The sequence below is a fragment of the Nonomuraea sp. NPDC001699 genome, assembly GCF_053596455.1.
On sequence record NZ_JBSFGF010000029.1, the window covers coordinates 55,192 to 108,916 of the forward strand.

Below are 53,725 nucleotides of genomic sequence, written 5' to 3' on the forward strand. Positions count from 1 at the left end.
AGGCCGCCCGCCACCGCTACGCCTACCTTCCCTTCGGCCTCGGGCCGCGCGGCTGCGAGGGCGCGAGCCTGGCCATGGTCGAGGCCGAGCTGGTGCTCGCCGTACTGCTCAGGAGGTTCGCCTTCGAGCCGGTCGAGGACCATCCGGTGACGCCCGTCGAACGCTTCGTGCTGTGGGCCGAGCACGACATCCGCATGCGCCTGACCGGCCGCCGCCCCCGCTGACGCGCCGGACGGGTGTGGCGGGTCTTGCCTCGGCGTGCGCGCTGGCATATGAGTGATGCACGCTCGTTCGGACGCCGCCCATGCACGGGAGAGTCGATGAACATCCGCGGAAAGGCGACGGCCACTGTGGCGGCCGGCGCCCTGGTCACCCTCACCGCCCTCACCGCCGGCGGCCCGCCCGCCTCGGCCCGGACCGCCGCCCCGGGGGTGACGCACGAGGAGAACCCCCGGGTCCCCGTGGGCGCCGCCTGGACCGAGGCCTTCTTCCCCTCCTCCGACGGCAGCGGCGTCGAGCTCCACGCCGACGTGCTGCGCCCGGCGCACCTGCCGGCCGCCGCGCGGACGCCGGTGATCGTCTCGGTCGGCCCCTACTTCGCCCACGCCGGGCAGACCGGCCCCGAAGGCTGGGACCGGGTCGGCCCGTCGGCGCGCTTCCAGGACTTCGTCGACGGCGCCGGGCTGATGGCCCGCGGCTACACCTTCGTGATGGTCGACCTGCGCGGCTTCGGCGGCAGCACCGGCTGCCTGGACTGGGTCGGCCCCGGTGAGCAGGCCGACGTGCGGGCCGCCGTCGAGTGGTCGGCGGCCCAGCCCTGGTCGTCCGGCAAGGTCGGCATGTACGGCAAGTCCTACGACGCGGTCACCGGCCTGGTCGGCAACAACCTCAGGCTGCCGAGCCTGAAGGCGGTCGTCGCCCAGGAGCCGGTCTGGAACATGTACAACTACCTGTTCAGCAACAAGGTCCCGCGGCCCAACGTCACGGGCACGCCGCAGGCGTACAACTCGATCGCGACGATGCCGCCGATGGCCGACGACAGCGACCGGTACAAGGCGAACGCCCAGTACGAGACCGCCCATCCCGCCTGCCTGACCGACAACGTCACCAACAACAACAACCCCGACCTGCGCTCGGCCTACTGGCGGGCGCGCAACCTGGCCGACCGGGCGGCCGGCACCAGCACGCCGCTGCTGGTCACCCAGGGCTTCATCGAGCCCAACACCAAGCCCGAGGACATGGAGGTCTACCTCGCCAACCACCGGGGCCGCGAACGCGGCTGGCTCGGCCAGTGGGAGCACGTGCGCGGCAACGACACCGACGCCCAGGGACGGCTGCTGCAAGGGCGCGCGGGCTGGTTCGACGAGGTGATGCGGTTCTACGACCAGTACCTGCGCGGCGTGCGGCCCTCGGTGGCCGACCCGGCGTACGCGATCGAGGACAGCCTCGGCCTGTGGCGCGCCCAGCCGACCTGGCCGGTGGCCACGACGTCGTACGAGGCCCGGCTGTCGGCCGGCGCGTACCTGGACGACGGCGGCGGCGCCGCGACGGCGACCTCGACCCCCTCGGGCCGCTGGGACATGGAGCACGCACCGCCCCTCGAACCGCTCACCACCGCCGAGAAGAACTCGGCCAGGCAGAGCGCGGCCGCATCGAGCAGCTTCTGGACCTGGTCCACGCCCGCCGCCGAGAAGCTCAGGCTCACCGGCACGCCGAGGATCAGGCTCGACGCGAGCACGAGCGGGAACGTGATGGTCCGCCTGTGGGACGTCGCCCCCGACGGCCGGGCCACCATGTTCGACGAGAACGTCGCCCTGCTGGAGCGCGCCGGCCCGGTCGCGTTCGACCTGAAGTCGCCCGACTGGACGTTCGAGCGGGGGCACCGGCTGGGCGTCCAGATCGGCACCATCGAGTCCAACGGCTGGCTGGACGTGCCCTCGGGCAACACGATCAGGGTCTCCGGCGCGCGGCTCGGCCTCGACCTGCTGTCGGCGCGGTCCGACGTGGCCACCCAGGGCGACCGCTCGCCGTACCTGGACCGGTACCTCGCGGCCTACACCACCACCCTCGGCGGCGTCGGCGCCGGCACCTTCCCGCTGCGGGTGTCCCGCCACTGACCGGGCCAGAAGCGCGCCGCGGCGGCCGCCTGGGCGGGGGTACGGCCGGCAGCAGGACCGAGCAGGCTGCCAGGGCGATGCGGGTCGTCAGGGCTCGACGCCGTGACGGTCGCCACGGGTGCGCAGGAAAGCGGTCATCGCCTCGACGCCGAGGCCGACGGCACGCTCGTCCGCCGCGAAGTCCGGGGCGTGCGGCGTGCCCTCCTCGCCGACGCCGAAGAAGAACATCGCTCCTGGAGCCCGCTCCAGGAAAAGTCCGAAATCCTCCCCGTTGAACGGATAGGAGGCGTGCAGCAGCATGGCGTTCAGGTGACGCGCGCCGGCCCGTGCGTGCTCCGGCGAGTTGACCGCCGCCGGATGACGCCCGACGAACCGTACGCGGTCCCCGGCCTGGGCGCGCAGCAGCGAGCGGATGTCGTCGTACCGGCTGTCCGGCCAGGCCCGGACCCAGCCCTGCACCGCGTCCGGCTCGCGATGGGCCTGGGCGTGGACGAAGGTCGCCAGCGGGCCGCCGGGGACGCGCATGTCGGCCGCCAGCCGGGCCATGCCCTCGGGGGTGATCGGCGGGGTCACCGTCGACAGGCCCTCGACCAGGGCCTCGAACCGCCGCGCCTCCTCGGGAGACAGGCCCTCGATGCGGAAGATGTCCTGGCCGGGGTGCCCGAACCCCGGGGCCACCGCGAACGTCCCCGTGGGCAGAGGAGCGCAGTGCACGGCGTACACCTCCTGCGGCGGGACCGCGTCCAGTGCCCCGTCGGCGATCATGGCGCGGGCGCCCTCGCAGGTCTCCTCGGCGGGCTGGAAGAAGAAGACCGTCCGGCCCGAGGTCTGCTCGCGTGCCAGGGCCCGCGCGACGCCCACGCCGATCGCGGTGTGCACGTCGTGCCCGCACAGGTGTTCCGCGCCGCCGGGCACGGCGACCGCGTCCATGTCGGCCCGGTAGCCGATGGCGGGCCCGTCGCCCGCGTCCAGGACGGCCACCACGCCGTGGCCGCCCACGCCCGTCCGAACCTCCAGGCCCGCCGCCCGCAGCGCGTCCGCGACCAGGGCCGCGGTGCGCCGCTCCTGGCCGGCCGGTTCGGGGTGGCGGTGGATCTCGCGGCGTAACTCGATCAGATCGTCGTCGCTCATGGCCGCATGCTGACACATCGCCCCGGCCCCCGTCCGGGGCGACGTGCCGGCGTCAGTTCGCCAGGCCGGTGAACATGCCGGGCTCGTCGGAGCCGCCCGGGTTGCGGACGATCACGTTGAGCCGGTTGTTGGCGTTGATCACGCCGATCAGGGAGACCGGCGCGGCGCGTTCGGCGTCGGTGTACACCGTGGACTCGCGCCGGGCGGCCACCAGGTTGACCCGCACCGCGCTCTCCCCGGCGGCGGTCGCGATCTTGGCGCCGAGCGCGTTGCTCATCAGGGCGAAGCGGGGTTCCATGATCGTGGTCCTCACTCGTGGCCGGCCGACGGCGCCGGACGGTCGTCGTCCGCGGCCGTCGTGGCCGGTCGCACAGGAGATGCCGGCCACCGGGCGCCTGTGACAGTGATCCGCGCCCCATGAGGTGATTTGGGATGACGCCGGTGTCAACGTTGCATACTTCCCGCATGATTTTCACGCAGCCAGAGCTCGACTACCTGGCCGGACAGCACCTCGGCCGCCTGGCCACCGTCTCCCCCTCCGGAGACGTGCAGAACAACCCCGTGGGCTTCTTCGTGGACGCCGCCTCGGGCACGATCACCATCGGCGGGCACGCGATGGGCGCCTCCAAGAAGTTCAGGAACGTCCAGCGGGGCAGCACGGTCGCCCTCGTCGTGGACGACCTGGCCTCGGTCGACCCGTGGGTGGTGCGCGGCATCGAGATCCGGGGCACGGCGGTGGCCTCGACCGACCATGAGCCGCCGGTGCCGTACTTCTCGCGGGAGGTCATCACGATCACGCCCACCAGGATCGTCTCGTGGGGGATCGACGGAGGGCGGTCGTCGCGGATCGTCTGAGGGGCGCGGGACGGCGTCCGGCCGTCAGCTCGGCGGGCGCCAGCCGTGCGCGAGGAGGTCGAAGACCTGCTCGACGGCCCCGCGAAGATCCTTCCGCCCCCGGGTGAGCGCCGGCGTCTCCAGGACGAACCGGGCCAGCGCGTGGCAGGCGACGTCGTCGGGGGCCACGCCCGCGTCCTCGGCGACGGCCGTGCCGAGGGCGGCGGTGTGCCGGGTCCACATCCGTTCGTAGTACTCCAGCAGCGCCGGCGTGGACTCCACCAGCTCGGTGAACTCGGCCCGCAGCGGATGGGCCGCGAGCGGCGGCCAGGACGCCAGTACGTGCCCGCGCAGCGCCTCGACGACGCTCTGCCCCTCGGGGCGCCCGCGCACCGCCGCGACCCGGCCCCCTGAACGAGAGGTTCAGCCATGCGCTCACCCGCACCCGCCGCCGCGCGGATCCACGTCATCGGGGCGGGCCCCGGCGGGCTCACCTGCGCCCGCGTCCTGCAGCGGCACGGCATCCCCGTGACCGTGCACGAACGCGACCCCCACCCGCGGGCGCGCGACCAGGGCGGCACGCTCGACCTGCACGCCGACGACGGGCAGGTCGCCCTGCGCGAGGCCGGCCTGCTCGACGGCTTCTTCCGGCTGGCCCGCCCGGAAGGGCAGGAGATGCGCCTGCTCGACCCGGCCGGACGGCTGCTGGACCACCACGTCCCGGCCGAGGACGAGCTGTTCAAGCCGGAGATCGACCGGGGCGCGCTGCGCGACCTGCTGCTCGGCTCGCTGGAACCGGGGACCGTGCGGTGGGGCCAGGCCGTCGAGCAGGTCACCGGCCCGGCCGGCGGCCCGCGGCGGGTGCGTTTCACCGACGGCACGTCCGTCGAGGCGGACCTCGTCGTCGGGGCCGACGGCGCGTTCTCCCGCGTGCGGCCGGCGGTGTCGGCGGCCGTGCCGCGCTACACCGGGGTCACCTTCCTGGAGGCGTGGTTCCAGGACGTCGGGAACGCGCACCCCGACCTCGCCGAGCTCGTCGGCCAGGGCGGCGCCACCGCGGCCGACGGCGACCGCGCCCTGTTCGCCCAGCGCAACGGCGGCGACCACATCCGCGTCTACGTCATCCAGCGCCTGCCCGCCGGCTGGATCGCCGCGAACGGCCTGAACGCCGGCGACACCGCCGGAATCCGCTCCTGGCTGCTCGACGCCTTCTCCGGCTGGTCGCCGTCGCTGCTGCGCATGATCAGCGGCAACGACGGGCCGTACGTCGACCGTCCGCTGTTCGCGCTGCCCGTCCCGCACGCGTGGGAGCGGTCGCCGTCCGTGACCCTGCTCGGCGACGCCGCCCACCTGATGCCGCCGCTCGGCGCCGGCGCCAACCTGGCCATGCTCGACGCCTGCGAGCTCGCCCTCGCGCTGGCCGGCTCCGCCACGGTGGCCGAGGCCGTGGCTGCGTACGAGACGACCATGCTCCCGCGCGCGGCGGAGGCGGCCCGGGCCCTTGAGCACGGCGCCGAGGCCCTGCTCGAACGGCACCAGAGCGGCGAGCTCGCCGACCTCGCCCCGCCCCGCCGTTGACCCAGGCGCAGGTGGGCTAGCGTGTCGCCGCGGTCACGAACATCGGCAGGGCGAGGAACAACCGCCCGGTCCGGCCGCGCTCGCGCTGCTCGGCGAGCCAGGTCTCGGCCTGCTCGTCGGTGACGGCCCCGGCCGCGCGCGCCTTCCCGGCCAGATCGGCCAGCGCGGGCACCATCGTCGCGTCGGTGCACACCGTGGTGCGCACCTCGACGGTGACGTCGGTGAAGCCCGCGTCCAGCAGGAGGTTGCGGCTGCGGCGGACCACGCGCGGGGCCCTGACGAGGTCGGCGCGGGCGTGCACGATCCGGCGGGTGAGCGCGGCGTCGCCGGAGTCGATGACGAAGGTGTCCCAGTCCTGTCCGAGCAGCACGATCCGCCCGCCGGGGGCGAGCACGCGCCGCGCCTCGGCGACGGCGCGGGCGGGATCGTCCAGGACGTGGAACACCTTCTCGGCCCGGTAGCCGCGCAGCTCGCCGTCGGCGAAGGGCAGCTCGTACGCCTGCGCCACCCGGAACTCACCGGCCGGCCAGCGCCCGCCCGCCACGCTGATCATCCGCTCGTCGGGGTCGACGCCGATCGCCCGCGCGCCCCGCTCGGCCATCTCCGCCACCGCGCGGCCCGATCCGCAGCCGACGTCGGCCACCGCCGCCTCCGGGACGAGGTCGAGCAACTCGTAGGAACGCGCACGCAGCTCGCCCGCCCCGGGCATGTTGTCCGCCATGTCCAGCAGGGCGATGAGCGCGTCGGTCTCTTCGCCGGTACGGCCTGTCGTCTGGTTCTTGGTCATGTGCGGGATCCTGCGGCTTCAAGTCCACTTGAAGTCAAGTGGCCCTCCCTAGGATCGCCGGTCCTGGGAAGAGCGCTCCGTTCCTCCGGCGGCCGGGTGCGGGCATGGTGGGGTGCGGCCGATCCGAGGACCGGCCCCGAGGAGGAAGAGCGGTGACCAGGCGATGAAGGCTGTGCGGTTCCACGAGTATGGCGGGATCGACGTCCTGCGGGTGGAGGAGGTCGGGCGTCCGGTGCCGGGACCGGGTCAGGTGCTGGTCGAGGTGCGCGCGGCCGGGATCCAGCCCGGCGAGAGCATGATCCGCCAGGGGGCGCGGCACGGGCGCTGGCCGGCGACGTTCCCGTCCGGGCAGGGCAGCGATCTGGCCGGTGTGGTGGTGGAGGCCGGTCCGGAGGTGCGCGGGTTCGCGGTGGGCGACGAGGTGCTCGGCTTCACCCACGGCAGGGCGAGCCACGCCGAGTTCGTCGTGGTGGACGACGTGGCCCTGACCCTGCGCCCGGCGGGACTGCCGTGGGAGGTCGCCGGGTCGTTGTACGTGGCCGGCACGACGGCGTACGCCACGGTGTTCGCGGTCGATCCCGGGCCGGGGGAGACGGTGGTGGTGTCCGGGGCGGCGGGCGGTGTCGGGTCCATCGCCGTGCAGCTCGCGCGGCGCCGGGGGGCGACGGTGATCGGGCTGGCGAGCGAGGCGAACCACGCCTGGCTGAAGGGGCACGGCGTCGTGCCGGTGGCGTACGGGGAGGGCGTGGCCGAGCGGATCAGGGCGGCCTCCGGCGGGAACGTGGACGCCTTCATCGACACCTACGGGGACGGCTACGTGGAGCTCGCGGTCGAGCTGGGCGTGCGGCCCGAGCGCATCGACACCATCTGCGACTGGGCGGGCGCGGCCAGGGTCGGCGCGCGGACGTTCGGGGAGGGGGCGGCCGCCTGCGCCGTCGTGGTGGGGGAGCTGGCCCGGCTCGCCGCGCGGGGTGAGCTGGAGGTGCCGATCGCCCGCGTGTACCCGCTGGAGCGGGTGCGGGACGCCTTCGGCGAGCTGGAACGCCGCCACGCCCACGGCAAGATCGTGCTCCGGCCCTAAATCGGGCGACGGGCGGTACGGCAGGCCGCCCGCCGTCCCCACGGGTGCGTCGCCTGCCGGGGCCGCGTAGGCTACGTCGGGAAACGCTTGTGATCCACGACCAGGAGACCGGACATGGCAGGTGACGACGACATCTCCGGGTGACACCGGAGGTTGATCGGCCCCGGCGTGAGCGCGTGAGCGCCGCCGGCGAGGCCCTGTTTCGTCGTCCCCGAATCCCTGTCCTTCTCACCGGGCGGCTTCGGCGCGCCCGCGTCCTCCTCCGAGGTTCACATGGTCTCCCACCCCTGCCCGCCGGTCAGTGACGCGCTGCTGGCCCACGATCTCGTCCGGACGCTCGGCACGCGGCGCGTGCTCGACGGCCTGTCGCTCACCGCCGCCCCCGGCCGCCGGATCGGGCTCATCGGCGAGAACGGCGCGGGCAAGTCCACCCTGCTGCGGCTGCTGGCCGGTGCGGACGAGCCCGACTCCGGCACCGTCGTACGCCCCGCCGACCTGGGCTTCCTGCACCAGGAGCTGCCGTTCGCGGCCGGTGACACGCTCGCCGACGTGCTCGACGACGCCCTGCGGGAGGCGCGGACGGACCTGGCCGAGCTCGACCGGCTCACCCGCGAGTTGGCCGGGTCGCCGGACGACGCCGCGCTGCTCGAAGCGTACGGGGCCCGGCTCGACCAGGCGCAGCAGCGCGAGTCCTGGGACGCCGACCGGCGTGCGGAGATCGTCCTCGACCGGCTGGGGCTGGGCGGCGTGCCGCGTCCGCGCGCGCTCGGGTCGTTGTCCGGCGGGCAGCGCGGCCGGCTCGCGCTGGCGGCGCTGCTGATCAGGCGGCCCGCCGCGCTCCTGCTGGACGAGCCCACCAACCACCTCGACGACGACGCCGCCGTCTTCGTGGAGGAGGAGCTGCGCGGCATGACCGGCGTGGTGGTCGTGGCCAGCCACGACCGGGCCTTCCTCGACGCCGTCTGCACGGACCTGCTCGACCTCGACCCCGCCGTGGACGGCCCCGTCCGGTACGGCGGCGGCTACAGCGCGTACCTGACGGGGAGACGCGCCGAGCGCGAACGCTGGGAGCGGCGTCACGCGGCCGAGCAGGAGGAACTGGACGAACTGCGCCGCGCCGTCGCCGTGACCGCGCGGCGGGTGGCCCAGGACGGGCTGCGCCGCGACAACGAGAAGATGGGCTACGGCCACCGCGCCGGACGCGTGCAGCAGCAGATCTCCCGGCGGGTGCGCGAGGCCGCCCGCCGGCTCGCCGAGCTGGAACGCGATCAGGTCCCCGCCCCGCCACCCCCACTCCGCCTCACCGCCCCCCTCCTCCCCCCGAAGAAGGACCCCGCCGCTCTCCGGGAAGCCCCCCTCGCCACCCAGGAAAAGCGCGTCGCCACCCGGGAAGCCCCCCTCGCCACCCAGGAAAAGCGCGTCGCCACCCGGGAAGACCACGTCGCCGCCCGGGAAGAGCCGGTTGCTCCTGGGGAGGGCCGTGGCGGCGAGCCGCTGCTGTCGGTGCGGGGCGTCGAGGTGGCGGGGCGGCTCTCGCTCGACCGGCTCGACCTGAGCCCGGGGGACCGGTTGCTGGTGACCGGCCCGAACGGCGCGGGCAAGTCCACCCTCCTCGCGATCCTGGCCGGCGACCTGGAACCGGCCGGGCGGGTACGGCGGCGGCCGGGGCTGACCGTCGGCCTGCTGCCCCAGGACACGACGTTCGAGCACCCCGCCCGCACGGTCCGGGAGACGTACGAACGAGCCCTGGGGCCGGAGCGGGCCGAGGCCGTGCCGCTGCGCTCGCTGGGCCTGATCCGCCCGCGCGACCACGGCCTGCGCGTGGGCGAGCTGTCGGTCGGCCAGCGCCGCCGCCTCGCGCTGGCGCTGCTGATCGCCGATCCGCCCGACGTCCTGCTGCTCGACGAACCCACCAACCACCTGTCACCCGGCCTCGCCGACGAGCTGGAGGCGGCCATGGCCGAGGACGGTCCGGGCGCGGTCGTGGTGGCGAGCCACGACCGCTGGTTGCGCGACCGCTGGCGGGGCCGCCGCCTGCGCCTGCCCGTGGACGGCTGAGGTACATCCCGTAGTACCCGAGAGCTACGCGGGAAGTGAGCTCCGCAGCGGGAGGCCCGCGAGCCGGGGGATCCGTAGCGTCGAGGGGACCGCCCCCGCACCGGAAGGATCCCCATGGGCACCCGCGGCCGCCGCATTCTGCTCGCCACGTCCGTCGCCGCGCTGGTGGCGGGCCCGGCGGCGTGCGTGTCGGGAGCGGTGCCGGCCAACCTCGCGCGGATCGTGACCGGCTCCCCCGTAAGCTGGACCAAGGGTGCAAGCTGGGACGTAAGGAACATGGGCGAGGGCGGATGAGCAGGCTGCGGAAGGCCCTCGCGACCCTGCGCGCGGATCTGTGGACGACGGCCCTTGACCCCCTGCCCCGCATGGGCGGGCCGCGCGCCCTGTCCCGGCTGCCGCACGCCGTCGTCGTCCTGTACGCGACGGCCATGGGCCTGTACCCCGGCGGAGAGGGCATCGACCCGACCGTCCCGCTGCTGGCCATGGCCATGGCGGCGGCCATGGTGCTGGCGATGTGGCGGCCGGTGCCCGCCTGGTGGGCGACGATCGTGCTCATGGTCGCCGGGGCGCGGTCGGGCATGGTCTACGTGGCGAATGACCTGAGCTTCCCCTGGACGGTGCATCCCGAGGCGTACGCGGGGTCGTCCTTCTCGCAGGTCAGACCGCTCGCCTTCCCGTGGACGGGCTCCGGCGTCGCCCTGCAGGCCGGCGTGCTGTTCCTGCTGGCGCTGCGGGTACGCCCCCGCGTCGTCGTCAAGGCGCTGGCGATCACCGCGCTGACCGGGGTGGCGATCGTGGCGCTCATGCCGGAGGCCAACGGGGGCGGGCTGGGGGTGACGGCCCTGATGGCCGACGCGGTCGCGGTCGCCGTCGGGGCCGGGGTGCGCCAGCTCAGGACGACCCGTACCCGGCTGGAGGCCCAGGAGGGGCTGACCGCCGAGGAACGGGCCCGCCGCACGCTGCTGGAGGAGCGCAGCAGGATCGCCCGCGAGCTGCACGACGTGGTCGCCCACCACATGTCGGTGATCTCCATCCAGGCGCAGGTCGCGCCGCACCTGGTGAACGACCCGCCGCAGGAGCTGAGGGAGAACCTGGCGGGCATCCGCCAGAACGCCGTCGAGGCGCTGACCGAGCTGCGCCGGGTCCTGGGCGTGCTGCGCGCGCAGGACCAGCCGGGCGACGCGCCGCAGCCCACACTCGACCGGCTGGACGAGCTGCTGGCGAACGTGCGCGGCGCCGGCGTCACGCTCACCGCCGAGATCGCCGGGCGGGCGCGCCCGCTGTCGCCGGGCGTGGAGCTGTCGGCCTACCGGATCGTGCAGGAGGCGCTCAGCAACGCCATGCGGCACGCGCCCGGCGCGGCGGTGACGGTCCGGCTGGAGTACCGGCCGGGCTCGCTCGCGATCAGGGTCGTCAACGGTCCGCCCGGCAGGCCGGCGCGGCCCTCGCCCGGCGCCGGGCACGGGCTGCTCGGCATGCGCGAGCGCGCCGCCATGCTGGGCGGCGACCTGGTCGCCGGGCCCACGCCTGCGGGCGGTTACGAGGTCAGCGTGTTCCTGCCGGTCGACCAGGAGAAAGGCATCCAGGCCACCTCATGACGAGCATCCGCGTGCTCATCGCCGACGACCAGGTCATGGTCCGTCAGGGCTTCACCGTGCTGCTCAACGCCGAGCCCGGGATCGAGGTCGTGGGCCAGGCCGTCAACGGGCTCGACGCCGTCGCCCAGGTCGCCGAGCTGGACCCCGACGTCGTCCTCATGGACGTGCGCATGCCCGAGCTCGGCGGCATCGAGGCCACCCGCCGGATCGCCGCCCGTCCGGACGCGTCGGCGAAGGTGCTGGTCCTGACCACGTTCGACCTCGACGACTACGTCTACGAGGCGCTGCGCGCCGGGGCGTCCGGCTTCCTGCTCAAGGACGCCTCGGCGGCCGAGCTGGCCCACGCGGTGCGGGTGGTGGCGGCCGGCGACGCGCTGCTGGCCCCGAACCTCACCAAGCGCCTGATCGCCGAGTTCACCCGGGTCAGCGGCGCGCGGCGCGCGCCGCTGAAGGAGCGCGTGGGCGACCTGACCGAGCGCGAGACCGAGGTGCTGTCGCTGATCGCCCAGGGCCTGTCGAACGCCGAGATCGCCGAGCGCCTGGTGGTCGCCGAGCAGACGGTCAAGACCCATGTGAGCCGGATCCTGGTCAAGCTCGGGCTGCGTGACCGTACGCAGGCGGCGGTCTTCGCGTACGAGACGGGGCTCGTCCGCCCCTCGGGCTACTAGCCTCAGGCGGCGACCAGCCGGACGATCTCGCGCGGCCGGGCCTCGCGCTCGTCGAAGGCCACGTCGACGTCGGCGGTCCCGAGCGCGGCCAGCGACGCGGCGAACGCCTCGTCGGACTCCCAGCGCACGATGGAGACCACCGCGTCCTCCGACAGCCAGCACTCGGCCGACAGGCAGCCGGGCATGCCCCGGAACGCCTCGGCCACCTTGCGCACCCGCCCGACGAACTCCTCCCGGTACGCGGCCTGCGGGTAGTGCTTGGCGATCATCGCGACGTTCATGGAATCCTCCTCTGTGTTGGTCAACATAGAATATGATTGTTAGCACAGAGGAGGTGGCATGACAACGCGACGGGAACAGACCAGCAACGAGAGCCGCGAGCTGATCCTCAACGCGGCGGCCGAGCTGTTCGCCGAGAAGGGCTACCGGCAGACCACGTTCCACGACGTGGCCCGGCGCTCGGGCATCAGCCGCGGCTCCATCCCGTGGCACTTCGGCGGCAAGGAGGGCCTGCTGCTGGCCGTGCTCGAACGTTCGGTGGCCAGGGTGCGCGACGGCCTGGCCGCCGTCCCCGAGACCGGCGATCCGGGGTTCGAGCCGTTCGACCAGGGGGTCGGCGCGCTGTTCGCCCTTCCGACCACCAAGCTCTTCGTCACCCTGCTGGTCGAGGCGCTGGAGCCCGGCTCGCCCGTCCGCGACCGCTACGTCGAGATCCACGAGGCGCTGCGCGACCACTGCCGGCGCTGGCTCGAACGCCTCCCGCTGCCGCCTGGCCTGCCGGCGGAGCCCCTGGCCGTCGCGCTCGTCGGCGCCGGCATCGGCATCCACCAGCAGTGGCTGCTCGCCCCGGAACGCGTCGACCACGCCGAGGCCCTGGCCGCCCTCCGCGCCCTGGTCGCCGCACTCCTGCCCCCGGCGCACGACTGACCGCGGCGCGGGCTAATCTTCCGCGCGGTCGGCCGCGATGCGGGCGAGCAGGGGCGGGGTCCAATGGTCGCAGTACGCGGCCCGCAGCCGGGGCAGCCGCCAGTCGCCGCCGGTCACGCGTTCGCGGCACAGGTACGTGCCGCACCGGCAGGGCATCGCCCGTCGCGGCGCGCGGCCACCGTGGTCGCGTCGAGGTGCCACAGGGTGGGGTCGCAGGAGTGGTTGCCGAAACGCACCGGGTGATCGGGGTCGAGCAGCAGGTGGACGCCCTCGCCGACGGTCAGGCTGTTGTAGGGAGGGGGCAGGCTGGCCAGGGCGTCGTCGTCGATGACCTGGCCGCCGAGCCGCATCACGGGCTCGTCCCGGCTGATCGGGCGGACGGCGAACAGGCCGGTGCCGTGGATCGCGGAGGGCCGGGCCACGGCGCTCGGGCTGAGCCGGCTCCGGGTCGCGTACGCGCCGCTCAAGGCGGGGTCCTTCCAGGGCGGGATCTCTCGTCCCGATCATCTCCCGGGTCGTCCGGACAGGACAGGACATCGACGGGTAATGGACGCGTCATGGCCGGTGCCGCCGGGCCGCGGACTGGACATGTCACCAGAGGGGGTGCCCCGGGCGAAAGGGAGGTCGTCATGAAGATCGTCGTGATCGGCGGGACCGGTCTGATCGGGTCGAAGCTCGTGAACAAGCTGGCCGGGGAGGGGCACGAGGCGGTCGCCGCGTCCCCGAGGACGGGCGTCGACGCCGTCACGGGGGAGGGGCTGGCCGAGGTCCTGGAGGACGCGTCGGTCGTCGTGGACGTCTCCAACTCGCCGTCGTTCGAGCGCGCGGCGGCCCTGGAGTTCTTCGAGAGCTCCACGGGCAACCTGATGGCGGCCGAGGCCGCGGCGGGCGTCGGCCACCACGTCGCGCTGTCGGTCGTGGGCGCCGAGCGCATGCCCGACAACGGCTACTTCGCCGCGAAGATCGCCCAGGAGCGGCTGATCGAGAAGTCGGGGATCCCGTACTCGCTGGTGCACGCGACGCAGTTCTTCGAGTTCGTGCGCGCCATCGCCGACGCGTCCACCGTGGACGGCGAGGTGCACATCGCGCCCGTGCTGTTCCGGCCGATCGCGGGCGACGACGTCGCGGCGGCCGTCGGCCGGGTCGCGACCGGGACGCCGCTGAACGGCCGGATCGAGATCGCCGGCCCCGAGCAGTACCGCATGGACGAGTTCTTCCGCAACGCCCTGGCCGGTCTCGGTGACCCGCGCGAGGTGGTCAGGGACGTGCACGCCCGCTACTTCGGCAGCGAGCTGAGCGAGCGCTCGCTGGTGCCCGGCGACGACGCCGTCCTGGGGCGGACCACGTACCAGGACTGGGCCGTCGCCCAGTAGGCCGCCGGCGGCCGGGAAGGAGGGCCCGCATGTCCCACGACGTACCGGGGAGGCCGCGTTCGACGGCCCGGCGGACGGCGCTGACCGTGCTGCAGGAGGTCCGTCCGGCGTTCGGGTTCGTGCCGGATCCGCGCGCCGCCCGCCGCGTCCAGGGCTGAGCGCCGCCCGGAGCGCGGTCTAGAACCAGGTGGCCAGGGCCTCCTCCAGCGCCGCGTCCGGTGCGTCGCCCGCCCAGGCGACGACGCCGTCGGGCCGGACCAGCAGGCCGGCGAAGTCGCGGACGTCCACCGGCTTGGCCGCCAGCAGCGGCACGCGCGGGTCGGCCGCCAGGCCGGCCCCGAGGTCCAGCAGCAGCCCCCGCCCGTCGTGGAGATGGTCGCCGACCCGGCTGCCGTCGGCCAGCTCCAGGTCGGGGACGCTCCGGCCGACCAGCGGATGGTCGCCGGGCAGCTCGTAGCGCTGCCAGACGCCCGAGAGCCGCTTGACGAAGTACGTGGTGCCCTCGGTCGTGCCGATCAGGTCGGACACGACGGCCCGCAGCGCCCGGGGACCGGCCTCGGGCCGCATGAGCTGCACCTGGGCGCGGGTCCAGTCGAGCACCCACGCGCCGATGGGGTGGCGTTCGGCGGTGTAGGTGTCGAGCAGCGCCTCGGGCGAGCGGCCCCGGACCACGGCGGCGAGCTTCCATCCGAGGTTGACGGCGTCGCCGATGCCCAGGTTGAGCCCCTGACCGCCGAAGGGCGAGTGGACGTGCGCCGCGTCGCCGGCCAGCAGGACCCGGCCGAGCCGGTAGGTGGTGGCCTGGCGGGCGTTGTCGGTGAAGCGGGTGGCCGTCCTGACTCCGGTGACGGTGACGTCCACGCCGGAGACGGCCCGCAGGCTGGCCTGGAGCTCCTCGGCGGTGACCGGCGTGGTGCGGTCCTCGGGCGGTCCGTCGAACTCGACGGTGAGGATGCGGCCGGGGGTCGGCCCGTTGGCGTAGGTGCCGGTGTCGGTGTGGTTCCAGCCGACGGCCAGCCCTTCGCCGCCCTCCATCGTCACGACGGCCTGGTGGCCGGTGATCAGCGGGGGCGTGCCGGGGAAGTCGAAGCCGGCCAGGCGGCGCACCGTGCTGCGGCCGCCGTCGCAGCCGACCAGCCACCCGCAGTGGAACTCCCGCTCGCCCGCCCGCACGACGACGCCGTCGGCGGCGGCCTCGAAGCCGGTCAGCTCCACGCCGCGCAGCACGTCCACGCCGAGCTCGGCGGCCCGTTCGCCGAGCACCCGCTCGATGTCCTGCTGCCGGATGCCGGTGAGGCGGGTGGCCGGCCCGCGGTCGGCGAAGTCGGGGTCGCTCTCGTCCACCAGCTCACTGAGCAGCCACAGCCCGGCGAAGTGCCCGGCGAAGGAGGACACCTTGGGCTGCTCGGCCGCCGCCGCCCCGCCCCGCTGCGCCATGAACGCCTGGATCGCCTTCATGGTCTCGGCCTGCGCCTCCTCCAGCACGGGGAACAGCCCGCGCCGGTAGAACGCCTCCGCCGTGGGCGTGTTGACCGAGCCCGCCTTGACCGTCTGGTCGATGTCGGTCAGCCGCTCCAGCACCGCCACGCGGACGTCGTGCAACCGCAGCTCACAGGCGAGCATCAGCCCCACGGGACCGCCACCGGAAATGATCACGTCGTAGTCCATGGCGAAAACTATACCCGACTAAATTTTGAGTGCGATACACTTTTTTTGTGAAAGAGACCCCATCGCTCCGCGAACGCAAGAAGGTCGAGACCCGCAAGCGCATCTCCGACCACGGCTCGATGCTCTTCTACGAACGCGGCTTCGACGAGGTGACCATCGGCGAGATCGCTGAGGCGGCGGACGTCTCCAAGGTGACGGTGTTCAACTACTTCCCCCGCAAGGAGGACATCTTCTTCGACCGCATCCCCGAGCTGGTCGACCTGGTCACCGAGACCGTCCGGGGCCGCCGGCCGGGCGAGCCGGTGCTGTCCGCGCTGCGGGACATGCTCGTCCGGCACGCGCGCGAGGGCCACCCGCTCGGCGGGATCGACGACCGGTTCGTGCACTTCTTCCGGGTGGTGATCGGCTCCGCGGCGTTGCGGGCCCGCGCCAGGGAGATCGCCGACGAGCTGGAGGCCGTGCTCGCGGCCCTGATCGACGAGTCCGGCGAGGGGCTGCCCGGCCGGTTGACCGCGGCCATGCTCGTCGGCGCGTTCCGCTCGGCCTACCTGACCGCCGCGGCCCGCCAGCTGGCCGGGGAGAGGGCCGCCGGCGTGCTCGCCGACCACGTCGCCGCCGTGGACCTGGCGTTCGAGGTGCTGGAACGGGGGCTGGCCGGTACGTAGGCGGCGGCATTACCTGACACGTAATCGACGGCATGACCTGCCCCGCGCGAGAGTTCTTCCGTAAGCGCGAGGACTTTGCGGGAGGATCACATGCCGTACTTCGACAGCCACGACGGGACCAGCCTGTTCTACACCGACTGGGGGCAGGGCGAGCCTGTCGTGTTCGTGGCCGGGGCCTGGCTCAGCAGCAGCTCATGGGAGTTCCAGATGATGCCGATGTCGGAGAGCGGCCTGCGCTGCGTCGCCTTCGACAAGCGCGGCCACGGCCGCTCCGACTGGCCCGGCCACGGATACGACTACGACAACCTCGCCGACGACCTGGCGGCGTTGCTGGACCACCTCGACCTGCGCGGCGTGACGCTGGTGGCGCACTCGATGGGCTGCGGCGAGGTGATCCGCTACCTGTCCCGCCACGGGGACGACCGGGTGAGCCGGATCGTGCTGATCTCGCCCACCGCGCCGCTGGCCGTCAGGACGCCCGACAACCCCGACGGCGTCGAGCAGGCCCGCTTCGACGCCGTCGCGGCCGACCGCGCCAAGGACCGCCCGAGGTGGCTGGCCCAGAACGCCCAGGCGTTCTTCGCCACGCACCTGGGCAACAAGATCTCCTCCGAGCTCGTCGAGTGGACCGTGCAGCGCTGCCTCGACTGCTCGGCCAGGGCCGCCCACGAGGTCGTCAGGACCGGCGTCTGCACCGACCTGCGCGAGGAGAGCGCCGCCGTCCGCGTGCCGACCCTGATCATCCACGGCGACGCCGACGCCTCGGCCCCCGTCTGGCTGTGCGGGCGGCGGCTGGCGAAACTGGTGCCGGGCAACGTCTACCACGAGTACGCGGGGGCCGGGCACGGCATCTTCATCACCCACGCCGACCGGCTCAACCAGGACGTGCTCGACTTCATCGCCGGCACCGGCCGCTGAACGCCGTCTCCGCGGGAGGGCGGGCGCACCGGTCAGGAACGGAGAAGCACCCGCCCCCGAACCCCCGCTACCGTGAGGTCATACCCTCGTAGCTGGTCGGATCCGCCCAGGCGACGCAGGCGGGGGGCCCGCGCGAGAGATGGAGAAACGATGAGCACGCACACGCCGCCCGAGCGGCAGGTCGCCGACAGCCACGATCTGATCCGGGTCCACGGCGCGCGCGAGAACAACCTCAAGGACATCAGCGTCGAGATCCCCAAGCGCCGGCTCACGGTGTTCACCGGCGTGTCCGGCTCGGGCAAGAGCTCCCTGGTGTTCGCCACGATCGCCGCCGAGTCGCAGCGGCTGATCAACGAGACCTACAGCACGTTCGTCCAGGGCTTCATGCCGACGCTGGCCCGGCCCGAGGTCGACGTGCTCGAAGGGCTGACCACCGCGATCATCGTCGACCAGCAGCGCATGGGCGCCGACCCCCGCTCCACCGTCGGCACCGCCACCGACGCCAACGCGATGCTGCGCATCCTGTTCAGCCGGCTCGGGCAGCCGCACATCGGCTCGCCCAACGCCTACTCCTTCAACGTGCCCTCGGTCCGCGCGACCGGCGCGATCACCGTCGAGCGCGGCTCCAGCAAGACGGTCCGGCAGAGCTTCACCCGCCTGGGCGGCATGTGCCCCCGCTGCGAAGGCCGCGGCACGGTCTCCGACATCGACCTCACCCAGCTCTACGACGACTCCAAGTCGCTGGCCGGCGGCGCCTTCACCATCCCGGGCTGGAAGTCCGACAGCTTCTGGACCGTGCGCGTCTACGCCGAGTCGGGGCTGCTCGACCCCGACAAGCCGATCCGCGACTTCACCAAGCGGGAGATGCAGGACTTCCTCTACCGGGAACCGACCAAGGTCAAGGTCGAGGGCGTCAACCTCACCTACGAAGGGCTCATCCCGAAGATCCAGAAGACGTTCCTGTCCAAGGACAAGGAGGGCATGCAGCCGCACATCCGCGCCTTCGTCGAACGGGCGGTCACCTTCACCACCTGCCCCGAGTGCGACGGCACCCGGCTCAGCGCCGAGGCCCGGTCCTCGAAGATCGACGGCGTCAGCATCGCCGACGCCTGCCGGATGCAGATCACCGACCTGGCCGCGTGGATCCGCGGCCTCGACCGGCCGTCCGTGGCGCCGCTGCTGGCCACCCTGGGCCGTACGCTCGACTCCTTCGTCGAGATCGGGCTCGGCTACCTGTCCCTCGACCGGCCGGCCGGCACGCTGTCGGGCGGCGAGGCCCAGCGCGTCAAGATGATCCGGCACCTCGGCTCCTCCCTCACCGACACCACGTACGTCTTCGACGAGCCCACCATCGGCCTGCACCCCCACGACATCCAGCGGATGAACGGCCTGCTGGCCAGGCTGCGCGACAAGGGCAACACCGTGCTCGTCGTCGAGCACAAGCCGGAGGCCATCGCCGTCGCCGACCACGTCGTCGACCTCGGCCCCGGCGCCGGCACCGAGGGCGGCACCGTCTGCTTCGAGGGCACCGTCGAGGGGCTGCGGGCCAGCGGCACGGTCACCGGCCGCCACCTCGACGACCGCGCCCGCCTGAAGGAGGAGGTGCGCAAGCCCACCGGGGCGCTGGAGATCCGCGGCGCGGACAAGCACAACCTGCGCGACGTCGACGTCGACATCCCGCTCGGGGTGCTGGTCGTCGTCACCGGCGTGGCCGGTTCCGGCAAGAGCTCGCTCGTGCACGGGTCCGTCCCGGCGGGCGCGGGCGTGGTGTCGATCGACCAGAGCCCGATCCGCGGCTCGCGGCGCAGCAACCCGGCCACCTACACCGGCCTGCTCGACCCGATCCGCAAGGCGTTCGCCAAGGCCAACGGCGTCAAGCCGGCCCTGTTCAGCGCCAACTCCGAGGGTGCCTGCCCCAACTGCAACGGCGCCGGCGTCATCTACACCGACCTGGGCGTGATGGCCGGCGTCGCCACCGTGTGCGACGAGTGCGAGGGCAGGCGCTTCCAGGCCGAGGTGCTGGAGTACCGCTTCGGCGGCCGGGACATCAGCGAGGTGCTGGCGATGCCGGTGACCGAGGCCGAGGACTTCTTCGGCGCGGGCGAGGCGCGCACCCCGGCCGCGCACGCCATCCTCGGCCGGCTCGCCGACGTCGGGCTCGGCTACCTGAGCCTCGGCCAGCCGCTGACCACGCTGTCCGGCGGCGAGCGGCAGCGGCTCAAGCTGGCCACCCAGATGGCCGACAAGAGCGGCAGCGTCTACGTGCTCGACGAGCCCACCACCGGCCTGCACCTCGCCGACGTCGAGCAGCTTCTCGGCCTGCTCGACCGGCTCGTCGACGGCGGCAAGTCGGTGATCGTCATCGAGCACCACCAGGCGGTCATGGCGCACGCCGACTGGATCATCGACCTCGGCCCCGGAGCCGGCCACGACGGCGGCCGGGTCGTCTTCGAGGGCACCCCCGCCGACCTCGTCGCCGCCCGTTCCACGCTGACCGGCGAGCACCTGGCGGCCTACGTCGGGGCCACGAACCCGTGAGGCTGCTCGTCGTCGGCGGCAGCGGCTTCCTGGGCGGCGAACTCGTCCGGCAGGGCGTGGCGGCCGGGCACGAGGTGGCCGCGACCTGCCACAGCCGTCCCGGGGAGGCGTCCGGCGTCGCGTGGTCGCCGCTCGACGTGCGCCGGCGCGCCGACGTCGAGGCGCTGGTCGCCGAGGTCCGGCCGGACGCGGTCGTCAACGCCACCTCCCGGCAGCACGACTGGGCGACCATGGCCACCGGGGCGGCGAACGTCGCCCTGGCCGCCGCCGCGGCGGGCGGTCACCTGGTCCACGTCTCCAGCGACGCCGTCTTCTCCGGCGCCGCGACCCGCTACGACGAGACGTGCCTCCCCGACCCGATCAGCCCGTACGGCGCGGCCAAGGCGGCCGCCGAGACGGCCGTGGCCGCGGTCGCGCCGGACGCGGTGATCGCCAGGACGTCGCTGATCGTCGGCGCCGGCTCGCCGCACGAGGCGCTGGTGCACGCCCTGGCCACCGGCCGGACGAAGGGCGCGCTGTTCACCGACGACGTGCGATGCCCGGTGCACGTCGCCGACCTCGCGGCGGCCCTCCTGGAACTGGCCGCCTCCGGCCGGTCCGGCGTCCACCACGTCGCCGGGGCCGACGCGCTGAGCCGGTACGAACTGGGCCTGCTCGTCGCCCGCCGCGACGGCCTCGACCCGGACCGGATCCCGGCGGGCCTGCGCGCCGGGTCGGGTGTGCCCGGCCCGCTGGACGTGCGCCTCGACTGCGCCGCCACCCGGCGGGCGCTGCGGACCGAGCTGCGCGGCGCGCGACGGTTCCTCGACGCGGCCCGCCCCTGACCTCGCCCCCTCAGAGCCGCTGGTTGATGCGGATCAGGTTGCCCGCCGGGTCGCGTACGGCGCAGTCGCGCACCCCGTACGGCTGCTCGGCCGGCTCCTGGACGATCTCCGCGCCGTTGGCCGCCAGCCGGTCGAAGACGGCGTCGAGGTCGTCCGTGGACAGGTTGATGCCGGCGAAGGTGCCCTTGGCCATCATCTCGACGATGGTGCGGCGCTCGTCCTCGGTGATCCCGCAGCCGTCGGGGACGGGCGGCTGCAGCACGATCGACGTGCCGGGCTGGCCTGCGGGGCCGACGGTGATCCAGCGCATCCCGTCGTAGCCGACGTCGCCGCGCACCTCGAAGCCGAGCGCGTCGCGGTAGAAGGCCAGGGAGGCGTCCGGGTCGTCGTGGGGGAGGTAGCTGGAGTGGATGGTGATGTCCATGCCGGTCACGCTAGCCGCGCCCCGCCTGGCGGCGCTTCTCCGTTCCTGACCGCCGTCCGGCCGCGCGCTCAGCCTGCATCTGGCAGAGGTACCTTCAACAGGGCGCTGGCTGGAATCCTGGCGGCGCCGCAGGCTTGCCGGCATGACAGAGACCTTGCGGAGCGACGCGCGGCTGGGGCTGCGCGGCCGGCTCATCCTGATCACCTTGTGCGGTGCGACGTTCATGACCGGCCTCGACTATTCGATCATCACGGTGGCGTTGCCGGAGATCGGCCGGGACCTGGGCTTCGCCACCGCTTCCGGCCTGCAGTGGGTGGCCACCGCCTGCCTGCTGCCCACGGCCGCGTTGATGCCCTTGTTCGGGCGGGCCTCCGACACGCTGGGCCGGCGCCGCCTGTTCATCGCCGGAGTGCTGACGTTCGCGGCGTTCTCGCTGCTGGCGGCCTCGCGCCGACCCCCGGCCTGCTGGTCGCGGCGCGGGCCGGGCAGGGCGTGGCGGCGGCCATGATCGGCCCGACCGCGCTGGCCCTGATGACCGCCGCCTTCCCCGAAGGGCCGCGGCGGACGCGGGCGCTGGGCGTCAACGGCGCCCTGCTCTCGCTGGGGTTCGTCATCGGCACGATCGGCGGCGGGCTCATCACCAGCGGACTGAACTGGCGCTGGACGATGCTCATCCTGTTCGGCATCGGCGTCCTCGTGGTGGCGGGCGCGTTCGCCGTGGTCCGCGAGAGCGCAGCCAGGCAGCGGACCCGGCTGGACGTGCCGGGTGCACTGCTGGCCGCCGCCGGCCTGTTCGCCCTGGTCTACGGCATCTCCGCCGGCGACGGGGACGGCTTCGTGACGCCGGTGATCCTGCTCGCCGCGGCGGCCCTGCTGGGCGCGTTCCTCGTCGTCGAGTCCCGGCACCCCGTCCCCCTGGTGCCCCTGCGCCTGCTGCGCCGCCGGACCGTCACGTGGGGGATGACGATCGGGCTGGTGACGTTCGGCATGTGCGGCGGCGCGACGCTGCTGCTCAGCATCTACATGCAGGACGTGCTCGGCTGGTCGCCGTTGCGGACGGGGCTCGGCTTCCTGGGCGAGGGCGTCGCCGCGCTGCTCGCCGGCACCGTCGCGGCCCGGCTGATCGGCGCCAGGGGCACCGCCGCGACCATCGTGCTCGGCCTGGTCGTGCAGGCCGCCGGCACGGCGGCGATGGTGCTGCTGCCGGCCCAGGGCGGGCTGCCGGTGCTGCTGGCCACCTCGGCGGCCATGGGCTTCGGGCACGTGCTGACCGTGGTGGCCGCCATCACCACGATCACCTCCGGCCTGGACGAGGCCGACCAGGGCGTGGCCGGCAGCCTCGCGCAGCTGCCCACGTTCGTCGGAGCCGTGGGCGTGGCGGGGCTGACCGCCGTCGTGGCCGCGCGCACCGAGGCCCTCGTCCCGGTCACCACCCGCGTGCTGGCCACGCTGGGCGGGCTGCACGCCGCCTTCGTCGTGGCGGGGGCGGTCGCCCTGCTCGGCGCGGCGGCCGCCGCGCTGCTCCCGCGCCGCGCCCCCGCCGCACGCCCCGCCGACCGCCGGCTCGCCGCCTGACGGGCGACGCGACCGGTCAGGCGCCGGCGAGCCGGTGCGACGGGACGGGTCGGGCGGCGACGAGTTCGATCAGGCGGCCCAGTCGCTCCGCCGACGGCGTTCCCGGCTCGGCCTGGAACACCGTCACCCCCTGGCCCTCGTCGTCGGGCGTGCGCAGCAGCTCGGCGGTGAGGGTCATGACGCCCACCTCCGGATGCCGGTAGTCGCGGGAGATGGAGGCGCAGTTGCTGACCGGATGCTCCGACCACATCTCCCGGAACTCCGGGCTGCGCACCAGCAGCTCCTCGACCAGGCCGGTCACGCCCTCGTCGCCGGGGAACCTGGACAGCGACCCCTGCAGGTACGCGATGTCGTCCCGGGCCTTGCCCGGCCAGTCCACGTACAGGCGGCGGGCGAAGTCCAGCTCCAGGAAGTCCATGAGGATGAAGTTGGGTCGCTCCTCGGCGTCGAAGGCCCAGTGGGGGGCCAGCAGGGCGTGCGCCGGCCGGTTCCAGGCCAGGATGTCGCCCCGCCGGCCCACCGCGATCGCCGGCGCCCCGGCGAAGGAGTCGACCATGAGCCTGATGCCGGGACGCAGCCGCTCGGGCCGGACCCGTTCCCTGGCCCGCGCGACCCTGGCCAGCCGGTGCAGGTGCCTGACCTCGTCCTCGTCCAGGCGCAGCACGCGGGCGATCGCGTCCAGCACGTCGTCGGAGACGTTCGGGCTCTGCCCCTGCTCCAGACGCGTGTAGTAGCCGACGCTGACCCCGGCCAGCGGGGCCACCTCCTCCCTGCGCAGCCCCGCCACCCGGCGGTGGCGGACGCCGTGACTCAGCCCCAGCTCCTCGGGGCTGAGCCGGGCACGACGGGAACGAAGGAACTCACCAAGCGCGGACCCGGGATACATAGCCCCACAGAATGGCAGAAGCCTCGCGACCGGGTCAGCTGTGGCCCGGGGCGGGCGTGCTCCCCGGTTCCAGCGGCAGCACCGGGATGCGCAGGGTGGTCGTGCCGGTGGTCAGGCGGAAGGTGACGTCGATCGGCGTGGCGCCGAGCGGACGGTCGATGTCCAGGACCTCCAGGTGCGGACGGCTCTGCCCCTCCTGGAGCGAGACGGTCGAGCGAGCCGGCACCGTCACGTTGACGTCCTGCTGCGGCGCGCCCGGCCCCGCGCGGTAGACGACCTTCCTGGCGTGCACGGTGGTGACGCCGTCGAGCTTCTGGGGCTGGTCGCTCTCGTTGACCAGCGTCAGGTAGAGGCCCAGGTCGTCGCCCGCCTTCTGCCGGTCCATGGGCGGGGCCAGGATGTGCACGTGCAGCAGCCGCATCGCGCCCACCTGCCCGTCGACCAGCCCCTCCCTGGAGGTGCCCTGGGGGAGGGGCGACTCCCGCTGCCCCGGGTTGCAGGCCGGCAGCAGCGCCAGCACGCAGAGGGCCGACAGGAAGGGCAGCAGCGCTCGCGGGCCCCGTGGTGATGTCCTCATGTTCGTGCCTTCGTGTGGTGTGAGGCCGGTGACGAGGCCACAGCGCGGGCCCGCTCGCACGAGCGCCGCCTGCGGGGGGTTGACCGCAACCACGATGTACCCCCTTGACCGGCCCCCATGCCGGACGCGCCTACCCGCCGGAGTCGCGGTAGAAGCTCAGCCCGGCGTGCTCGGGATCGGTGTAGACCTTCACCGTCCCGTCCGGGTACGCGGCGAACGGCAGGACGACGCCGTCCGGGCACGGGTGCAGGAACATCAGCGTCGGCCCCACGACGACGAACGAACGGGCCTGCGGCGTGGCGTGCTCGGAGCCGTGCTCGGCACGCCAGCTGGCCACCCGGTCGGCCGCGCCGGGCTGCCGGGCGACGTCCTCCACCTTCCCGATCAGGTCCTCGATGGCGACCTGGTCGAGGATCTCGACCTGCACCTGCTGCGGTTCCCCCATGCCGTTCTTCCTTGGCTCGTGTCCTGCCCGCTCCCCGCCCACCCCGGGATGAGCGGCCTACCCCCTGCCCGGTCCGGCGAAACGACGCAGGTCAGAGCCCTGATCGCGCGGCGGGCGCGGCACGGCGTCCCCTCCTCGGCCACCGGACGGATCGCCGGCGGCGGCGGTGACGATAGACCGCGTCCCGGCCGGGCAGAGAAGGGGGTTTCTCAGGTTCAGGAGCCCCCATGTCTGGTGATCAGTTCACGCCCTCCGCCCCGCCGGGCGAACCCGGCACGGCCGGCCGGGACGGCCACGCGTCCGGCCCGCGACCGGACGCGCCGGGCCTGCCCTTCGGCAGGCCCGGACGGCCGTTCGGCAGCACGCCCTTCGTCTTCGGGTTCACCGCCGCGCTCGGTGTGCTGACCGCCTGGCTGCTGGTCCAGGCGCTCACCGCCAGCGCCTCGATGCTCATGCTGATCGTCGTGTCGTTGTTCCTGGCCGTCGGCCTGGACCCCGCCGTGCGGTGGCTGGAGGAGCACGGCCTGCCCCGCTGGGCCGCGATCACCGCGGTGTTCGCGGCGGTGATCGTGCTGTTCGCCGGGTTCGCCATGGCGGTCATCCCGGCGCTGTCGGAGCAGGCGGGCCAGTTCGCCGACCAGTTGCCCACCTACATCCAGCAGTTGCAGAACAACCCCCAGATCCGCGACCTGGACCAGCGCTACCAGCTCCTGGAACGGCTGCAGGCGTACCTGACCAGCGGCGACCTCGGCCGGCAGGTGTTCGGCGGGCTGCTCGGCATCGCCTCGATCGTGGTCAGCGCCGTGTTCTCCACGCTGACCGTGCTCATCCTCACCCTGTACTTCCTGGGCGCGCTGCGCTCGATCACGCGCACCGGCTACCGGCTGATCCCGCGCAGCCGCAGGGACCGGGCCCGGCTGCTCGGCGACGAGATCCTCGCCCGGGTCGGCGGCTACGTGGCCGGCAACCTGATCATCTCCCTGATCGCGGGCGTCACCACGTTCGTCTTCCTGTCGATCGCGGGCGTGCCGTACGCGCTCGCGCTGGCGATCATCGTGGCCCTCACCGACCTCATCCCGCTCATCGGCGCGTTCATCGGCGCGGGCATCGCCACGCTGTTCGCCTCGCTCCCGGTGGCCATCGCCACGCTCATCTTCTTCATCGTCTACCAGCAGATCGAGAACTACCTGATCGCGCCCAAGGTGATGAAGTCGTCCGTGGACGTGCCGGCCGCCGCCACCATCGTGGCCGCCCTCATCGGCGGCGCCCTGCTCGGCGTGGTGGGGGCCCTGCTGGCCATCCCGGTCGCCGCCGCCGTCCAGGTGATCGTCAACCACGTGGTGCTGCCCCGTCAGGAACGTCACTGAGGACGCGGGTGTGAGCGCCTGACCTCGGGGTACCTGGGCCGGACCCGACGCCCGGCAATCTTCGACCCCGGCCGGGCGCCCCGACCCCAGGGAGACCGTCCATGGACGCGATCGTGCTGCTCAAAGAAGACCACAAGACGGTGGAGAAGCTGTTCAAGGAGTTCGAGAAGGCGGGCTCCGGCGCCCACAAGACCAAGCAGAAGATCGTCGCGCAGGTCATCGAGGAGCTGACCGCGCACACCTACATCGAGGAGACGATCTTCTACCCGGCCGCCCGCGCGGACACCCCGGACACCACCGACCACATCCTGGAGAGCGTCGAGGAACACCACGTCGTCGTCTGGATGCTGGCCGAGCTGAAGGACCTCGACCCGGCCGACGAACGCTACGACGCCAAGATGACGGTGCTCATGGAGAACGTCCGCCATCACGTCGAGGAGGAGGAGAAGGAGTGGTTCCCGCAGGTGCGCGAGTCCATGGGCCGCAACCGGCTGCGGGAGCTGGGTGAGGAGATGGACAAGGCGAAGGCCGAGGCCCCCCGCGACCCCCTGAAGATCCCCAGCGCCTCCTCCTAGGCACGGCGGGATGGAACGGCTTGGAACGCCCCAACAGGTGCAGGCCGATCCATCCCGATCCAGGAGGAGACCATGACGTACCTGAGGAGAAAGGTGCCGGCGGCGGTACTGGCCGGCGCCGCCCTCGCGGCGGTCGTCGCGACGCCCGCCGCCGCGCGGACGGGCACGCTGTTCGACGGCTTCGGCCGGAACCTCGCCGAGAACGTCGCGCTCGCCGACGCCGAGTCCGACGCCCGCTCGAACGCGCTGCGTCACGGGTTCACGACGTGCCAGGTGTTCGAGTCGGTGACCTCCCAGGACGCGCGTACGCACGTGTTCTCCGCCCTGGTCACGGTGAGTTGCGAGGACGCCGCCCTGTAGGGCGTCACGGTGGGCGCGGCGCGCCGGGCAACCGGACAAGTCCGGCGCGTTTTACCGTCGTCCGACGTGGGGTTGATCTGGCACTAAGGTGTGCCGCATGAATATAACTACGGAGAGTAGCGTCATGCGCACTCTCAGACACGATGTGCCGGCATCGCTGGTGGTGTTCCTCGTCGCGGTGCCCCTCTCGCTCGGCGTGGCCCTGGCCGCGGGGGCGCCGCTGGCCGCCGGGCTCGTCGCCGCCGCCGTGGGCGGCATCGTCGCCGGGCGCCTGGGCGGCTCGGTGGTGCAGGTCAGCGGCCCGACCGCGAGCCTGACGGTGGTGATCGCCGGTCTGGTGCAGACCTACGGCTGGCGCGCCACCTGCCTGATCACGATCGTGGCCGGCGCCCTTCAGGTGCTGCTCGGCGCGTTCAAGGCGGCCCGGGCCGCGCTCGCGGTCTCGCCCGCGGTCGTGCACGGCATGCTCGCCGGGGTCGGCATCATCATCGCGCTCGCCCAGCTGCACGTCGTCCTCGGCGGCAGCCCCGAGCAGTCGCCGTGGGCCAACCTGGCCGAGCTGCCCAGCCAGATCATGGACCTGCACGGCCACAAGGTGATGGTCGGCATCCTCACCATCACGGTCCTGCTGGCCTGGAGCCGGATGCCCAAGCCCGTCCGGGCGATCCCCGCGCCGCTGGCCGCGCTGCTCGCCGCCGCCGTCACCGCCGCGGTGTTCGGCTGGAACGTCACCCGCATCGACCTGTCCGGCGCGATCACCGCGTGGGCGCCTCCGGTGCTGCCGGCCGGCGACTGGCAGCACATCGCCATGGGCGTGCTGCTGGTGGCGCTGGTGGCCGGGGCGGAGTCGCTGCTGTGCTGCGTGGCCACCGACAGCATGCACACCGGCCCCCGCTCCGACCTCGACCGCGAGCTGACCGGCCAGGGTGTGGCCAACATGGTGAGCGGCTTCCTCGGCGGGCTCCCGGTCGCCGGCGTGATCGTGCGCAGCACCACCAACATCCAGGCGGGCGCCCGCACCCGCTGGGCGGCGATCCTGCACGGCGTCTGGGTCCTGCTGTTCGCCCTCTGCCTGGGCTGGACGATCAAGCTGATCCCGATGGAGGCGCTGGCCGCGCTGCTGGTCTTCATCGGCATCAAGACCATCAGCCTCGGCCACCTCAGGAAGGTCCACGGCCACAACGAGGTGCCCGTCTACGTCATGACCATGTCGGGCGTGATCCTGGTCGGGCTCGCCGAGGGCGTCCTGGCCGGGCTGGCGCTGGCCGCGCTGCTGGCGTTGCGGCGGCTGACCCGGGTGACCGTGGACAAGCGGCAGGAACCCGGCGGGGTCATGCACGCGACGGTCTCCGGCTCGCTCACCTTCCTGGGCGTGCCCCGGCTGACCCAGGAGCTGCGCGCCATCCCGCCCGGCGTCGCCGTCGACCTCGACCTGAACATCGACTTCATGGACAACGCCGCCTTCGACGCGATCCACTCCTGGCGGCTCGACCACGAACGCCTGGGCGGTACGGTCACCATCGACGAGCTGCACGACGAGTGGTACACGATGGCGGCCAGCGGCGGGCGCATGTTCCCGGCCAAGAGCCCGCCCAAGGCGCCCGGCCGCTGGTGGCTGCCGTGGACCCACCGCGGCCGTCCGCTGTCGGCCACGGCGGCGATCGAGTGCCGGCTCGCCCAGGGCGCGGACGAGTTCCACAAGCGCACGGCCCCGCTGCTGCGGCCCATCTTCACCCAGCTCGCCACCCAGCAGCGGCCCTCCCACCTGTTCATCACCTGCGCCGACTCCCGGGTCGTGCCCAGCCTGATCACCTCCAGCGGGCCCGGCGACCTGTTCACGGTCCGCAACATCGGCAACCTGGTGCCGTGCGCCGGCTCCGAGCCGCACGACGACTCGGTGGCCGCCGCCATCGAGTACGCCACCGGCGTCCTGAACGTGCACACCATCACCGTCTGCGGCCACTCCGGCTGCGGCGCGATGGCGGCGCTGCTGAAGGGCCCGGCGACCATCGAGGGCCTGCCGCAGCTCAGCCGCTGGCTCCGGCACGGCCGTCCCAGCATCGACCGGCTCGGCGAGGACGGCCACGACACCTCCGCCGAGGACGCCTCGCTCGACGCGCTGTGCCGGCTCAACATCCAGCAGCAGCTGGAGAACCTGCGGACCTACCGCAAGGTCGACGAGCAGGTCAGAGCGGGGCAGCTGACGCTGGTCGGCCTGTACTTCGAGATCGGTTCGGCGCGGGTGCACCACGTGCCGCCGCGCACCCCCGAAACCCCGGAGTCCGGTGGCCAGCTGCCGACCGAGCCCACCCCGCTGTAGGCGCGTGCCCGCCGCGCCGGTCCGCCCGGCGCGGCGGGGTCACACGACGTGGTTGCGCAGGCCCAGCTCCTCCGGATAGGGCGAGAAGTACGTCTGGTCCTGGACGTACGTGGCCGCCTCGCCCCTGGCATGGTGGCGCAGCAACGTGAGCGGCACGCTCAGCGCCACCCGGTGCGCCGCGTACGAGCCGATGACCTCGACGAGGTCGGCGCGGCGCACCGGGTCCAGCTCGTCCCCGACCATGCCGAGGCAGTGTTGCAGCACGTTGACGTTGCGCCCGATCGACGCCTTGACCGCCATCGCCTCCCGGAACGCCCTGCCGTACTCCTCGGCGAGCTCCTCGCGCGGCCGGACGCCCGCGGCGGCCACCAGGCGGCCGGTCTCGCGGTAGCCGTCGGGGGAGTGGGCCAGCAGTTGCATCTTGTGCCGGGCCTGGAAGGCGACCAGGTCGCGCGGCCGCCAGTCGCCCTCCAGCAGCTCGCGCAGCCGCGCGTGGGCGAAGATGCGCTCGACGAACGCCTCCCGCAGGACCGCGTCGTTGAGCCGGCCCTCGTCCTCGACGGGCAGCAGCGGGTGGCCCTCGATCACCGCGTCGGCGAACAGGCCCCGGTTGTTCCTGGTCACCGCGTTGTCCCCGGCGTAGAGCGGGATGCCGTGGATGCCGCAGCTCGGGCTCTTGGCCTTGAACACGTAACCGTCGGCCGCCAGGCGCGGGGAGCGTTCGGCGGCCAGGTCGTCCATGGCGGCGGTGAGGTCGCGGCGGCTCTGCCGGGTCATCAGGCGGGGGCCGGCGGGGGAACGTTCCAGGCGCAACGTCTCGCGGGGCGCGCCGAGGCCGATCTCCATCTCGGGGCAGATCGGCACCCAGTCCACGAACGGCGCCAGCTCCTGCGTCAGGAATCGGGCGCGGCTGTGCCCGCCGTTGTGCCGTACGGGCTCGCCGAGCAGGCAGCTCGACACCGCCACCCGTGGCCTGCCCCAACCGTGCGCCTCCACCATGTCCTGACAGATGCCCACCACAGGCGTCCGCACGCCACGAAGATTTGTCGCAACCAGGGCGTAGCGTTCAGGCATGACGAATGCGCACATTCCGCTTGATGGCGAGCAGTGGCAGCCCGGGGATCTCGTCGTCGACGCCGACGGCGGCCTGTTCACGCGCGCGAGTGCGCAGGACCAGGCGGACGGTGTGCCGTGGGGGCGTCCCCGGCACACCGCCCGGCACGCCGACGGGAGCACCCACGTGCCGGCGGGCGAGGCGGGGGAGCAGGTGCCCGCTCGCCCGCTGACGCTGCTGCTCCGCGACGGGCGGCCGGCGCTGCCGGTCGTACCGGCGGACGCGGCGACCGTGCTCGGCACGCAGGCCCGGCAGACCGCGGCGCTGGCCGGGGTCGGCGGCCTGTTCCTGGCCGCCACCGCCTTCGACCCGGACGGCGCCGGCGACCCGAGGGCGGCCCGGCTGCGCGCGGACCTGCTGGATCACGTGGTGGTGGTGGACGACGCGGAGGAACTGACGGCGATGTTCGGCGGCGCGGCCGACGGGCTGCTCGTCGAGCTGGCGGAATGGCACCAGCGCATCGTCGGCGAGACCGCCTGACCGGCCCCGGCCTTCGCCGGCGAGCGCGACGGACACCCGTAGCGGGACCGTCAGCCGGTCCTGGCGCGCAGGCTGCGCGCCAGGACGGGGACCAGCGAGATCGCGGTCAGCGACCCCGCCGTCCACCGGAACCGCCCGGCCTGCGCCCTCCGCCTGCCGCCAGAGGTGGAAGGCGACGGCGGGCTGCCGGTTCACGGCCGTGGGGACGGCGCGCAGGCCCCTCAGGTCCACGAAGCCGCTCTCGACCCAGTCGTTCACCACCATGTCGCGGCCGACGCACAGACCCGGCGTGGGCGGCATCGAGCAGCGGACGTCGTCCCGCGGCAGCGCGGTGAGCCCGAGGGCGCGGCGCGAGGTGCTGGACCGCGACCAGGTAGGCCAGCTCGACCGTCTCCCGCGCGACCGCGACGGTCTCGGGCTCGTCCGCGTCGCCCCCGGGCAGCTCGTCGAGCAGCCGGTGCCGCTCCGCCATCCCCGAGAACGTGAGCTCGTCGACCCCGTCCAGCCGCGTGTCCGTACTCATCACCGGGGCGGCGCCGGGGGCAACTGGGACACCGGGTGCAGTGCGGGCCTCAGTTTGCGCCGCACCAGCCGGCGGATGGTCCACACATGCCTCAGTCGCGGCACGGTCGGCGGGAACGGGGTGAACCGCGGACGCCACGCGTGGTCGAAGGACAGGATTCCCTGGAGCGGGAAGTCCCAGCGGAGGCCCTTGGCGTGCGGGTCGGGCGGCGGGATGTCCGGCAGCAGCGGTAGGGGCGGCCAGTCGACGTCCGGCTCGGCGGACGACCTCGTCGCGTACTCCTGGGCGGCACTCTCCCGGAAGGCGTGGTAGATCTCGTCGTCATAGACGAGCAGCAGCAGCCGGACGGGCGTGGTGGTGCGGAGCGCCTCGGTGAACTCCCACATCGTCCCGGGACCGGGGGCCGCCGTCATGATCACCGCGTGCGCGCCCCGGATCAGCCCGCTCACCGTGCCCTGCCAGTCGTCGACCGGCAGATATCCGCGTTCGGCCCCCAGCTCCGGCAGGCGTTCGCCGGGTTGCCCGATCGCGACGACGCGACCCGGCCCGCGGAACTGACGCACCAGGAACTCCTCCTGCGTCCCGGGCAGCTCGAAGGGCGAACGGGTGGTCCAGCCCGGAGCCTGGTCCGGGGGCAGGGCCATCGCGGGGTCGATGGCGAAGGGGCGCAGATAGAGCAGATACCGCTTCCCGGCAAGCTCCTCGAACGACGGGATGATCCGGTGGCGGTGCCGCCTTCCCCGTTTCAGGAGATCGGCGCTGACACCGTAGAGCAGCATCGGAGGCACCACGATCGCGACCGCGATCAGCGGCGGCGCCCACAGGGGGAGATCCGCATCGGACACCAGCTCCTTGTACAGCGAGCTGCCGATGAGGGGCACCAACAATGCCAGGGCGCCCAGTGTCCATCCCAGAACGGTCAGCACCCGTCCGCGGGCGGGGCTTTGAACGGCCCGGCCGTCAATGTGGCCGCCGTCGTCACGTGGTCGTCGGAAGGGGCCGATGGCGGTCGCCAGAAGGTTGTTGACGGTGGCGATGACGATGATCAGCCAGGGAATGTGAAAGTTATTGGAAATGCTGAACTCGGTGGCGATGACCGACACGCCGGCTGCCGTGATCGTGACCAGCGTGGCGACATGGACAAACGTCTCGGGCCTGCTCGGGCGTTCGGTGAGCAGAGTGTTGATGGCCGCGCCGAGTATCGCCGCGGCCAGAATGGGAAAGAGCATCTCGGCGACCACGTCGCCGACGAAGAGCGCCACTCGAACGAACGGGGTGTCCAGGTCGTCGCGGATCGCGATGTAGGAAAATGCGGCGAACTGCCGGCGTTCCTGTGCGTAGCTCACCATTGCCACCCACACGGCCGCGAACACCGTGGCGACCAGGCACATCCTGATCACCAGGGTGTTCGCCGCCGCCATGGGTGAATCGGAATTCCGGCCGTGACGAACGTCATGCATTGTTGCGACCGCCTGGATGAGCGCGGCGGCAACGGCGGTCCACGTGACGGCACCGGAAACGGGGGACACCCGCCCATGGTCGCACAGCAAGAATGTCGCCGGCCTGAACTTGAGAATGGCGCAGGCCCGCATACTCGAATGGAGACTGCCGCCGGCCTGGAATGGCGCAGTACGCCGTCCCCGGTCAGGACGCGGGCCGGGCGAGCGTATAACCGAGCATCGGCCACACCTCGCCCTTGACCTCCTGCGTCTTGTCCCGCTGTGGATCACGACGGAACCCCGTGCGCGATGCCACCAGCCGCGAGGCGACGTTGTCGCGATGAGCACGCAGCCACAGCTCGCCCAGGCCGACGTTCCGGAAGGCCCAGGCGCTGAACAGGGCCACGGCCCTGGTCGCTGCCCCGCGCCCGCGCGCCTCGGCGGCCACCCAGTAGGAGATCTCCCCGAACCGGCCGTCATGCCGCAGCGCGATGTTGCCCAGCCGCCGCCCGGTGACCGAGTCGCAGACGAGGAAGCCCTCGTCGGCCTCCGACTCGCGCAGCCGGACGATCGCGGCCAGCACCTGCGCGGCGTCCAGGGTCGGCGAGTCGGTCGTGAACCGCTGGATGAGCGGGTCGCGCACGCTCTCGGCGTACCAGCCGGCGTCCTCGTCGGTCCACGCGCGGAGCCGTACCACCCCGTCGTCCAGGTTCTGATCGTGCATGGCCGAACCCTGCCAGAGGAGCTCGCGTCCGGCGAGGCAGGGGACGTCGCGCTAGGCGTTCAGGGTGGCCACGACCTGGTCGTAGTCGCCGCGCGCCTCGCCGTACCGCAGGAACTTCACCCGCTCGACCTGGATCTCCTTCGCGTCCGGCCGGGTCTCCAGCAGCTCCATGACCTCTGCCACGAACTCCTCCAGAGGCATCGCGTGCTCGACGAACTCCTCGCCGGGCAGCAGCGCGGTGCGCACGGCCGGCGGTTCGAGCTCCACGATCTTCACCGACGTGTCGGCCAGTTGCAGCCGGATCGACTCGCTGAGCATGTGGACGGCCGCCTTCGAGGCGTTGTAGCTCGGCGTGATCCTCAGCGGCGCGAACGCCAGCCCCGAGGAGACGGTGACGATCGTCGCGTCCGGCCGGGACCGCAGGTGCTCGATGAACGCGGCGATGAGCCGGATCGGGCCCAGCACGTTGGTCGTCACGGTCTCCTCGGCCGTGGCGAGGAACGTCGCGGGGTCGTGCCAGTCCTCGACGCGCATGATCCCCGCCATCGTGACCAGCACGTTGAGATCGGGGTGCCTGGCCAGGACCTCCTTCGCGGCCGACTCGACGCTCGCGGCGTCCGAGGTGTCGATCCGCACGGTGTCGAGGCCCGGGTGCTCGGCCGCGATCCGCTCCAGCAGGTCGGCGCGCCGCCCGCCGACGATGACGGTGTTCCCCCTGGCATGCAGCGCGAGGGCGAGAGCGAGCCCGATCCCGCTCGTGGAACCGGGGATGAAGACGGTGTTGCCTGAGATGTTCATGCCGTCCAGGTTCCCCCTCCGGGCGCAGCGGGTGCAGAGAGCGCTCATCGGGGGATCGGCGATCCCTGGCTGACGGTCATCAGCCCTGGTGAGGCGGCACGATACTGGGAGGCATGGACCGCGCATCGCTCGCCGACTTCCTCCGACGCCGCCGCGAGTCGCTGCAGCCCGAGGACGTCGGACTGCCCGCGGGTGCCCGCCGCCGCGCCCCGGGGCTGCGGCGCGAGGAGGTTGCCGCCCTCGCCATGATGTCGACCGACTACTACACCCGGCTCGAACAGCGGCGCGGCCCGCAGCCCAGCCTCCAGATGCTCGCCGCGCTGGCCCGCGCGCTGCGGCTGACCACCGACGAGCGCGACTACCTGTTCCGGGTGGCGGGCCAGAACGCCCCGGCCGCCGTCACGGCGGCCACGCACGTCGCCCCCGCGCTGCTGCGCGTTCTCGACCGGCTCAGCGACACCCCCGCGCTCATCATGTCCAACCTGTGCGAGACGCTCGTGCAGAACCGCATGGCCGAGGCGCTGTTCGGCGACAGGTCCGCCCACACCGGGCTTGCCAGGAGCGACATCTACCGCTGGTTCACCGACCCCGGCGAGCGGCTCGTCTACCCCGAGGACGACCGCGACCGGCAGAGCCGCGCCCTGGTCGCGAACCTGCGGGCCGCGTACGGCACGATGGGGCCGCGCTCGCGGGCCGGCGAGCTCGTGCGGACGCTGTGCAAGGCGAGCACGGAGTTCGTCGCGCTGTGGGACAGGCACGAGGTCGCCGCCCGCTTCGCGGACCACAAGATCATCGTCCACCCCCGGCTCGGGCCGATCGAGCTCGACTGCCAGGCACTGTTCACCGAGGATCAGTCGCAGGCGCTCCTGGTGCTCACCGCTCCGCCGCGCACCGAGGCCCGCGAGAAGCTGGAACTCCTCGCGGTGCTGGGCTACGAACGTTTCCCCACCGACGTGCCGGGCTGACCGCTGCCGACCCTGGCGGACGAGGGGCGGCCGTCAGCAGGGCCAGGCCGGCGGTGGTGGCCAGGGCGAGGGCGGCCGCCGGGGCGCCCCGATGGGGACGAACCGCCTTCCCCGTCATGGAAGCGGCGTCACCTGCCCGACGTCCGTTCCGCGACCCCCCAGAACCACTCGATCTTGGCCGCGTGCCTGCGCTCCTCGATCCATTCGCCGAAGATCCGGCGCTCGACGAGGTCGCGGACCGTCCCGTCGAGCACGGCCGGCTCCACCGCCAGGACCTTGACCAGCAGGTGCCCGCCCTCCACGGGGAACGGCCCGGCGACCGTCCCGGGAGGCGCCCCGAAGATCCGCTCGGCCGTCTCCGCGTCGAGGTCGCCCCGGCGGAGGGTGGCGAACACCTCGCCCGGCCGGGCGCTGCCGTCGGCGAAGGCCCGCTCGACCATCTGGAGGAACGCGGTCGCGTCGGGCACGGCCGGTACGTCGGCGAACACCACGCGCGCGACCCGGACGACGTCGAACTCCCCGCCGTGTTCGGCGAACCAGTCCTCCACCCGTCCCGCGGCCACCCGCGAGCGCAGCGCGGCGACGGCGGCCTCGACCGCGACCAGCTCCTCCAGCTCCCGGTGGGAGATGCGGTTGCGGTCCATCCAGGCCCGGGTCGCCGCCCCGGTCAGCAGGCCGCGTGCGCGGCGGAAGGCGTCCATCGCCTGCTGCAGCGCGGCGTCGCTCAGCGGTTCCCGCGCCTCCGCCAGCTCCTCGCGTACGAGGCTGTCGGCGATGAGCCGGTCGGCCAGCGCGGACTCGTCCCAGATGAAGTCCAGGCAGGCGATCGCCCTGGCCACGGGGGTCTCGATGCCGTTGACCCGGAGCAGCAGGTGCTCGCCCGCGCGGTGCACGCCGCGCAACGGCCACGGCAGGGCCCGGTCGGCGCACCAGGACAGCGAGATCGTGGCGCCGTCGCCATCCTTGATGAGCAGGGCGTGGTGCAGTGACCCGTCGAACTCCTCGCGCTGGGCGACCAGTCGCGTCCGGGTGTGCGGGTACGCCGCGCGGAACCCCTCCAGGCCGCCCTCGGGCGCGCCCGAGCTGAGCAGGCCCACCGCGTCGGCGAGCATCGGCCCGTACGTCATCGCCGCACTCCGTTCTTGAGCAGTTCGCCGATCGCCGTGCTGATCGGCAGCCCGGTCGCGTCCTCGATCCACAGGAACTGGCCGTTCGGGTTGATCTCCAGGAAGACGTGGCGGCCGTCCGGCGTGAGGATCAGGTCGATCGCGCCGTACGTCAGCCCGAGCCGCTCGACCAGCTCCAGGCAGCGTCCGGCGACGTCGCCGGGCAGGTCGTGCGGCAGGACGGGGGTGGCCCCCGGGTCGTAGTGCCGCCAGTCGTAGCGGGTGTGGTTGCTGACCTGGGAGTGGATCTCCGCGGCGAAGAGCTCGCCGCCCACCACCGTCACCCGCACCTCGACCCGCTTGGGAACGTACGCCTGGACGATGACCGGGCATAGGCGCAGGGCGTCGGCGTGACCGAGGTCGGCCGGGGTCACGGGCGCCGCGAAGCGCCCGAACCGCTCACCGCCCGCCTCCGGCTGATTGCCGTGCACGGGCTTGGTGATCACCCGGCCCTCGTGCCGGTCGTAGAAGTCGAGGAAGCAGTCGGGATCGTTGGTGATCAACGTCGCGGGCAGGTCGAAGCCCAGCCGCCTGGCCACCTCCAGCTGGTACGGCTTGCGCCCCGCACGGTCGATGACCGGCCTGGAGGCCGGGACCTTGAGGCACCCCAGGCCGTCCCACAGGCTCTCGGCCAGGACGCGGCACTCCTCCTCGACGTGGTCGCGGGCGACGGTCCGAGGATGGGCCACCGGGTCGCCCGGGCGGCGGTACCAGATCGCGGTCAGCTCGTCGAGGACGAGACGTCGTCCGTCCTGGACGAGGGTGCGGACGGTCGAGCCGTCTCCCGGATGGCCGATCTGCAAGGTGGCGTCGGCGGGGAAGCGCGCGGGGTCGAAGACGGCGACGTCCGCCCCGGCGAGCGTGCCCACGACGCGCTCGGCGTGCTCGTCTGCGTCGCAGGTCAGTACGAGGATCATCAGCGTGGTTCCGGTCGGGGGCGCGACCCGGGCCGCGCCCCCGCGGCGCACTAGTTGCTGTCGCCGGAGGTGTGCGAGTGGCCGCCGTGGATCACGATGACCTGGCTCTTGGCGCCGCCGCTCACCTGGAGCAGCTGGCCCTCGTCGAGCTCAGCGCCGTACGCGGCGATGTCGTCGATGCTGGTACGCGTCTTCCCCATGATCATTCCCGCCCTTTTGTCTGCATGGGGAGCCGAATGCGCCCCATCGCGTGGAACACGGTAGGGAGGCGGCGTCCGGGGCGTCGTCCGCCGGATGGATGATCAGCCGTCATCCTGCGGGCGGAGCGCTGTCCGCGGTCTGCCATGATCATCTTTGGGCGGGAGGAGCCCGTCCGGGGGAGGAGCGGGTCGATGGCGTTCACGACGCAGAGGTACGCGACCGTCCGCGGGCTGCGTCTGGCCTGGCTGGACGCGGGCGAGGGGCGGCCCTCGGGGGACGGGGTGGTGCTGGCGCTGCACGGGCATTTCGGGCGGGCGCGCATGTTCGCGTCCCTGGCCGGCGCGCTGGCCCCGCGCTACCGCGTGATCGCCCTGGAGCAGCGCGGGCACGGGCACTCCGCCCGCGGCGACGGCGATTTCGAGCCGGACGCGTACGTGGCCGACGCCGCCGCGTTCCTGCGCGGTCTCGGCCTGGGGCCGGTGGTCGTGCTGGGCCACTCCATGGGCGGCGTGGTCGCGTTCCGGCTGGCCGCCCGGCACCCGGAGCTGGTCCGGGCGCTGGTCGTGGAGGAGGGCGGGGCGGACAACCGTCCGCCGGAGGTGCCGCATCCGGTGCTGGACGTGAGCGGGTGGCCCCGCCGCGCCGCCACCCTGGACGAGCTGCGCCGCGCCATCGAGGCGCGCGGCATCCCCGACGCCGGCTACTTCCTGGACAGCGCCGTCGAGCGCGGCGACGGATGGGAGCTGCTGTTCGACCACGACGACATGATGGCCTCGCAGCGGGCGCTGGTGGGCGACTGGTGGGCCGACTGGCTCGGCTCTGACTGCCCGGCGCTGCTCGTCCACGGGCTGGACAGCTTCGTCCTGCCCACGGCCCTGGCCAGGCGGATGGCCGCGCGTCGGCCCGGCACCGTGCTGCGCGAGTTCGCGGGTTGCGGTCACTGGGTGCACGACGACGATCCCGTGGGGTTCGCCGAGGTCGTCCGCGCGTTCCTGGACGGCCTGTGAGACGCGTTCAGGCAGACTCCTTCGCCATGCGGCGCCAGCACCGCAGGCGACGGCCGAACGCGACCGCCCCGAGCACGCAGCAGACGAGGGAGAAGATCGCCAGCAGCGGCAGCAGCCAGACGGTGACGATCCAGTACTGGACGTCGAACGGCCCCCAGACCAGCGCCGGCAACAGCGCGCCCAGCACCGTCACCACGGCGAGGGGCAGCAGCCGCGGAACCAGCCGCGGCCGGCGCGCCGCACGGCGTCGCCCGGCCCAGCGGCGCGCCCGGACGGCCGCGGTGACCAGCAGCGCGGTCATCCCCACAGTGAGCCCGAGCAGGACCGCGTTCACGACGGTGAGCGGGTTGCTCATCGGCGTCGCCGCCGCCCCGAGCCGCTCGGCGAGCAGGTTGGCCGAGAGCAGGCCGGGGTCGCCGCCGCTGTTGGTCAGGACGAGCGCGGCCACGCCGGCCCCGGGCGAGAAGACCATGTCCCCGGTCCACGTCGCCAGCGTCCCGCCGTGGCCGACCAGCGACGGCGGACCGCCCGCCGTGACGGGACGGGACCGCCAGCCCAGGGCGTAACCGCCGGCCTTCGCCTGGCCGGTGTGCAGCTCGGCCAGCGAGCCGGCACTCAGCAGGCCCGCCCCGAAAGTCCCCTGGTTGAACCGCAGCCACCGCACCATGTCGTCCAGCGTCGAGACCACCCCGCCGTTGCCGAAGCACATCCCCGGCATCTCCGGCGCCGCGACGGCGACCCCGAGAACGACCTCGTACCCGGACGGCAGGCCCTCGGCGCGATCGGAACAGCCCGGCGTCGAGCTGGTGGCGGTCATGCCCAGCGGCGTGAACAGCTCGGCGCGGAGGAAGGCGTCGAAGGACGTCCCCGACAGCAGTTCGACGATCCTCGCCGCGATCGAGTAGTTGGTGTTGTGGTACTCCCAGCGGGTGCCCGGATCGGCGGCCAGGGTCTTGCCGGCCAGCCCGGCCACGATCTCCCGCGCGTCGCGCGCGGGCGGGAACACGTACTCGCTGTCGGTGCTGTTCGACAGGCCCGAGGTGTGGCTGAGGACCTGGCGCACGGTGATCCGGGTGAAGCGCGGGTCGGCCATCCTGAAGTCGGGCAGGACCTTGACGACCGGGTCGTCCAGGGAGAGGCGGCCACGGTCGACCAGCAGCATGACCGCCGCCGCCGTCATCGACTTGCTCATCGACGCGATCCGGAACCGGGTCCGCGACGTCACCGCCTCGCCGTCCCCGTCCCGGCCGCGGACGATCGTCTCGACCGACGACCCGTCGATCACAGCCGCCGCGACGCCCGGCGTGCCGTAGACGGAACGGTAGTCGTCGACGAGCCGATCGCCGGCGGCGTGCGCCGGTGCCGTCCAGCCGAGCAGGACGGCGGTGAGAACGAGGAGGGAGGCCACCCGGGACAGGCGCGGCAGACGTGAAAAAAGCACGACGTCGAACCTAGGCCGGGCGTCCTCGGGCGACATCACACCAACGGGTGAGGCGGCGCCACTCGATGGGATGGAATCCGGCCGGCCAGGTCGTCGCGCGCCACGAGCCCGTTCTCGTAGGCGTGGATCACCACGTGCACGCGGTCGCGCAGGCCCAGCTTCTGCAGGATGGCCCGGACGTGCGACTTCACCGTGTTCTCGCTCAGCACCAGCTCCGCGCGGATCTCGGCGTTGGACCTGCCGCGGGCGAGCAGGCCGAAGACCTCGACCTCGCGCGGGGTGAGGCCGTCCAGGGCCGCCGTCCGCCGCGTCGGCACCTGCCGGACGAGATCGAGGATCGTCGCGGCCACGCCCGGAGCCAGCGCCGACGTGCCGGCGGCGACGTCGCACACGGCCTGGGCCAGCGCGGCGGGCCGGACGTCCTTGGTCAGGTAGCCGCTCGCACCCGCCCGGATGGCGGCCACGACCAGTTCGTCGTCGTCGAACGTCGTCAGCATGAGCACCCGGGTCGCCGGCGCGATCCGGACGATCTCCGCCGTGGCGGCGACCCCGTCCATGCGCGGCATGCGGATGTCCATCAGCACCACGTCGAGGCGGTGCCGCCGGACGACCTCGACGGCGTCGCCGCCGTCGCCGACGTCGTGGGTGACCTCGATGCGCTCGTCGGCCGACAACACCGTGCGGAGCGAGGCCCGCAGCAGCTCCTGATCGTCGACGAGCATGACGTGGATGCCGGTCATGCGCCCTCCTTCGTGGGGAGCCGCGCCCGCAGCACCCATCCGTCGTCCCCGTCGTCGATCGACAGGGTGCCGCCCGCCGTACGCACCCGTTCCTCGATCCCCATCAGGCCGGTTCCCGTGCTGCCGGCGTCGCGCGGCGCCTTGCCGCCGTCGTCGCGCACCTCCACGACCACCTCGGACGGGCTCCAGCACAGGCGGGCGGCCACCTCGACCGGTGGTTCGAGGTGGCGCAGCGCGTTGGTGACGCCCTCCTGCACGGTCCGGACCACCGCGACCTCGGCGCTCAGGCTCAGCGGCCGCCGCTCGCCCACCTCGGCGTACGTCACCGCGTGGAGCGGGCTCGCCGCCGACGCCACGAGGCCGGGGAGGGCGTCGAGCGAGATCGGGACCGCCGCGGGCCGGGAGGCGGCGCGCGGCGCCGCGGTGGCCGGGCCCAGGGTGGCCAACATCGCGCGCAGACCTTGGTGGGCGTCCCGGCCGGCCTCGGCGATGTCGCCGAGTTCGCGGCGGGTCGCCGGATCCGCCGTCGTCACCGCCGCTGCCTCGATCCGGGCCACCATGACGGTGACCGTGTGGGCGATCACGTCGTGCAGGTCGCGGCGGATGCCGGCCCGTTCGGTCGCGACCGCCGCGGCCAGCCGTTCGCCCTCGGCTCGCCGGTCGGCCTCGTGCCTGCGACGTACCAGCAGGGCGGCGAGCCACACCCCGCCGACCACGAGCATCAGCAGCCCGCCCTCGACCAGGCGGGGCCACACAGGGGTGTCAGGCGGCAGCCGGGCCCACGCCACCACCTCCGTGAGGACGATCCCGAGCACGGCGACGGCCAGCGCGACCACCGACGACCTGACCGGGACCAGGCCGGTCAGCCGCCACAACGCGAAGGGGAAGCAGACGGCCGAGGGCAGCAGGCTCGGCGACCAGCTCAGGGCGGGCGTCAGCACCAGGACGAGCATCGCCAGCGCGCCGATCGTGTACCCCGGCCACGGCCGCCGACGGACCACCGCCGCTCCCGCGTGGAGCAGGACGACCGCGCCCGCCGCGGCGGCGACCTGCCACAGATCCGCCCCGAGGTGCCGCACAGCCGCCAGGACGAGCACCGTCAGCAGGGCCAGGACCGCGTGCGCCGCCACCGTCGTCGCCGGCCACGTGCGCCGGCGCGGGGAGGCTGTCACGGTCGTCGCCTTCCGGTGGGGGCTCGTGGCGGGGAGCCGTACCCGGCTCGACGTGCCACAGAATAACCAGCAACACCCACCCCCACCGACTCCGGCACCCCCGCGGCTCCTCGGCCACGGACCCCTGGTTCGTGGCCGGATTGGGGGAGTTCTTCGGATCGGGGCGGTCCTGCTACCCTGATCGCCGTTCGGGCCGGAAGGCGGGGCCGGGACGAGCGTGTGCCCTGGGAGGAACCCCGGCCGCCGTGAGCCGCTCGACCCACGCCGCCATGGAGTCGGGGGGCGACTGAGGATGAGCGCGGAAGAGGACTTCAAGCAGGTCGGCGCCGAGCTGGCCGACCTGGGCGTGCTGATCTCCAGGATGATGGGCAGGCCCGCCCTCAAGGACCAGGCGGGCAAGGTGTTCGCGAGCCTGCAGCGTGACGGCGCGATGGTGTTCCGGCTGGTCAGGGACACCCCCGAGCACGCGTCCGCGCTTGAGCTGCCCGGCGCGTGCCTGTTCGACCCCTCGGGACAGGGCAGAGTGGTCAAGGACTGGGTCGTCGTGCCCCACTCCTCGGCCGAGCAGTGGACGGACCTGGCCGAGGCCGCCCTCAGCCGCCCCCGCTGACCCCCCTTCCCGCCGGTAGGCGACCAGCGAGCACGCCTGCTCGCTGGTCGTCATCGGCCGAGCCCAAGAAGGTTTTCTGAAGGCGAAGGCGTGAAGGGGTACCCGGCGAGTTGCTTTGCCCCTCGCCGTGGATTCGGGAGCACTGGGCCTACCAGTGGTCGTGGACAGGTACGTCAGGCGGCGGCGCGGTCGCCGGTGCGGCGGCGGCGCAGGTCGGCTTGCTCAAGTGCGGGTGGTACGTAGGCGATGTCGAGCGTGCCCGGGTTCACCCCGGGCGGGACCACCTTGTCGATCTGGTCGAGGGTGTCGTCGTCGAGGGTGGTGCCGGCGCCGGCGAGCAGGTCGCCGAGCTGCGCCATGGTGCGGGGGCCGATGATCGCCGAGGTGACCGCGGGATGGCTGATGACGAAGGCCAGGGCCAGATGGGTGAGCGACAGACCGGCCTGCTCGGCGATCGGGACGAGTTCTTCGACGGCATCGTGGTTGCGCTGGTCGGTCATGTGCTTGGGCACCCAGTGCATGCGGGCGCTCGAGACCTGTTCGTTGCCGCCCTTGCGGTAGCGGCCGGTGAGCAGACCCGAGGCCAGCGGGCTCCAGACCAGCGTGCCCAGCCCGTAACGCTCGCAGACCGGGAGGACGTCGCGCTCGATACCGCGGTTCAGGATCGAGTACGGCGGCTGTTCGGTGCGGAAGCGGGCCAGCCCGCGCCGTTCGGAAACCCATTGGGCCTCGACGATCTCCGCGGCCGGCAGGCTGGAATGGCCGATCGCGCGTACCTTGCCCGCCTGCATCAGGTCGGTCAGGGCGGCGAGGGTTTCCTCGATATCGGTGCCGGGCTCGGGATGGTGGACCTGGTAGAGGTCGATGTGGTCGACGCCGAGACGCCGCAGCGAGTTCTCGACCGCGGTGACGATCCAGCGGCGGGAGCTGCCGCGATGGTTGGGGTCGGTGCCCATGGGGCCGTTGACCTTGGTGGCGAGCACCACGTCGTCGCGTCGGCCGCGCAGCGCCTTGCCCACGATCCGCTCGGTTTCGCCGTCACCGCCGTAGACGTCGGCGGTGTCGATGAAGTTGATGCCGGCGTCGAGGGCCCGGTGGATGATGGCGACGCAGTCGTCGGGGTCGGGGTTGCCGAACGGGCCGAACATCATGGTGCCGAGGCAGTAGGGACTGACCTTGATGCCGGTACGGCCCAGGGGGCGAGTGCGCATGATCTGTTCCTTCCAAAGGCGGCGGGCCGGGTGGTCCGAGGCGGCCAGGGCGGGCCGCCTCGGACCGGATGAGTGCGTCGGTGGTCAGCCGGCGTGCGGGGCGGCGACGTCGAGGATCCAGGTGACGCCGAAGCGGTCGGTCAGCATCCCGAAGCCCGGGGCCCACTGCGACGGGCCGTACTTCTCGATGATGTCGGCGCCGTCGGTGAGCTTGTCCCACAGCGCCCCGACTTCCTCGGTGGTTTCGCCGCGGACGGACACGAAGAACCGCTCGCCGGTCAGCGTCATGCCGTGCTCGCGAGTGGTGGCGGCGGGCGCGGCGGCGGCCGGTGCCTGGCTGGGCACGTCGTAGGCCATGATGCTGAAGCCGTTGTCGGCCGTGACCTGGCCGAAGACGATCTTGTCGGCGTCTGGCAGTTCCTTCGGCATGCCGAAGTCGCCGTACGCGATGGTGGTGAGGTGGCCGCCGAACACGGTCTGGTAGAACTCCAGCGCTGCGCGAGCGTCGCCGCGGAAGTTCAGGTGGGTGGTGGCGATGGCCATGCTGGTGACTCCTTGTTGATTTTCCGGGCGCGGTACGCCCGGTATGGGCTGGTAGGTCTCGTCAGCGTCGGGCGGCCGCATCGGCGCGTCCCCACGGTGCTGCTGGTCCTCGGACCGGCTCGATACAAAGGTTCGCAGCGGTAGGTGACAGGATGTGGCACCTACTCCGGGCAGAATGAGGTTCATGCAGAAAACTTCTGCCCGACTGCTGGCTCTGCTGTCGCTGCTGCAGACCCGCCGGGACTGGCCCGGCACGGTGCTGGCCGATCGCCTGGACATCAGCCTGCGCACCGTGCGCCGCGATGTCGACCGGCTCCGCGAGCTCGGCTACCCCATCGCAGCCGTCAAAGGCCCTGACGGCGGCTACCGGCTCAGCGCCGGCACCGAACTACCCCCGCTGCTGTTCGACGACGAACAGGCCGTTGCCCTCACCATCGCCTTGCAGATCGTCGCCACCAACCCCGGCAACGGCCTCGCCGAACCCGCCGAACGGGCACTGAACACCATCCGGCAGATCATGCCCTCCCGACTCCGGCACCGCATCGACGCGCTGCGCGTCACCGCCGTTGAACGACCTGTCACCCGGCCGGCCACCCCGGTCGACGGCGATGTGCTCCTGACCATCAGCGCCGCCGTCCACGCCCACGAGATCCTGCGCTTCGACTACGGCGCCGAGGTCACGGACAATCCCCCGCGCTGCGTCGAACCCCACCACGTCATCACCTGGGACGGGCGCTGGTACCTCATCGCCTGGGACCTCGACCGCGACGACTGGCGCACCTTCCGCGCCGACCGGATCACCCCGCGCACCCCCAACGGGCCCCGGTTCACTCCACGCGTACTGCCCGGAGGAGACGCCGCCACCTTCGTCACCAGCACGTTCCGCGGCTCTGGCGACGCCTCGGGCAACTGGCCCTGCCAAGGCACGGTGATCCTCGACCTGCCCGCCGCCACCGTGGCCCTCTACACCCGCGAGGGAATCGTCGAGGAGACCGGCCCCCACCGCTGCCGGCTCACCCTCGGATCCTGGTCCTGGCCCAGCCTCGCCGCCGCCATCGCCCGCTTCGACGCCGACATCGAAGTCATCGGCCCCGACGAACTCACCGACGCCTTCGAACACCTCGCCCGCCGATTCAGCAGAACCGCAACCGGCCACGGCATCGCATCACCGACATCGTGAGTTGCCACGCCTACGAAAGACCTCGCCGAAATCGCCGACGTCCCGCGGACTGCTCACCTACGCGCGGCCGCGCGTCACCGTGCACATCTCCGAGATGCGGTCATGGCGTGCAGGTGCGGGTGCCGGTCGAGCCGTCGACCCGATGGATCTTGACCCGGACGGAGCCCAGGGCGGCGCGCGTCGTCGTGCTGACCGTGTCGGCCACCGTGCACACCAGTTGCCGTTCGGCGGTACGGTCGATGCCCCAGCCGAAGGACAGCCGGACGTCCACCGGCCCGCGCGGGCCGATGCGGACGGGCGGGAGCGGAGCGCCCGGTGGGACGAAGCTCACCAGGCCACGCGCGCGTTCGGCCGCGTCCGGGCCCTGCGCCAGCGCTTCGAGCGCGGCGTGCAGCGTGTCGGTGCCCCGGTGGAGGCGCGACACCCGTTCCAGTCCGAGCGCGGAGGAGAAGTACACGTGCACGGTGGCAGACCGGCTGGTCGTGCCCTCCAGCGCGGTGGCCGCGGGACCGGCGGGCGTCGGACCGGTGTCGGTGATCGTGTCCTTGGCGCCCATCTTCGTCACCGGGTGCTCACCGGCGACGACGTTGCCGCCACCGCTGGAGGTGGCGTTCTCGAACGCCACGCCGCCGGCCTTCAACGCCGCGCCCAGCGCGGGGGCCTCGGCTCCGGCGATGGAGTCGCCGAGCCACAGAACCCTCTTCCCGGTCGACTCGGACGTGCCGGAGGTCGCCGCCGTGGTCCTGGCATTGTTGCCGCCGCCGACACCGTCGCCGCAGGCGGCGAGGGTAGCGCTCAGGCTTACCGCGGTCAGGGCCAGTGCGGTTCTCTTGATCGGACGGCGTCGCGCAGGAAGGCTGCTGTTGTTGTGCATGACTTCACCCAACCAGCGGAAAACTCCTGGTCAGTGCGGTCGTCATCAAACCATCACACAATGGTGGAACTCCGGTCATCAACCGGTCGGCGTCGCCCCCGAAGATCTCCAGCGACGATGTGCTTGTCGGGGGCTCACGAGCGCGGGCCCGCGACGAGCAGCCCGACCAGGCGGCGGGCGTCGTAGCGGGGGTCGGCCTCGGCCTCGATGCACAGGTTGCGCACGCCGCGTATGAGCTCGAAGGCGTCCAGATCGGGACGGATCTCGCCGGGGGCCCGTGGACATGCTGCGGTCGCTCGCCGGCACGCCCTTCCGGCAGGCGTCCTTCGCCGTCGTGCACTACCCGCACGGCCGGGCGCGCGCCTTCCGTGGCCTGCTCGGTCCGGACCGCCCGATCGATCGGGCGGCGTACGTCTTCATGGACCCCGCCTCCGCCAAGGCGCACCCGCACGAGCTGTGGCTGCGCGAGCCGTCCGAGCGGGTCCACGAGGCGTAGTCATATCACCTGACTCGATAAAAATGACAACGGACCATTGCTGATATCTTAGCTCGCTCGTACTGTGATCCCAGTCGCTCGTTGAACGAAGGAGATCCAGTGCCCCCCAGTCACGATCCTCGACCGGCCGGCTGGCGAGTCGGCGCCGACATCGGCGGCACCTTCACCGATGTCATCGCGCTGGGCCCGGGCGGCGAGGTCGTACCGATGAAGGTCCTCTCCACCCCGCCCGACTACGGCGCCGGCGTGGTGGCGGCGACCACCGGCGTGCTCTCCCTGGCCGGGGCCCGCCCGGCGGACGTGGTCGCGATGCTGCACGGCACGACCGTGGCCACCAACGCGATCCTGTCGATGAGCGGCGTCCGCACGGCGGTGGTCACCACCCGCGGCTTCCGCGACGTGCTGGAGATCGGGCGGCTGCGCCGGCCGGTGCTCTACGACCTGTCCTGGTCCAAGCCCCAGCCCCTGGCCCGACGCCGGCACCGGTACGAACTCGGCCAGCGGATCACCGCCGACGCACGCCTCGACCCGCCCGCCGCCGAGGACGAGGTCCGCACGCTGGCCGCACGCCTGCGCGCGGACGGGATCGAAGCGGTGGCCGTGTGCCTGCTCAACTCCTACGTCCGTCCCGACGAGGAGCGGCGGGTCGCCGACCTGCTGCGGGCCGAACTGCCCGGCGTGTACGTCACGGCCTCGGTCGACGTCTCGCCGCAGCCGCACGAGTTCGAGCGCATGAGCACCGCGACGGTCAACGCCTACGTCGGCCCCACCGTGCACGGCTACCTCACCCGCCTGGAGGCGGGGTTGCAGGCCGAGCAGGTGAGCGCGCCCCTGCTGGTCATGCAGTCCAGCGGCGGGCTGCTCGACGCGGCCTCCGTCGCGCGGCGGCCGGTGCAGATCATCGAGTCCGGCCCCGCGGCCGGCGTCACCGCCGTGCAGAAGCTCGCCCAGCTGATCGGCCTGTCCACGGTGGTGGCGTTCGACATGGGAGGGACCACGGCGAAGGCGTCCCTGATCGAGCACGGCGAACCGTTCGTCTCGGCCGACTACGAGGTCGGCGGAGGCATGAACGTCGCCCGCGGCCTCAGCTCCGGCGCCGGGTACCCGGTGCGGGCGCCGTCGATCGACATCGCCGAGGTCGGCTCCGGGGGCGGCAGCATCATCTCCGTCGACGCGGCGGGCGCGCTCCACGTGGGGCCCGTCAGCGCGGGCTCGCGTCCCGGCCCCGCCTGCTACGGCCAGGGCGGCGAGCTGCCGACCCTGACCGACGCCAACGTGACGCTCGGCTACCTCAGCCCGGACGCGCTCGCCGGCGGCCGTGTGGCGATCCACCCGCAGCTCGCCGTGAAGGCCCTGTCGCCGGTGGCCGAGCGGCTCGGCGACGACGTGGCGGGCGCCGCGCGCGGCGCGTACCAGGTGGCGGTGTCGAGCATGACGACCGCGGTCAAGGCGGTGACCAGCGAACGGGGCCGTGACCCGCGCGAGGCCACCATGGTCGCCTTCGGCGGCGCGGGCCCGCTCTACGCCGCCGCCCTGGCCCGCGAGCTGGGCATCTCGACCGTGATCGTGCCCGTGCATCCGGGCCTGTTCAGCAGTCTGGGCCTGCTCGTGGCCGACACCGAACGCCAGGAGCTCACCCCGTACCGGCCCGGGTTCGCCGACGTGGGCGCGCTCGCCGACGAGTTCGCCCGGCTGTCCGCCCAGGTGCGCGCGGAGCTGGGCGCGGACGCCGTCGTGGACCGGCTCCTGGACATGCGCTACCGCGGCCAGCGGTTCGAGCTGCGCATCCGGGTGCCCGACGGCGAGTTCACCGAGGACCTGCTCGCCGAGACGCGGGCCCGCTTCCACGCCGAGCACCGGCGCACCTACGGCCGGGCCGGCGCGGACGAGCTGGTGGAGCTGGTCAACCTCCGGGTACGCGGCCGGCTCCCCACCCCGGTGTCCATCGCCGACGTGCTGAGCCTCCCGCTCGCCGCCGCAGACGAGCCCACCACCCGCGAGTGCCGGTTCGCCGAGACCGTGACGACGCTCGTCGTGGGACGGTCCGACCTCGGCCCCGACCCGGTCGAGGGACCGATGGTCATCGAGGACATGGACGCCACCACCCTCGTCCCGCCGGGCGCGCTGGTGCACCGCGACCGGCTCAACAACATCGTCATCACCTGGAGCGCCTCATGATCCGCGACGCCGTGACCTTCGAGGTCTTCCGCAACGCCGTCACCGGGATCGCCGACGAGATGGCGATCACGATCCTGCGCACCGCGCACTCGCAGCTCGTCGCGTCCAGCATGGACTTCTCCGCCGCTCTGTGCGACGCCCGCGGCCGGGTGATCGCCCAGGCCAACACCCTGCCGGTGCACCTGGGCTCCATCCCGGACGCGATGGAGGCGATCCTCGACGAGTTCGGCGACCGGATCCGCCCGGGAGACGTCTACCTGCTCAACGACCCGTCCCTGGGCGGCATGCACCTGCCCGACATCTTCGCGGTCGCCCCGGTGTTCACCGGGGACACCCTCCTGGGCTTCGCGGTCACGGTCGTCAACCACACCGACGTCGGCGGCTGGGCGGCCGGGTCGATGGCCGTGCAGTCGACGAGCATCTTCGCCGAAGGGGTGCAGATCCCGCCGTCCTGCCTGGTCGAGGCCGGGACCGTGAACGAGACGTTCCTGCGGCTGATCCTGCGCAACGTCCGCGAACCCGAGCTGCTGCGCGGCGACCTGGAATCCCAGCTCGCGGCCTGCCACACGGGGGCCGAAGGGCTGCGCGCCCTCGCGGCGCGGCACGGCGTCGAACGGCTCGCCACCCTCGTCGACGAGCTGCTCGACTACTCCGAGACCCTGCTGCGCGCCGCGCTCGCCGAGGCCGTCCCCGGCGCCTACGAGTTCCTCGACCACATCGACGACGACGGCCTCGGCTCCGGGCCGATCCCGATCCGCGTGAAGGTCACGCTGTCCGGGGCCGGGATCGAGCTCGACTTCACCGGCTCCTCGCCGCAGGTCGGCTCCGCGCTCAACGCGACGGCCTCCTTCACCCGTTCCGCCGCCTACGCCGCCCTACAGGGGGTGCTCGCCTCCGACATCCCGGCCAACAGCGGCTTCTACCGGCCGTTCACCTTCGTCATCCCGCAGGCCTCCATCCTCGACGGGCAGCGGCCGTCCGCGCGCGGCGCCCGCGGGCTGGTCGGCTTCCGGATCATCGACGCGGTGCTCGGGGCGCTCGCCCCGGTGTTCCCCGCCCGGGTTCCGGCCGCCGGGGAAGGCGGGCCGGACGGGATCGCGATCGGCCTCGTCGGCCCGGACGGGGAGTCCATGGTGCTGTGGGACCCCCTGGCCGGGGCGTGGGGCGCCCGTCCCGACCGCGACGGCGTGGACGGCATCAGCTCCCTGGGCGCGAACCTGACCAACACCCCGGTCGAGGAGCTGGAACGCTCCGGCCACCTCCGCATCGACGGCTACGGCTACCTGCCCGACAGCGGCGGCGCGGGCCGCTGGCGCGGCGGCCTGGCGACCTTCCGCGACATGACGCTCCTGGCGCCCGAGGCCAGGGTGCAGATCAGGTCCGACCGGCGCACGTTCCTGCCGTACGGGCTGGCCGGCGGCGCGCAGGGCACCCCCTCGCTGAACGTGCTCGACCCCGGCGGGCCCGAGGAACGCCTGCTGGAGTCCAAGCCGCACTTCGTGATGACCGCCGGAACCCGCCACCGGCACGTGACCGCCGGCGGCGGCGGGCACGGCCACCCCTTCGAACGCCTCCCGGACCTGGTCCTCGAAGACGTCCTCGACGGCAAGGTCACCCGCGAGGGAGCCGAACGCGACTACGGCGTCGTGATCTCCGCGGACGGCGTGATCGACGCGGACGCCACAGCCGGCCTGCGACGCCACGCGCGCTGAAGGCCGCCTCCCCACCCCCCGGATCGATTGGAACCCCCCATGAGCACGAACGTCGCACCCCCTGAGAGCACCGTCCCACCCCGCACCTGGCGCAAGGTGGGCATCCGGATCATGCCGCTGGTCGGCCTCGCCTACGTGGCGAGCTACATCGACCGCGCCAACGTCGGCTACATCGCCGCCCCCATGTCCCGCGACATGGGCCTCGACAGCAGCCAGATCGGCCTCGCCGCCGGGCTGTTCTTCATCGGCTACGTGCTGTTCGAGGTGCCGAGCAACATGATGCTCAGCCGGTTCGGCGCGCGGAAATGGATCGCCCGGATCATGATCACGTGGGGTCTGGTCACGGCGGCGACCTCGGCCGTGAGCTCCCCGGCCGCGCTGTTCGTCGCGCGGCTCCTGCTCGGGTTCGCCGAAGCGGGTCTGGCCGCCGGGATCCTGCTCTACCTGACGTTCTGGTTCCCGCGCCGCCAGCGTTCCTGGGCGTTGTCGACGTTCATCCTGATGATCCCGCTGTCCTCGATCATCGGCTCTCCGCTGGCCGCCGCGCTGCTGGAGTGGGGGCAGGGCGTGTTCGGCATCGCGGGCTGGCGGGCGCTGTTCCTCGTCGAGGGCGTCCTGACGGTCGTCGTCAGCGTCCTGATCTTCGTCTTCCTGCCCGACCGGCCGGCCGACGCGCGCTGGCTCGACGACGAGGAGAAGGCCGCCATCGGCCACATCCTGGCCGCCGAGGCCGCCGAACAGCGTGCCCACGGAGCGCTCACCGGGCTGCGCCAGGCGCTGACCAGCGGCCGGGTCTGGGCGATGGCCGTGACGTGGTTCGCGATCGCGTTCGGGCTCTATCCGCTGCAGTTCTTCCTGCCCACGATGATCAAGTCCATCACGCGGAGCGTCGGTCAGTCCGCCGACGTCAGCAGCGTGCTGCTGTCCGCGATCCCCTACGTGGTGGCCGCGCTCGCCCTCCTCGTCTGGGCCCGCGTCGCCGCCCGCCTGACGGCGGTGACGGCCACGGCCGTGCCGATGGCCCTCGGCGCGGTGGGGCTGGTCCTGGCGACCTTCACCAGCAGCGGCACGCTGTTCGTGCTCGCCGTCTGCCTGAGCGTCGCCGGGATCATCACCGCGATGCCGCAGTTCTGGCGCATCCCGGCGATCGGCCTGACCGAGGCGGCCGCCGCCTCCGGCATCGCGCTGATCAACTCGGTCAGCAACGTCAGCGGATTCGTCGGTCCCTACTTCACCGGGTCCATCGCGTCGGCGACGGGCAGCTTCACGTACGCGCTGCTGGCCATCGCGATCATCATGGCCGCCGGGCTGGCCGTCCTGCTCACCGTGGGACGCCGGATGGAGCGGCTGGACGGGGGCCTGTCGTGAACGCCGCGCTGCTGGAGCGCCTCCGGACCGAGCTGGACGAACGCCGGGCGACCACCGGGCTGCGCCGCGACCTCGTGGTCTCCGGCGCCCAGGGCCCGACGCTCGACGTGGGCGGCGAGCGGCTGGTGAACCTCGCCTCCAACGACTACCTCGGCCTCGCCGGCGACCCGGAGGTCCTCGACGCGGCCCGGCGGGCGCTGCGCGAGACGGGCCTCGGGGTGGCGGCGGGACGGGTGCTCTGCGGCACCCGGGCGGTCCACGGCGAGCTGGAGGCGCGCATCGCCGAGCTGGTCGGAGCCGAGGACGCCGTGCTCCACCACTCGTGCTTCGACGCGAACCTCGGCCTCTTCGACGCCCTGGTCGGCCCGCAGGACGTCGTCCTCAGCGACGCGCTCAACCACGCCAGCCTGATCGACGGCATCCGCCTCACCCGCGCCCGCCGGCACGTCTACCCCCACGCCGACCTCGACGAACTCGAACGCCTCCTCACCGCGTCCGCCGACGCGCGCCACCGGCTCATCGTCACCGACGGCGTCTTCAGCATGGACGGCGACCTCGCCGCGCTGCCCCGGCTCGCCGAGCTGGCCGAGCGCCATGACGCGGTGCTCGTGGTCGACGACTCGCACGCCACGGGCGTCCTGGGCGCGACCGGCGCCGGCACCGCCGAGCACTTCGGCCTGCGGGGCCGCGTCGACGTGCTGACGGGGACGCTCGGCAAGGCGCTGGGCGGCGGGGCGGGAGGCTTCGTCGCCGGCGACCGCGCGCTGGTCGAGACGTTGCGCCAGCTCTCGCGGCCCTACATCTTCACCAATGCCATGGCCCCCGCGCTGGCCGTGGCCGCGCTGACGGCGATCCGCGTCGCACGAAGGCGTCCCGACCTGCGGGCGCGCCTGGCCGCCAACACCGCCTGGCTGCGCGGGACGTTGCGCGATCTCGGCTACGAGGTGCCGCCGGGGGAGCACGCCATCATCCCCGTGATGCTGCGCGGCGGCACGCTCGCCGCCGACGTGGCGGCGGCGCTGCGCCGCGACGGCGTCCTGGTCTTCGCGCTCTCCCATCCGGTCGTCCCGGCGGGCGAGGAGCGCATCCGGGTGCAGGTGTCGGCCTCGCACACGGCCGGCCAGCTCGAACGGGCGGCCGCCGCGTTCGGCCGCGCGCGTGCCGTCCTGGCGGGGTCATGAGCGCCGCGGGGCTGCGGGCGCCGACCAGCGCCGACGGCCGCGAACTGGCGGGCCGGGTCGCGGTCGTGACCGGCGGGGCGAGCGGCATGGGCCTCGCGGCGGCGCACGCGCTGGCCCGCCGCGGCGCGACCGTCGCGGTGTTCGACCTCGCCGCGCCCGCCCCCGGCGAGCTGGCGTCGACGCTGGAGGTGCTGGCCGACCGCGTCCGGTCGGCCGCCGTGGACGTCACGGACGACGACCAGGTCCGGCGTGCGTTCGCCGCGCTGCTGGCGGAGCGGTCGCGGCTGGACATCCTGGTCAACGCCGCGGGCGTCGCGCCGCCGACCGCGTTCGAGGACATCACCCCGGCCGAATGGCAACGGGTGCTCGCGGTCAACGTGCTCGGGACGTT

Annotated in this window: 57 protein-coding genes (2 of these 57 running past the window's edge); 33 read left to right on the forward strand and 24 right to left on the reverse strand. The window is 73.0% G+C overall.

The features are described from left to right. Positions 1-224, forward strand: partial view of a cytochrome P450 gene (locus ACWCSU_RS45855; protein ID WP_449942649.1) — the 3' portion only. The gene continues 1,063 nt to the left of window position 1, outside the view; 224 of the gene's 1,287 nt are visible here — the last part of the coding sequence; its start codon lies off the left edge, out of view; it ends in the stop codon at positions 222-224. A gap of 96 nt (positions 225-320) precedes the next feature. After that, positions 321-2,117 (forward strand): CocE/NonD family hydrolase, encoded by a 1,797-nt coding sequence (locus tag ACWCSU_RS45860; protein WP_449942650.1) that lies wholly within the window; start codon positions 321-323, stop codon positions 2,115-2,117. A gap of 87 nt (positions 2,118-2,204) precedes the next feature. Here ACWCSU_RS45860 and ACWCSU_RS45865 read toward each other — a convergent pair whose 3' ends face one another. Then, positions 2,205-3,248, reverse strand: coding sequence for a M20 metallopeptidase family protein (locus ACWCSU_RS45865; RefSeq protein WP_449942651.1), 1,044 nt, complete (start codon positions 3,246-3,248; stop codon positions 2,205-2,207). A gap of 52 nt (positions 3,249-3,300) precedes the next feature. Next, positions 3,301-3,546: a hypothetical protein gene (locus ACWCSU_RS45870; RefSeq protein ID WP_449942652.1), complete on the reverse strand. Its 246-nt coding sequence runs from the start codon at positions 3,544-3,546 to the stop codon at positions 3,301-3,303. A 167-nt stretch (positions 3,547-3,713) separates the two neighbouring features. On the opposite strand from ACWCSU_RS45870, the gene ACWCSU_RS45875 reads away from it, so the two are divergent. Further along, positions 3,714-4,103 carry a PPOX class F420-dependent oxidoreductase gene (locus ACWCSU_RS45875; protein WP_357707843.1) on the forward strand — a complete coding sequence of 130 codons (390 nt, stop codon included), beginning with the start codon at positions 3,714-3,716 and terminating at the stop codon, positions 4,101-4,103. Positions 4,104-4,127: 24 nt separating this feature from the next. Here ACWCSU_RS45875 and ACWCSU_RS45880 read toward each other — a convergent pair whose 3' ends face one another. Next, complete coding sequence (locus ACWCSU_RS45880) at positions 4,128-4,475, reverse strand: hypothetical protein (protein ID WP_449942653.1); 348 nt, start codon at positions 4,473-4,475, stop codon at positions 4,128-4,130. A gap of 36 nt (positions 4,476-4,511) precedes the next feature. Here ACWCSU_RS45880 and ACWCSU_RS45885 point away from each other — a divergent pair, with 36 nt between their 5' ends. Next, positions 4,512-5,660, forward strand: a complete 1,149-nt coding sequence (locus tag ACWCSU_RS45885; protein ID WP_449942654.1) for an FAD-dependent oxidoreductase — start codon at positions 4,512-4,514, stop codon at positions 5,658-5,660. Positions 5,661-5,676: 16 nt separating this feature from the next. On the opposite strand, the gene ACWCSU_RS45890 is transcribed toward ACWCSU_RS45885, so the two are convergent. Further along, positions 5,677-6,447 (reverse strand): methyltransferase domain-containing protein, encoded by a 771-nt coding sequence (locus ACWCSU_RS45890; protein WP_357707848.1) that lies wholly within the window; start codon positions 6,445-6,447, stop codon positions 5,677-5,679. A gap of 163 nt (positions 6,448-6,610) precedes the next feature. On the opposite strand from ACWCSU_RS45890, the gene ACWCSU_RS45895 reads away from it, so the two are divergent. The 5 genes from ACWCSU_RS45895 (at position 6,611) to ACWCSU_RS45915 (ending at position 11,852) form a co-directional block, all read left to right on the forward strand. Then, complete coding sequence (locus ACWCSU_RS45895) at positions 6,611-7,528, forward strand: NADP-dependent oxidoreductase (protein WP_449942655.1); 918 nt, start codon at positions 6,611-6,613, stop codon at positions 7,526-7,528. Positions 7,529-7,801: 273 nt separating this feature from the next. Further along, a complete protein-coding gene (locus tag ACWCSU_RS45900; RefSeq protein WP_449942656.1) occupies positions 7,802-9,586 on the forward strand; it encodes an ABC-F family ATP-binding cassette domain-containing protein in 1,785 nt (594 codons plus the stop codon). A 114-nt stretch (positions 9,587-9,700) separates the two neighbouring features. Next, on the forward strand, positions 9,701-9,880 hold the full coding sequence (locus ACWCSU_RS45905) for a hypothetical protein (RefSeq protein ID WP_449942657.1): 180 nt from the start codon (positions 9,701-9,703) through the stop codon (positions 9,878-9,880). Then, positions 9,877-11,184 (forward strand): sensor histidine kinase, encoded by a 1,308-nt coding sequence (locus tag ACWCSU_RS45910; RefSeq protein ID WP_449942658.1) that lies wholly within the window; start codon positions 9,877-9,879, stop codon positions 11,182-11,184. Before ACWCSU_RS45905 ends, ACWCSU_RS45910 begins: the two co-directional genes overlap by 4 nt. Continuing rightward, the gene (locus ACWCSU_RS45915; protein ID WP_357707856.1) at positions 11,181-11,852 is read left to right on the forward strand and encodes a response regulator transcription factor; all 672 of its coding nucleotides are present in this window, start codon (positions 11,181-11,183) and stop codon (positions 11,850-11,852) included. Before ACWCSU_RS45910 ends, ACWCSU_RS45915 begins: the two co-directional genes overlap by 4 nt. A gap of 2 nt (positions 11,853-11,854) precedes the next feature. Here ACWCSU_RS45915 and ACWCSU_RS45920 read toward each other — a convergent pair whose 3' ends face one another. Next, positions 11,855-12,133, reverse strand: coding sequence for an antibiotic biosynthesis monooxygenase family protein (locus tag ACWCSU_RS45920; protein ID WP_357707858.1), 279 nt, complete (start codon positions 12,131-12,133; stop codon positions 11,855-11,857). 58 nt (positions 12,134-12,191) lie between these two features. Between ACWCSU_RS45920 and ACWCSU_RS45925 the strand changes: the two genes are divergently transcribed. Then, positions 12,192-12,779: a TetR/AcrR family transcriptional regulator gene (locus tag ACWCSU_RS45925; protein ID WP_357707859.1), complete on the forward strand. Its 588-nt coding sequence runs from the start codon at positions 12,192-12,194 to the stop codon at positions 12,777-12,779. A 113-nt stretch (positions 12,780-12,892) separates the two neighbouring features. Here ACWCSU_RS45925 and ACWCSU_RS45930 read toward each other — a convergent pair whose 3' ends face one another. After that, entirely contained in the window at positions 12,893-13,246 is a 354-nt protein-coding gene (locus tag ACWCSU_RS45930) for a hypothetical protein (protein ID WP_449942659.1), read from the reverse strand. Between the two features lie 162 nt (positions 13,247-13,408). Between ACWCSU_RS45930 and ACWCSU_RS45935 the strand changes: the two genes are divergently transcribed. Both ACWCSU_RS45935 and ACWCSU_RS45940 read left to right on the forward strand, forming a co-directional pair. Continuing rightward, the gene (locus ACWCSU_RS45935) at positions 13,409-14,152 is read left to right on the forward strand and encodes an SDR family oxidoreductase (RefSeq protein WP_357707863.1); all 744 of its coding nucleotides are present in this window, start codon (positions 13,409-13,411) and stop codon (positions 14,150-14,152) included. Between the two features lie 29 nt (positions 14,153-14,181). After that, positions 14,182-14,310 (forward strand): hypothetical protein, encoded by a 129-nt coding sequence (locus ACWCSU_RS45940; RefSeq protein WP_357707865.1) that lies wholly within the window; start codon positions 14,182-14,184, stop codon positions 14,308-14,310. Positions 14,311-14,329: 19 nt separating this feature from the next. On the opposite strand, the gene ACWCSU_RS45945 is transcribed toward ACWCSU_RS45940, so the two are convergent. After that, positions 14,330-15,820: an FAD-dependent oxidoreductase gene (locus ACWCSU_RS45945; RefSeq protein WP_449942660.1), complete on the reverse strand. Its 1,491-nt coding sequence runs from the start codon at positions 15,818-15,820 to the stop codon at positions 14,330-14,332. 47 nt (positions 15,821-15,867) lie between these two features. On the opposite strand from ACWCSU_RS45945, the gene ACWCSU_RS45950 reads away from it, so the two are divergent. The 4 genes from ACWCSU_RS45950 to ACWCSU_RS45965 all read left to right on the forward strand — a co-directional run bounded on the left by ACWCSU_RS45950 (position 15,868) and on the right by ACWCSU_RS45965 (position 20,765). Beyond that, complete coding sequence (locus tag ACWCSU_RS45950) at positions 15,868-16,485, forward strand: TetR/AcrR family transcriptional regulator (protein WP_449942661.1); 618 nt, start codon at positions 15,868-15,870, stop codon at positions 16,483-16,485. Positions 16,486-16,575: 90 nt separating this feature from the next. After that, positions 16,576-17,403, forward strand: a complete 828-nt coding sequence (locus tag ACWCSU_RS45955) for an alpha/beta fold hydrolase (RefSeq protein ID WP_357707869.1) — start codon at positions 16,576-16,578, stop codon at positions 17,401-17,403. A 150-nt stretch (positions 17,404-17,553) separates the two neighbouring features. After that, entirely contained in the window at positions 17,554-19,941 is a 2,388-nt protein-coding gene (locus ACWCSU_RS45960) for an ATP-binding cassette domain-containing protein (RefSeq protein ID WP_449942662.1), read from the forward strand. After that, positions 19,938-20,765, forward strand: a complete 828-nt coding sequence (locus tag ACWCSU_RS45965) for a sugar nucleotide-binding protein (protein ID WP_357707872.1) — start codon at positions 19,938-19,940, stop codon at positions 20,763-20,765. Before ACWCSU_RS45960 ends, ACWCSU_RS45965 begins: the two co-directional genes overlap by 4 nt. Before the next feature lie 10 nt (positions 20,766-20,775). Here ACWCSU_RS45965 and ACWCSU_RS45970 read toward each other — a convergent pair whose 3' ends face one another. Beyond that, a complete protein-coding gene (locus ACWCSU_RS45970; protein ID WP_357707873.1) occupies positions 20,776-21,189 on the reverse strand; it encodes a VOC family protein in 414 nt (137 codons plus the stop codon). A gap of 142 nt (positions 21,190-21,331) precedes the next feature. Between ACWCSU_RS45970 and ACWCSU_RS45975 the strand changes: the two genes are divergently transcribed. Together ACWCSU_RS45975 and ACWCSU_RS45980 are read left to right on the forward strand one after the other, a co-directional pair. Then, a complete protein-coding gene (locus ACWCSU_RS45975; protein ID WP_449942663.1) occupies positions 21,332-21,697 on the forward strand; it encodes an MFS transporter in 366 nt (121 codons plus the stop codon). Then, the gene (locus tag ACWCSU_RS45980) at positions 21,682-22,764 is read left to right on the forward strand and encodes an MFS transporter (protein ID WP_449942664.1); all 1,083 of its coding nucleotides are present in this window, start codon (positions 21,682-21,684) and stop codon (positions 22,762-22,764) included. Before ACWCSU_RS45975 ends, ACWCSU_RS45980 begins: the two co-directional genes overlap by 16 nt. A gap of 16 nt (positions 22,765-22,780) precedes the next feature. Here ACWCSU_RS45980 and ACWCSU_RS45985 read toward each other — a convergent pair whose 3' ends face one another. The 3 genes from ACWCSU_RS45985 to ACWCSU_RS45995 all read right to left on the reverse strand — a co-directional run bounded on the left by ACWCSU_RS45985 (position 22,781) and on the right by ACWCSU_RS45995 (position 24,672). Next, entirely contained in the window at positions 22,781-23,650 is an 870-nt protein-coding gene (locus ACWCSU_RS45985) for a helix-turn-helix transcriptional regulator (RefSeq protein WP_449942665.1), read from the reverse strand. 34 nt (positions 23,651-23,684) lie between these two features. Beyond that, a complete protein-coding gene (locus ACWCSU_RS45990) occupies positions 23,685-24,227 on the reverse strand; it encodes a copper chaperone PCu(A)C (protein WP_364087395.1) in 543 nt (180 codons plus the stop codon). Positions 24,228-24,357: 130 nt separating this feature from the next. Next, positions 24,358-24,672 carry a hypothetical protein gene (locus tag ACWCSU_RS45995; protein WP_357707879.1) on the reverse strand — a complete coding sequence of 105 codons (315 nt, stop codon included), beginning with the start codon at positions 24,670-24,672 and terminating at the stop codon, positions 24,358-24,360. Positions 24,673-24,899: 227 nt separating this feature from the next. Here ACWCSU_RS45995 and ACWCSU_RS46000 point away from each other — a divergent pair, with 227 nt between their 5' ends. The 4 genes from ACWCSU_RS46000 (at position 24,900) to ACWCSU_RS46015 (ending at position 29,294) form a co-directional block, all read left to right on the forward strand. Next, positions 24,900-26,039: an AI-2E family transporter gene (locus ACWCSU_RS46000; protein WP_449942666.1), complete on the forward strand. Its 1,140-nt coding sequence runs from the start codon at positions 24,900-24,902 to the stop codon at positions 26,037-26,039. Positions 26,040-26,140: 101 nt separating this feature from the next. Beyond that, entirely contained in the window at positions 26,141-26,614 is a 474-nt protein-coding gene (locus tag ACWCSU_RS46005; RefSeq protein WP_357707881.1) for a hemerythrin domain-containing protein, read from the forward strand. Positions 26,615-26,686: 72 nt separating this feature from the next. Next, on the forward strand, positions 26,687-26,974 hold the full coding sequence (locus ACWCSU_RS46010; RefSeq protein ID WP_357707882.1) for a hypothetical protein: 288 nt from the start codon (positions 26,687-26,689) through the stop codon (positions 26,972-26,974). A 124-nt stretch (positions 26,975-27,098) separates the two neighbouring features. Beyond that, a complete protein-coding gene (locus ACWCSU_RS46015) occupies positions 27,099-29,294 on the forward strand; it encodes a SulP family inorganic anion transporter (protein WP_357707883.1) in 2,196 nt (731 codons plus the stop codon). A gap of 39 nt (positions 29,295-29,333) precedes the next feature. Here the strand turns inward: ACWCSU_RS46015 and ACWCSU_RS46020 are convergent, their stop codons facing one another. After that, on the reverse strand, positions 29,334-30,293 hold the full coding sequence (locus ACWCSU_RS46020) for a YbgA family protein (RefSeq protein WP_364103101.1): 960 nt from the start codon (positions 30,291-30,293) through the stop codon (positions 29,334-29,336). A gap of 73 nt (positions 30,294-30,366) precedes the next feature. Between ACWCSU_RS46020 and ACWCSU_RS46025 the strand changes: the two genes are divergently transcribed. Beyond that, positions 30,367-30,888, forward strand: a complete 522-nt coding sequence (locus tag ACWCSU_RS46025) for a hypothetical protein (protein ID WP_357707884.1) — start codon at positions 30,367-30,369, stop codon at positions 30,886-30,888. A gap of 522 nt (positions 30,889-31,410) precedes the next feature. Here ACWCSU_RS46025 and ACWCSU_RS46030 read toward each other — a convergent pair. The 3 genes from ACWCSU_RS46030 to ACWCSU_RS46040 all read right to left on the reverse strand — a co-directional run bounded on the left by ACWCSU_RS46030 (position 31,411) and on the right by ACWCSU_RS46040 (position 34,372). After that, positions 31,411-32,940 (reverse strand): hypothetical protein, encoded by a 1,530-nt coding sequence (locus ACWCSU_RS46030; RefSeq protein WP_449942667.1) that lies wholly within the window; start codon positions 32,938-32,940, stop codon positions 31,411-31,413. A gap of 115 nt (positions 32,941-33,055) precedes the next feature. Then, the gene (locus tag ACWCSU_RS46035; protein WP_449942668.1) at positions 33,056-33,574 is read right to left on the reverse strand and encodes a GNAT family N-acetyltransferase; all 519 of its coding nucleotides are present in this window, start codon (positions 33,572-33,574) and stop codon (positions 33,056-33,058) included. A 51-nt stretch (positions 33,575-33,625) separates the two neighbouring features. Continuing rightward, on the reverse strand, positions 33,626-34,372 hold the full coding sequence (locus ACWCSU_RS46040; RefSeq protein ID WP_357707887.1) for an SDR family oxidoreductase: 747 nt from the start codon (positions 34,370-34,372) through the stop codon (positions 33,626-33,628). Between the two features lie 113 nt (positions 34,373-34,485). Here ACWCSU_RS46040 and ACWCSU_RS46045 point away from each other — a divergent pair, with 113 nt between their 5' ends. Then, positions 34,486-35,337, forward strand: a complete 852-nt coding sequence (locus ACWCSU_RS46045) for a helix-turn-helix transcriptional regulator (protein ID WP_357707888.1) — start codon at positions 34,486-34,488, stop codon at positions 35,335-35,337. Positions 35,338-35,465: 128 nt separating this feature from the next. Here ACWCSU_RS46045 and ACWCSU_RS46050 read toward each other — a convergent pair whose 3' ends face one another. Genes ACWCSU_RS46050 through ACWCSU_RS46060 form a run of 3 tightly spaced genes read right to left on the reverse strand, consistent with a single transcriptional unit; the run spans position 35,466 to position 37,620 of the window. After that, complete coding sequence (locus tag ACWCSU_RS46050; protein WP_449942669.1) at positions 35,466-36,464, reverse strand: TIGR04500 family putative peptide maturation system protein; 999 nt, start codon at positions 36,462-36,464, stop codon at positions 35,466-35,468. After that, positions 36,461-37,420, reverse strand: a complete 960-nt coding sequence (locus tag ACWCSU_RS46055; protein ID WP_449942670.1) for an MvdC/MvdD family ATP grasp protein — start codon at positions 37,418-37,420, stop codon at positions 36,461-36,463. The genes ACWCSU_RS46050 and ACWCSU_RS46055 overlap by 4 nt, the downstream gene beginning before the upstream one ends. Before the next feature lie 50 nt (positions 37,421-37,470). Further along, positions 37,471-37,620, reverse strand: a complete 150-nt coding sequence (locus ACWCSU_RS46060) for a hypothetical protein (protein WP_357707891.1) — start codon at positions 37,618-37,620, stop codon at positions 37,471-37,473. A 192-nt stretch (positions 37,621-37,812) separates the two neighbouring features. On the opposite strand from ACWCSU_RS46060, the gene ACWCSU_RS46065 reads away from it, so the two are divergent. Next, positions 37,813-38,628: an alpha/beta fold hydrolase gene (locus ACWCSU_RS46065; RefSeq protein WP_449942671.1), complete on the forward strand. Its 816-nt coding sequence runs from the start codon at positions 37,813-37,815 to the stop codon at positions 38,626-38,628. Positions 38,629-38,635: 7 nt separating this feature from the next. On the opposite strand, the gene ACWCSU_RS46070 is transcribed toward ACWCSU_RS46065, so the two are convergent. The 3 genes from ACWCSU_RS46070 to ACWCSU_RS46080 are packed head-to-tail and all read right to left on the reverse strand — an operon-like array spanning position 38,636 to position 41,981. Beyond that, positions 38,636-40,069 carry a serine hydrolase domain-containing protein gene (locus ACWCSU_RS46070; protein WP_449942672.1) on the reverse strand — a complete coding sequence of 478 codons (1,434 nt, stop codon included), beginning with the start codon at positions 40,067-40,069 and terminating at the stop codon, positions 38,636-38,638. A 35-nt stretch (positions 40,070-40,104) separates the two neighbouring features. Continuing rightward, on the reverse strand, positions 40,105-40,809 hold the full coding sequence (locus ACWCSU_RS46075; protein WP_364103061.1) for a response regulator transcription factor: 705 nt from the start codon (positions 40,807-40,809) through the stop codon (positions 40,105-40,107). Continuing rightward, entirely contained in the window at positions 40,806-41,981 is a 1,176-nt protein-coding gene (locus tag ACWCSU_RS46080) for a sensor histidine kinase (RefSeq protein ID WP_449942673.1), read from the reverse strand. Before ACWCSU_RS46080 ends, ACWCSU_RS46075 begins: the two co-directional genes overlap by 4 nt. 292 nt (positions 41,982-42,273) lie before the next feature. Between ACWCSU_RS46080 and ACWCSU_RS46085 the strand changes: the two genes are divergently transcribed. Further along, positions 42,274-42,591: a hypothetical protein gene (locus tag ACWCSU_RS46085; protein WP_357707899.1), complete on the forward strand. Its 318-nt coding sequence runs from the start codon at positions 42,274-42,276 to the stop codon at positions 42,589-42,591. Positions 42,592-42,764: 173 nt separating this feature from the next. Here the strand turns inward: ACWCSU_RS46085 and ACWCSU_RS46090 are convergent, their stop codons facing one another. Beyond that, positions 42,765-43,802 carry an aldo/keto reductase gene (locus ACWCSU_RS46090; protein ID WP_449942674.1) on the reverse strand — a complete coding sequence of 346 codons (1,038 nt, stop codon included), beginning with the start codon at positions 43,800-43,802 and terminating at the stop codon, positions 42,765-42,767. A gap of 84 nt (positions 43,803-43,886) precedes the next feature. Further along, positions 43,887-44,345, reverse strand: a complete 459-nt coding sequence (locus tag ACWCSU_RS46095; RefSeq protein WP_449942675.1) for a VOC family protein — start codon at positions 44,343-44,345, stop codon at positions 43,887-43,889. 184 nt (positions 44,346-44,529) lie between these two features. Here ACWCSU_RS46095 and ACWCSU_RS46100 point away from each other — a divergent pair, with 184 nt between their 5' ends. Beyond that, positions 44,530-45,525: a helix-turn-helix transcriptional regulator gene (locus tag ACWCSU_RS46100; RefSeq protein WP_449942685.1), complete on the forward strand. Its 996-nt coding sequence runs from the start codon at positions 44,530-44,532 to the stop codon at positions 45,523-45,525. A gap of 100 nt (positions 45,526-45,625) precedes the next feature. Here the strand turns inward: ACWCSU_RS46100 and ACWCSU_RS46105 are convergent, their stop codons facing one another. Next, complete coding sequence (locus ACWCSU_RS46105; protein WP_449942676.1) at positions 45,626-46,399, reverse strand: hypothetical protein; 774 nt, start codon at positions 46,397-46,399, stop codon at positions 45,626-45,628. A gap of 277 nt (positions 46,400-46,676) precedes the next feature. Between ACWCSU_RS46105 and ACWCSU_RS46110 the strand changes: the two genes are divergently transcribed. From ACWCSU_RS46110 to ACWCSU_RS46135, 6 genes are all read left to right on the forward strand, one after another. Then, positions 46,677-46,895, forward strand: a complete 219-nt coding sequence (locus ACWCSU_RS46110; protein WP_449942677.1) for a hypothetical protein — start codon at positions 46,677-46,679, stop codon at positions 46,893-46,895. Between the two features lie 99 nt (positions 46,896-46,994). After that, positions 46,995-49,073, forward strand: coding sequence for a hydantoinase/oxoprolinase family protein (locus tag ACWCSU_RS46115; protein ID WP_449942678.1), 2,079 nt, complete (start codon positions 46,995-46,997; stop codon positions 49,071-49,073). After that, on the forward strand, positions 49,070-50,785 hold the full coding sequence (locus ACWCSU_RS46120) for a hydantoinase B/oxoprolinase family protein (protein WP_449942679.1): 1,716 nt from the start codon (positions 49,070-49,072) through the stop codon (positions 50,783-50,785). The genes ACWCSU_RS46115 and ACWCSU_RS46120 overlap by 4 nt, the downstream gene beginning before the upstream one ends. A 39-nt stretch (positions 50,786-50,824) precedes the next feature. Then, entirely contained in the window at positions 50,825-52,153 is a 1,329-nt protein-coding gene (locus ACWCSU_RS46125; RefSeq protein WP_357707912.1) for an MFS transporter, read from the forward strand. Further along, the gene (locus ACWCSU_RS46130; RefSeq protein WP_449942680.1) at positions 52,150-53,334 is read left to right on the forward strand and encodes a glycine C-acetyltransferase; all 1,185 of its coding nucleotides are present in this window, start codon (positions 52,150-52,152) and stop codon (positions 53,332-53,334) included. Before ACWCSU_RS46125 ends, ACWCSU_RS46130 begins: the two co-directional genes overlap by 4 nt. Then, positions 53,331-53,725 carry the 5' end (the start) of an SDR family NAD(P)-dependent oxidoreductase gene (locus ACWCSU_RS46135; protein ID WP_449942681.1) on the forward strand. Its footprint extends 397 nt past the window's final position, so 395 of the gene's 792 nt are visible here — the first part of the coding sequence; its start codon is at positions 53,331-53,333; the stop codon falls past the right edge of the window. The genes ACWCSU_RS46130 and ACWCSU_RS46135 overlap by 4 nt, the downstream gene beginning before the upstream one ends.

What these genes read in the sequence shown, in the direction of transcription:
- ACWCSU_RS45860 (WP_449942650.1), top strand. Translation starts at nt 321, where the DNA reads ATGAACATCCGCGGAAAGGCGACGGCCACTGTGGCGGCCGGCGCCCTG.
- ACWCSU_RS45865 (WP_449942651.1), bottom strand. Translation starts at nt 3,248, where the DNA reads ATGAGCGACGACGATCTGATCGAGTTACGCCGCGAGATCCACCGCCAC.
- ACWCSU_RS45870 (WP_449942652.1), bottom strand. Translation starts at nt 3,546, where the DNA reads ATGGAACCCCGCTTCGCCCTGATGAGCAACGCGCTCGGCGCCAAGATC.
- ACWCSU_RS45875 (WP_357707843.1), top strand. Translation starts at nt 3,714, where the DNA reads ATGATTTTCACGCAGCCAGAGCTCGACTACCTGGCCGGACAGCACCTC.
- ACWCSU_RS45885 (WP_449942654.1), top strand. Translation starts at nt 4,512, where the DNA reads ATGCGCTCACCCGCACCCGCCGCCGCGCGGATCCACGTCATCGGGGCG.
- ACWCSU_RS45890 (WP_357707848.1), bottom strand. Translation starts at nt 6,447, where the DNA reads ATGACCAAGAACCAGACGACAGGCCGTACCGGCGAAGAGACCGACGCG.
- ACWCSU_RS45895 (WP_449942655.1), top strand. Translation starts at nt 6,611, where the DNA reads ATGAAGGCTGTGCGGTTCCACGAGTATGGCGGGATCGACGTCCTGCGG.
- ACWCSU_RS45900 (WP_449942656.1), top strand. Translation starts at nt 7,802, where the DNA reads ATGGTCTCCCACCCCTGCCCGCCGGTCAGTGACGCGCTGCTGGCCCAC.
- ACWCSU_RS45905 (WP_449942657.1), top strand. Translation starts at nt 9,701, where the DNA reads ATGGGCACCCGCGGCCGCCGCATTCTGCTCGCCACGTCCGTCGCCGCG.
- ACWCSU_RS45910 (WP_449942658.1), top strand. Translation starts at nt 9,877, where the DNA reads ATGAGCAGGCTGCGGAAGGCCCTCGCGACCCTGCGCGCGGATCTGTGG.
- ACWCSU_RS45915 (WP_357707856.1), top strand. Translation starts at nt 11,181, where the DNA reads ATGACGAGCATCCGCGTGCTCATCGCCGACGACCAGGTCATGGTCCGT.
- ACWCSU_RS45920 (WP_357707858.1), bottom strand. Translation starts at nt 12,133, where the DNA reads ATGAACGTCGCGATGATCGCCAAGCACTACCCGCAGGCCGCGTACCGG.
- ACWCSU_RS45925 (WP_357707859.1), top strand. Translation starts at nt 12,192, where the DNA reads ATGACAACGCGACGGGAACAGACCAGCAACGAGAGCCGCGAGCTGATC.
- ACWCSU_RS45935 (WP_357707863.1), top strand. Translation starts at nt 13,409, where the DNA reads ATGAAGATCGTCGTGATCGGCGGGACCGGTCTGATCGGGTCGAAGCTC.
- ACWCSU_RS45940 (WP_357707865.1), top strand. Translation starts at nt 14,182, where the DNA reads ATGTCCCACGACGTACCGGGGAGGCCGCGTTCGACGGCCCGGCGGACG.
- ACWCSU_RS45945 (WP_449942660.1), bottom strand. Translation starts at nt 15,820, where the DNA reads ATGGACTACGACGTGATCATTTCCGGTGGCGGTCCCGTGGGGCTGATG.
- ACWCSU_RS45955 (WP_357707869.1), top strand. Translation starts at nt 16,576, where the DNA reads ATGCCGTACTTCGACAGCCACGACGGGACCAGCCTGTTCTACACCGAC.
- ACWCSU_RS45960 (WP_449942662.1), top strand. Translation starts at nt 17,554, where the DNA reads ATGAGCACGCACACGCCGCCCGAGCGGCAGGTCGCCGACAGCCACGAT.
- ACWCSU_RS45970 (WP_357707873.1), bottom strand. Translation starts at nt 21,189, where the DNA reads ATGGACATCACCATCCACTCCAGCTACCTCCCCCACGACGACCCGGAC.
- ACWCSU_RS45975 (WP_449942663.1), top strand. Translation starts at nt 21,332, where the DNA reads ATGACAGAGACCTTGCGGAGCGACGCGCGGCTGGGGCTGCGCGGCCGG.
- ACWCSU_RS45985 (WP_449942665.1), bottom strand. Translation starts at nt 23,650, where the DNA reads ATGTATCCCGGGTCCGCGCTTGGTGAGTTCCTTCGTTCCCGTCGTGCC.
- ACWCSU_RS45990 (WP_364087395.1), bottom strand. Translation starts at nt 24,227, where the DNA reads ATGAGGACATCACCACGGGGCCCGCGAGCGCTGCTGCCCTTCCTGTCG.
- ACWCSU_RS45995 (WP_357707879.1), bottom strand. Translation starts at nt 24,672, where the DNA reads ATGGGGGAACCGCAGCAGGTGCAGGTCGAGATCCTCGACCAGGTCGCC.
- ACWCSU_RS46000 (WP_449942666.1), top strand. Translation starts at nt 24,900, where the DNA reads ATGTCTGGTGATCAGTTCACGCCCTCCGCCCCGCCGGGCGAACCCGGC.
- ACWCSU_RS46005 (WP_357707881.1), top strand. Translation starts at nt 26,141, where the DNA reads ATGGACGCGATCGTGCTGCTCAAAGAAGACCACAAGACGGTGGAGAAG.
- ACWCSU_RS46010 (WP_357707882.1), top strand. Translation starts at nt 26,687, where the DNA reads ATGACGTACCTGAGGAGAAAGGTGCCGGCGGCGGTACTGGCCGGCGCC.
- ACWCSU_RS46015 (WP_357707883.1), top strand. Translation starts at nt 27,099, where the DNA reads ATGCGCACTCTCAGACACGATGTGCCGGCATCGCTGGTGGTGTTCCTC.
- ACWCSU_RS46020 (WP_364103101.1), bottom strand. Translation starts at nt 30,293, where the DNA reads ATGGTGGAGGCGCACGGTTGGGGCAGGCCACGGGTGGCGGTGTCGAGC.
- ACWCSU_RS46025 (WP_357707884.1), top strand. Translation starts at nt 30,367, where the DNA reads ATGACGAATGCGCACATTCCGCTTGATGGCGAGCAGTGGCAGCCCGGG.
- ACWCSU_RS46035 (WP_449942668.1), bottom strand. Translation starts at nt 33,574, where the DNA reads ATGCACGATCAGAACCTGGACGACGGGGTGGTACGGCTCCGCGCGTGG.
- ACWCSU_RS46040 (WP_357707887.1), bottom strand. Translation starts at nt 34,372, where the DNA reads ATGAACATCTCAGGCAACACCGTCTTCATCCCCGGTTCCACGAGCGGG.
- ACWCSU_RS46045 (WP_357707888.1), top strand. Translation starts at nt 34,486, where the DNA reads ATGGACCGCGCATCGCTCGCCGACTTCCTCCGACGCCGCCGCGAGTCG.
- ACWCSU_RS46050 (WP_449942669.1), bottom strand. Translation starts at nt 36,464, where the DNA reads ATGACGTACGGGCCGATGCTCGCCGACGCGGTGGGCCTGCTCAGCTCG.
- ACWCSU_RS46055 (WP_449942670.1), bottom strand. Translation starts at nt 37,420, where the DNA reads ATGATCCTCGTACTGACCTGCGACGCAGACGAGCACGCCGAGCGCGTC.
- ACWCSU_RS46060 (WP_357707891.1), bottom strand. Translation starts at nt 37,620, where the DNA reads ATGGGGAAGACGCGTACCAGCATCGACGACATCGCCGCGTACGGCGCT.
- ACWCSU_RS46065 (WP_449942671.1), top strand. Translation starts at nt 37,813, where the DNA reads ATGGCGTTCACGACGCAGAGGTACGCGACCGTCCGCGGGCTGCGTCTG.
- ACWCSU_RS46075 (WP_364103061.1), bottom strand. Translation starts at nt 40,809, where the DNA reads ATGACCGGCATCCACGTCATGCTCGTCGACGATCAGGAGCTGCTGCGG.
- ACWCSU_RS46085 (WP_357707899.1), top strand. Translation starts at nt 42,274, where the DNA reads ATGAGCGCGGAAGAGGACTTCAAGCAGGTCGGCGCCGAGCTGGCCGAC.
- ACWCSU_RS46090 (WP_449942674.1), bottom strand. Translation starts at nt 43,802, where the DNA reads ATGCGCACTCGCCCCCTGGGCCGTACCGGCATCAAGGTCAGTCCCTAC.
- ACWCSU_RS46095 (WP_449942675.1), bottom strand. Translation starts at nt 44,345, where the DNA reads ATGGCCATCGCCACCACCCACCTGAACTTCCGCGGCGACGCTCGCGCA.
- ACWCSU_RS46100 (WP_449942685.1), top strand. Translation starts at nt 44,530, where the DNA reads ATGCAGAAAACTTCTGCCCGACTGCTGGCTCTGCTGTCGCTGCTGCAG.
- ACWCSU_RS46105 (WP_449942676.1), bottom strand. Translation starts at nt 46,399, where the DNA reads ATGCACAACAACAGCAGCCTTCCTGCGCGACGCCGTCCGATCAAGAGA.
- ACWCSU_RS46120 (WP_449942679.1), top strand. Translation starts at nt 49,070, where the DNA reads ATGATCCGCGACGCCGTGACCTTCGAGGTCTTCCGCAACGCCGTCACC.
- ACWCSU_RS46125 (WP_357707912.1), top strand. Translation starts at nt 50,825, where the DNA reads ATGAGCACGAACGTCGCACCCCCTGAGAGCACCGTCCCACCCCGCACC.